Here is a 57,274-nt window from a genome sequence, read left to right as displayed (position 1 = left end):
CTCGATCGCACAGCACGGCTGTCGCTGACGGAGAAAACCCCCTCCGTCGTGCTTAAAGCCAAGCACTTCGAAGTCATCCACCAAACCCGGCAGAATCCCGCCAAATTCGACGTGCTGCGTTAGACTTCCAGGATTCGGAGACATAAGATGAGGACAGATTGTGAGCACTACTGACTGTTCTATGCGCATCGAAAGCTTAGAAGACGAGGCATTCTGAAGTGGACGACGTGAAAAGGTGCGTTTTTGAGTCCGGCTTATTCGACAGCGAATGGTACTCGAAAAGATATCCTGATGTGAAAGCGACGGCCCTCGATCCACTCGACCACTATCTCTATGTCGGCGCGTTTTTGGGCCGCAGACCGAGCGATGCATTCCTGCCAGAAGAAATGGCAAACCTGACAGGTGCTAGAGACGCGCTGCCATTACTCGATTTTATAAAGCGGAATAATATTTCCTTTGATCGCAGCTGGTATCTCAAGCGCAATCAAGACGTCGCGAGGGTCAAGAAGGACCCACACGCTCACTATCTCGCCTATGGTTTTAAAGAAGGCCGGCCATCGAATGCCATATCGGAAACGGCCAAAGACTTCGACGCTGTCTGGTATCACCAGAAATATCTTGCCTCGGAAAATTACAACGAATCCCCATTAATTCATTACTGTAATATTGGAAGCGCGCTCGGATATCTTCCCTCCAAGAGGGGAGGAAGTATCATTAGTGATTATCGACGCTTTGGATATGTAGAATATGGAGCATCGACAGAAAATATAATTCACTTTGATGAGGCGACCGCAATACGGGATGAATTCAATTTGTCCGTTGTTGTGCATATGCATGTTTTCTACGAGGAGTATCTCGAGGAAATGTGCAGAAGTCTTATCAATATTCCGGTCGATTTTACTCTCTTTGTGTCTTTAACCGTTGATCGATTTCAAATCGATGACATTCGAAATCGTCTGCGAAACCACCTGCCGCATGTCCGGACCATCATCGTAAGAGAAACGCCCAATCGAGGGCGGGATATCGCACCGTTCCTGGTCGAGTTCGGCAGGGAAATCGCCGAATTCGATCTGGTCCTGCACATTCATTCGAAGCGAACGCTGCACAATCCGGCGCATGTTGGCTGGCGGCGATACCTCCTTCACTGTGTCTGCGGCAATCGCGATACCGTAAGCCAAGTACTCAATGCGTTCTTCGAGGACGAGAAACTGGGCGCAGTTTTCCCGCCTTATTATCCCACACTGCGGCTGCAGCCAAGCTGGGGGCGGAATTACGGTAAGGTCACCGGCATAGTTGAAAAGATGCGGCTCGGCACCGCACCTGTCGACTGCCCGAATTATCCTGCGGGGTCTTTTTTCTGGGCACGAACAGCCGCCCTCATGCCGCTTCTGACAGGCGTTTTGTCCCTTGAGGATTTCGATGCGGAGAGCGGCCAAATCGATGGCACCACCGCGCACGCGGTGGAGCGGCTTTTTGGGCTTTTACCGTTGAAGCTTGGTTATAAATCGGAAGCCCGGTACACCGACGTCGCGTATAATCTCGTCAATTTTTATTCGCGTGAGCGGACTTTTACCGAGAGACCTGACCGGTCTGCCGATGTCCAGTCTTATATCGATGCCCGAAAAAGGCCGGAGCGGCGAGCTCGCATAGCGGTCGCCACCGCCATAATCGGCGACTACGATGTGCTTCAATTGCCCGAGCATATCGACCCCGACGTGGATTATTTCTGCTTTTCGGATGCCCGTATCGATGGATACGACGTCTTTGAGATCAGGACCGTGGATTATTTGAATGATGATCCACGGCGCGTGGCTCGGTATGTAAAGACCAATCTGCTGCGTCTGCTCAAGGGTTACGACTACTTGATATGGGTGGATTCGAATGTTCAGATTCGAGGGTCGCTGGATAAATTCATATCGAAGATGGAAGACTCTGACGCGGCGGTAGGGGTCATCTACCACCCAACTCGAATGACTTATCTGGATGAAGCGAAAGAAGTAACTGCCCGCAAACTCGACGACCAGAACGTCGTGCAGCAGCAGGTGGAGGGATATCGCAAGACCATCGATCTGGAAGAAGACCGTCTGATTGAGACGAACTTCATGATTTTCAACGCCCGGGACGGGCGAGCAAGGGCGTTTGCCGACGTTTGGTGGTGCGAGATTCAAAAGAAAAGCAAGCGGGATCAGCTGAGCGTCAATTACGCTTTAAGAGCATCCGGGACCCAGGCACAGCCCCTGCTCGACGATGGGTATTCGTGCCGCGATTACCCGGGCTTTCGTTTGTTTTTCCACGGCACTGGGCCAGAGGTCATGCTGTCGCGACACCGCAGAGATGACGGTTCGATACGCGCGGGCACCCTCGGCCGGGTCATATCTTTGCCGCCAGTTGAGACAGTCGAGGATCTCTTGTCGTCCAACTCGGATTGCTCCTTGCTCGTCCATCGGGTTGTCGATGAGCCGGATGTTTCAGTGACGGATCATATCCGTGGCAGTTCGGCAAATATTGCCGATCTTCAAACGAACACTCTGGCGAACGGGGTGTCGGTGTCCAACTGGATACCGTCTCGTTGGATCGCTTCCAAATGGGAGGCGAACATCGAAATATCCTGCATTCATCAGGCGATATGTTTTGGAGGTCTGATCAGTCGTACATATCCAGACTATCACGAGTCCGGACAGCTGTTCTTAACGAGGGATGGAAATCTGCTGGAGTCGACATTTGGCGTCTGGAACGGCGAGGGGCTGATACCGAATAATTTATTGAAAAAGGTCGATGAAGAGCAATGGCAGCTTTTGCGCAGCCCGAAATATGATGTCCTGGACGGGAAATACATGCTGCTGGGAAGCTTGCAGCCCCATTTCGGCCATTCGCTTCTTGAAGGCCTGAGCCGGGTCTGGCCATTGCATGTTTCCCAGGCATTTCGGGATGACATGAAGTATCTCGTTTTCGAGCCGGGACTGCGCGACTATCATCAGGTGTTCCTGCAGCATGCGGGTATCGATCTCGAACGGGTTGTCCATGCGCCTGCCACAGGCATCAGAGTGGAGCGCCTGTATGTGCCGACGCCGAGCATACGATCGCACAGATGGATCAGCCCGCTCCAAGGAAAGACGTGGGCGACCATTTCCGACAGCGTCTCGTCACGTGCGCCAACACGGCGGGTGTATCTAACCCGACAGAAGATCGGCGAGCGACCGTTGTTGAATGAGGAAAAGGTCGCAGCCTGTTTTTCCGAGTTCGGCTATGAGATCATAGCGCCGGAAACGTTGACCGTTGAAGAACAGATCGAGATGGCTGCCACTTCCACCCACCTTGCGGGGCCTGTCGGGAGTCAGATGTATCTGGCGGCATTTCAAAAGAGGGGCGGAAAGAAGCTGATCATCGCTCCGGCGAATTTTTACGCCAAGGACGATTTGCTCATTTCTAGGGTCACCCAGGGAAGCTGCGATGTCGTGTTCGGAACCAAGACGGACAATTTTTCCGACCGCGACAAACGGAGCTGGTACATCGATATCGAGAAGGTTCGCGCAGCACTTCGTCGTCATTTGTCCTGAAGGTAAGCCAGTCTGCCCTGGCTTACCTGCATCGTTCCACCTGCTTGACATACGCGCCCAGCAAATAGGGTGGAACGGTATTTTTCCAGAACGCCTCCCAGCGCGATGGTGCCGGTCCGTCCCGGGTTATCGACAAGACTGTCGCCAACTTCCCCGGTGCCGCCTCCAGACAAACCCTGTTAACCTCAATATCCGGCCCCAGCGACAGTTTGGCAGATGCCAGCGGCCGGCTCTTCGAATCGTTGAGCTCAAGCTGAAAATCCGTCTCCCTGGGCCCTCTTCTCGTCCAGACAGCAATTTCGACCGCCGCCGCGCCCTCCGCTTCGAAGATCGGCAGCAAACCGCGCATTTTTGCCCCATCCGGATCGACGATGAAGAGGTTTTTATGATGGGTGCGATTGAGCGCCTCGCGAAAGCCTGAAGTGGCAAAGCTTTTTGGTTTTACGGCCGTCAGTTCGACACGCCGGAAGCCTTCTGACAGAAGCTTCGCTTGAATCGCTTCTGGCATTTTTGCCGCGAAATAAAGATGGTCGTTTTGCCGTGCGTAAAAAAACGGCTTCGTCAAGACTGGCAAAAGCACCAGCACCGTACCGACAATGCCGATACATCCGATGACACGCGACAGCCTTCTGCTGTCCAGAGCATAAGCCGACCACACGAGGAGGAGAGCGATCACGCCGATCTCCAACGCACCGATCGAATAGCGGCCTTGGGTTCCCAGATGGCGGTTTATGGCCCAGTTGCCGACATTCCATTGGATCCAGATCAACCAAAACAAGATCGGTACGGATAGAAGCACAAGCGCGATAAGGGCATTTGGGGAGCTTGTCCGCCGATGGAGGAAAAAGAGCACCAGCAGCCCCAACAAAGCTGCCCCAAAAGCGCTTTCGACCAGCAAAAGTTCGGTTGAAGTATTCCCTGTTACGTACGTATGGCTGTGGCCAAATATGCCGGTGGTCGTTCTCCATGAACTGCGGATGACATCTCTCGCGATCGACTGCCAGTCTCTCTCGGCGGGTCCGTCGAAATGGAAGATGTTATCCGAGGCGGGCAAATCATAAATCTGCGTGTAGCTGGGATTTACCGAGCCGTATTGGATGACCAGGTTCGCATAATATGCTGTGGTGAATGAAACCGAGAGAGCAAAAAAAGCGACGAGCGGAAGATGGCGTAGCCCGATCAGACGCATCTCCCGTAACCAGAACGCAAGGCGCGCCTGCACGCCCATCGCGAAAAACCGTGCAGTTTCGGCCACAACGGCGCCTGCGATAAACGGGATCGCGACAATAACGAGGGTAATTTTCGTCATCGCAGCCAACGCTGTCGTGGCCACCAGCATCAACATGGTGGGCAGTGAAGGCTGAACCATCGATCGCAAGCCATATGATGCCAGGAATGGCCATACAGCGGCCACGAGAGCATCATTGTTCACGGCGCCGAGAATATACAATCTCGACGGGATGAAGAGGATCAAGACCGCCGAACCGAGTGCGGCAAGGTTTGTCAGAAGCCGCCTTTCCACCAGGAAGGAAAGCAGCATGTAGAGGCCCACCAGGTGGATGGCATAGAGGCCGAGCGATATTGCGCGCAACGGGGGAATGGCAGCCGCCCGCAAGGCGGCTCTATAATCGTTTGTACTCAAATGAACCGCGGTAAAATCCTTGTCTATGTGAAGGACTTCCATCGCGGCAGCCAGAAGAAAATGATAGGCCGGTGGATGTCGAAGATGGTTGTATTCGCCCTGATCCGTCTTGATGGCCGAGCGGTCGAAAAACGGTGTCAGGCCTTGCTGATAGATCCCATAAGCGTAAGAAAAATGATGCCGTTCGTCTGGAGCGAGTGATGACGGCGTCGTCGCACTGTAGATCGCGGTCAAGAGCCAGGATGATGCCAGCAAGAACAGCAATAGTCGGCGCGTCGTCTCGTTCATTCTGGCCAATGTATTTGTTCGCTGAGTGTTGAAGTTCTGATCCAACTTCTGGCTGAAAGGCTATCGAACTGCAAGCGAGGGGCTGGGAGACAACCCTTGGGAAGGCTTGGCTCTTGTTGGTTTGGTGATTCAGCTCCGATGCACTCGCTGGAGTGGCTTTTCGAAGTGGCGGTTTTTGATCTAGAAAATCGAATCCGGCATCTCGATTGTTATGATATTAGTATGCCTGCTGAACGGACGGATTCTTTTTAGGCAAGGGATGTAGAGAGTTGCCGCCGTGATGTAGGCCGAATTACTTATAGCAGAAGTAGAACATGCAAAGAAATAAAGCCCATCTTTCCGATCCAAACCTGGTTGCGCAAGGTCGATCGTTTGACAACTTGATGCCGCTTGGGTCGCTGGCTTTCATGCGGCCTTCATATCTCGCCATGTCGGCATGGATCGAGCACATTCCCTTTGCATTCTGGCTCATTCAGGCCCTCCGGCCGAACGTCTTTGTCGAGTTGGGTAGCCATTGGGGCGTATCATACTTTGCTCACTGCCAGGCCATCGAGAGACTGAGCCTGGATTGCAAGGCTTTCGCGGTCGATAGCTGGGATAGCGATGAGCATGACGGGCTCAGCGGAGAAGAGATTTTCAAGTCAGTCAGTCACTATAATCGCGATAATTACGAGAATATCTCGGTTATTTTGCGTTCGCGCTTCGATGACGCCGCAGTTTTTTTTGCCGAAAAAAGTATCGATTTAATTCATATATACGGGCTACATAGCTATGACGCCGCGAAAGATGAGTTTGATCGCTGGAAAGACAAGCTGTCTAACCGTTCCGTAGTCTTGTTTCACGACACGAATGTGCGGGAACAAGATTTTGGCGTCTACAAGCTCTTCGAGGAATTGGCGGAACGTTACCCCACATTCGAGTTCACGCATGGCCATGGACTTGGCGTGGTTGGGTTCGGCGCGGATCAGACGCCACAACTGAAGTCCTTGTTTGAGGCTGGACAGAACGATAATGCCCGGCGGGACCTCAACATTCAGTTCTCCACATTAGGCGGCTCGTGCCTGAATGCTTACAAGAATGAAAAACTTGAGGCGCGTTTGAAGCCGTTCTCGACGATGGAAAATGAGCTCATCAGCCTCAGGCATGAGGTGAGACATGCCGTACAGGAGAGGGAGCAACTCTCCCGCGGCTTGCAGGCGAAAACGGCTTTGATCGAATCGCACGGCAGAGAGATTGAAAACACTAAGGCGCTCATATTCAAAATCTCCGACAAGAATAAGGTGCTTCAAAGCGACTTGTCTAAAGTGATGGGCGAGCGGCAAGTTTTTTCTGAAGAAAATAGGCGATTGTTTTCCGAGCTTGCCGCAAAGTCGGTCGTCATTCGGCGGAATGACGACGAGCTGGCATCGTTGCGGCTCCGTGTTTCAGAGCTTGTCAAAGAAGAAGCGACTTTGAGGATCGAACTGGACGAGCTCACCGCAGATGTCGCGCATTACGAAGCGCTCGCTGAGCGATATCAGGCCGATGCTGAAAATTACACCTTGGAAAGCGGACGGGCTAACAAGCTGCAGGCGGAATTGGAGGCGGCTGTGTCTGAGAGAGACAACGAGAAAGGTCTCCGAGCGCTTCTGCAACATGAAAAGAACGAGGCTGAGCGTCGTCTCCAATCACGCTTCACTGAAATCGCCGCCCTCACCAATCTGCTGAAGGAAAAGGAGGGTAAAGACTGACGGCGCCGGTACCTTCCGGAAAAATAATAGCAAGAACAGGCAAAAACGTTCGAATGCCCAATTCAACTGCAAAGGAGCCGGGTTAACGAAGCGCAGCTTGGTCCCGAAACGCGTCGACCACAAATTTCGCAATGAATTCAACGTCAGCGGACCAGGTTTCGGTCAATGCTGCAACAGACAGCGTTCGTGGCGGGATCGGCGGGCTAGCCTCGAACCTGACGACACGGTCAGCAATATCGTCCCGCAAGACGGCTGGCGTCATGACTGCGAAGCCAAGTCCGGCAGCGACCAGTTCGCTTGTCACGGACAGCGAGTTGCAACTGCTGAGCGATTTTGGCCTACATTGACCGGCGTCGAACCATTGCCGGATCGACTGGCCGATAGTGGATTGTTCCGGCTGTGTGAAAATCGCCTCGTCGACGAGAGCAGACGGCGTTAGGACCCTGCCGGCGAGTGGATGGGAGGCTGGGCCGAGCCATGCCAAGTCCACTTCGCCGAGGGGATAGACAGTGATGCCATCGGACACTTTCGCATCTGTAGTGATGGCCACATCAAGCTGCCGCTCGTCTAGTTGCTTGAGCAGCATGGCGCCGACATCGACTGCGAGCTCGATACGAAGCTCCGGCCTTGTAGTGTTGAGTTGGCGGATCAGACCGGGAAGGGCGATATGCGCCACCGTCTCCACCACGCCAAGGCGAAGCAGGCCGCGCAGCTTTCCCGTGGTTGTTTCGTTCTGAATCTCGCGCGCCAGCGACAGCATCTGGTCCGCGTGGCGCTGGATCGACCGGCCAGCCTTCGTCAGCCGCGCCCGCCCACCGGTGCGGTCAAACAATGCGCAGTCTAGATCACGCTCCATCTCACGGATTCGCCCGGAAACCGATGGCTGCGTCACGCATAGATGGCGTGCGGCTGCGTGGAACGAGCCGAGCCGAGCGATCCAATAGAACGTTTCGATCTGGGCAAGTGTGAGCCTCATGATAGGAGTAGCCTATCACCTCAAGGCGTGAAATCAATTAGAAGTAATCATCTTGTTGTGCCAGTTTCGATAAAAGCCGCTGCTGCTGCAGCGGATGGCAGCAAGGGGAACAACAATGAAGAAACTCACTTCGGCATTCCTATCCCTCGCAATCACCGCCGCGAGCATGGGCGCCGCGTATGCTCAAGACATTCAAGAACTGAGGCTCAAGGTTATCGGTGGCTGGAGCAACGTGACCATGACTACCGCAGTCGAACAGCCGTTTTGGCAGAAGACTATGCCTGATCTCTCCGGCGGCAAAATCACCGCCGATTTCAACAGCCTCGACACGCTCGGCCTCAAGGGCGATGAGACGTTACGCCTGCTGCGGCTCAAGATCGCTGATATTGTCACAGGCCCGGTCAGCTTCGTGGCCGGCGACTTCAAGCTTTATGACGGTTTAGATCTTTCAGGTGCCATTCTCGATATTGAATCGATGCGCAAGGCGGTCGATGCCTACCGTCCCGTCATCGACAAGAACATGCAGGAAAATTTCAACGCCCATCTTCTGATGATGTGGCCGTCGCCGCCGCAGGTTCTGTTCTGCAAGGGCGAGATCAAGGGCGTCGCCGATCTCAAGGGCAAGAAGATCCGCACGTTCAACCAGACGCTCGCCGATTTCGTTGAAGCGGTGGGTGGAACGCCGGTGAACCTCTCTTTCGCCGAGGTGGTGCCCGCCCTGCAGAACGGCACCGCCGATTGCGGCGTGACCGGGACAGGTCCGGGTAACAGTGCCAAGTGGTGGGAGGTGACGGATCATCTGTTTCCGCTCGTTTTGGGTTGGTCGCCTTATTTCAGTGCAATCAATCTCGATACCTGGAACTCGCTGGATGAGCCGACGAAAGCCTTTCTCACGGAAGCTTTCGGAAAACTTGAGGACGAGATGTGGGCGCATGTGGCCGGCGTCGCCACCGAAGGCGTCAACTGCAACACCGGCATCGGCGAATGCGCCAAAGGCATCAAGGCCAACATGAAGCTGGTCGAGGTGACCGACGCGGACAAGGCGCTGCTCGCCGGCATGGTCACCGAGACCATCCTGCCGCGCTGGGCCGGCCGCTGCGGCGAGGCCTGCGTCGCCCAATGGAACGAGACCGTGGGCAAAGCCCTCGGCTTCACCGCCAAGGCGCAGTGACGAAGACGGCGCGCGGCAACGGAGCCAGGACCATGCCACTCAAGGGGCTGCGCGCCATCTCCCGATACATCCTGCTGGCGGGCGGGTTCCTCATCGTCATCGCCTGTGCGCTGATCGTGGTCGAGATCGTCATGCGGCAGGTGTTCAGGCGCTCGCTTGGCGGGGTCGACGAACTGGCGGGCTTTGCGCTCGCCGTCGGCACTGCTTGGAGCTTCGGCGCCGTGCTGCTCGACAAGGCGCATGTGCGCATCGATACGGTCTATTCGCATTTCGGCGACAAGGGCCGCGCATTGTTCGATATTCTGAGCCTCACCGGCACAGTGCTGTTCATGTCGGCCATGCTCTATTTCGCCACTGAGGTGCTGACGACCAGCATCCGCTTCGGCGCTTCCTCGCAGAGCTCGCTGGCGATCCCAAAATCGGTGCCGCAGGCAATGTGGGTGGCAGGGCTGGGTTGGTTCCTGCTGGTTGCGGTCATTCTTCTCTGCTGCTGCCTCGCGGCGCTGTTTCGTGGCGACTGGAAGCAGGTCGGGCGGCTGGCCGGAGCGCCCGACATCGAGACGGAACTCTCCGCTGAGCTTGCGGACACCGAACAGCGCAATGCGGGCGAGAAGGGAGCACAGTCATGATCGCCTTTGCCATCGGCGCGATGATCCTTTTGCTGGCGTTGGGCCTGCCCATCGCCATAGGTCTGGGCCTGGTCGGCATGGGCCTGTCCGAGTTCTACAGCGTCCTGCCTCTGACGCGCGCCATGGGTGAAGTGGCGTGGAGTTCCTCCACCAGTTTCCTGATGGTTTCGATCCCGCTCTTCGTGCTGCTCGGCGAAATCTTGCTACGCTCCGGTATCGCCGACCGCATGTATGCCGCAGTCGCCGCCTGGCTGTCCTGGATGCCCGGTGGTTTGATGCATGCCAATATTGGGTCCTCGGCTCTCTTTGCCTCCATGTGCGGATCGAGCGTCGCCACCGCCGCGACAGTCGGCACCACAGCGATGCCGCAAATGACCAAGTATGGCTACAACCCTCCCCTGTTCCTCGGCACGCTGGCGGCCGGCGGAACGCTCGGCATCCTGATCCCGCCGTCGATCAACCTGATCGTCTACGGGCTGATCACCAACACGTCGATCCCGCGGCTCTATCTCGCCGGCATCATCCCCGGCGTCCTGCTGGCGCTGATGTTCATGACCGTCGTAGCGCTTGCCTGCACGCTGCGTCCGAGTCTCGGCGGGCGCGTAGTCCGCGTCGGCTGGCCTGAGCGGATCGCGTTGCTTGGCGAATTCCTGCCGCCGATCTTCATCTTCATTGTGGTCATCGGCTCGATCTATGTCGGCTGGGCCACCGCGACGGAATCGGCAGCACTCGGCGTCGTCGCAGCGCTGGTCCTGACAATGGTTCGCGGCCGGTTCAGCGTCGCCATGTTCGTCAACGCCGTCGAAAACACGATGAAGACGACCGGCATGATCATGCTCATCGTGGTCGCTGCCTTCTTCCTCAATTTCGTGATGACGGCGGTCGGCCTGACCACCGCGATTGTCAATCTCGTGACAGCCTATGATCTGCCTCCGCTCGGCCTGATGATCGCGGTCATCGTCTTCTATCTCATCCTTGGCGCTTTCATGGACGAGATGGCGATGATGATCTCGACAGTGCCCGTCATCGCGCCGGTTGTGTTCGCGGCCGGCTTCGACGGAGTCTGGTTCGGGGTCATGCTGGTGGTGCTGATGCAGGCGGGTATGATCCTGCCGCCGGTGGGCATCAACCTTTTCGTCATTCAGGGCATCAGACGCACGGGTCGCATCAGCGAGATTGCCTGGGGGGCGACGCCTTTCATGCTGGCGATGGTAACGATCATGGTGCTGCTGATGGTCTTTCCCCAACTGGCGCTCTGGCTGCCGGCCACGCTGAATTGATGCCCGTGCCATCCCCAGATGCGACAGCCGTCGCTACCCGCCCATCCTTCCCGGCCTGAAGAGTTTCATTGCATGACAACCTCCAGCTATCGCATTGGCATCGACATTGGCGGCACGTTCACCGACTTGGCTCTGGTCGATGATTCCGGCACCGTCGCAATCCGTAAGGTCGCCTCGACGCCCGACGATTACAGCCGCGGCATCGCCAACGGGCTGGGCGCGTTGATCCACGACCTCGGTATCGATCCGCAGGCGATCAGCGTCATTGTGCATGCCACCACCGTCGCCACCAACACGATCCTCGAATTCAAGGGGGCGCTGACCGGTCTTATCACCACAGCGGGTTTCCGCGACGTGCTGGAACTGCGCCGCCTGCGCGTTCCGGTTCTTTACGACCTCCAATACGACAAGCCACCACCTTTGGTGCCCCGCCGGCTGCGGCTGGAAGTCAACGAACGCCTGGGGCCGGATGGAAAAGTGCGGATTTCCCTGAATGAGGACGACGTCGTGCGCGCCGCCGAGCGTTTTCGGGTCGAGCGGGTCGAGGCGGTCGCCATCAGCTATCTGCACGCCTATGCCAACGCTGTGCACGAAATCCGAACCGAGGAGATTCTGCGCGACGTCCTTGGCGATGGCGTCTACATCTGCCGGGGCTCGGAAATCCTGCCCGAAATCCGCGAATACGAGCGCACGTCGACGGCCGTGGTGAACGCCTATGTCGGCCCCGTCATTCGCAACTATGCCGACGCGCTGGCGGGCCGGCTGACGGAAATCGGCGTGACGGCGCCGATCGAGATGATGCATTCCGGCGGCGGCATCATGCGGCTGGCAGCATCCGTCAAGCGCGCTGCCTCGCTGGTCGAGTCAGGACCGGCAGCGGGCGTCATCGCCTGCGCCCGGCTGGTGCGCGGCGAGGACCGTGGCGCCAACATCATCTCCTTCGACATGGGCGGCACCACCGCCAAGGCGGCCCTGATCGAGAACGGTGAGGCTGCGCGGACCGACGAATACGAGGTCGGCGCAGGCATCAACCTGTCCAGTAAGCTGGTCAAGGGGGGCGGCTACCCGATCAAAATGCCTTTCATCGACGTGTCGGAGATTGGCGCAGGAGGCGGCAGTCTCGTGTCGCTTGACGGTCTAGGCCGCGTCACGGTTGGCCCCGAAAGCGCCGGCGCGCTGCCGGGCCCGGTCTGCTACGGCCGGGGCGGTACGCGCGCGACGCTCACCGACGTCTTCGTCACCCTGGGCTATATCAACGATGTGACGCTGGCCGGCGGCTCCATCAAGGTCGATGCCGAGGCTGGCCGGGCCGCGCTGCGCAGCCAGATCGCCGATCCGCTCGGCCAGGACCTGCTGACCACCGCGCGCGGCGTGCTGACGCTCGCCGTCTCCACCATGACGCGCGCGGTCAAGGCGGTCTCGACCTATCGCGGACGCGACCCGCGCGACTTCACACTGGTGGCTTTCGGCGGCAACGGTCCGGTGGTGGCTGCGGATATCGCGTCGGCTCTCGGCATCCGCAGCATTGTGGTGCCGCTGGCAGCCGGTGTGTTCTCCGGCTTCGGCCTGCTGCGCTCCGATGTCGAACAGGAATTTGTCCAGCCGCTGCTGGCCGACGCCGCACGGCTCGATGCGGACCGGTTGCCATGCCTCAAAGCGGAGCTTCGAGCCCGCGCCGTCGCGGCGCTAGCGGCCGACGGTTACGACACCGCGCTGGCCGAGTTCCGCTTCAGTGCCGACCTGCGCTATTTCGGGCAGGCCTATGAGCTGAACATAGCCGGCGAAGCCGGCAGCGGCGCCGTTGACGCGCTTGTCGAGGGGTTCCATCGCGAACATGAGCGCACCTATGGTCACCGCTCCACCAACGACCCGGTGCAGATCGTCAATGCGCGGATGAATGTGCGCGTGCCCACGGCGTCGAACATCACGCGTTTCGCACCCGCGCCCGCTTTCGTGCGCCGCGACCGGCTGGTCACATTTGACCGCGAGCCCGCCATGACGCCCGTCATCGGCCGCGAGGCGCTCGACCTGAGGCCACGGTCAGGGCCGTTCATCATCGAGGACTACGACTGCACCTGTGTCGTCCCGCCCAAAGCTTCCGCTCGGCTCGACGCCGTCGGTAACATTGAGATCGAGGTCACTTCATGAAACGCATCGATCCGATCACGCTAGAAGTCATTCGAAACGGCTTGTCGTCTATTGCCGATGAGATGGCGCTGATCATCATGCGCAGCGCTTATTCACCCGTTGTGCGCGACATCATGGACTACTCCACCGGCCTTTGCGATCCGGATGGCCGCGTCATCGCGCAAGGCCTTACCCTGCCAATCCAGCTCTGCTCGTTTCCACGCGTCATGCGTTTCCTGAAGGAACGCTTCGGCGATAACATGGCGCCCGGCGACATCTTCATCACCAATGACCCCTATGGCTCGGGTGGGCAACACCTGCCAGACGTCTATGTCCTGAAGCCGATCTTCAACGATGGCGCGCTGGCGGGTTTCGCCGCGACTGTTGCCCACCACACAGACCTCGGCGGCATCGTGCCGGGCAGCGTCGCCATCTACGCCACAGAAATCCAGCAGGAAGGGCTGCGCATTCCGCTGATGAAGCTGCATGAAGCAGGTCAGCCAAATCGAACGCTGCTTGGCTTGATCGAATCCAACACGCGTCAGCCTGTCGAGGTGCTAGGCGACCTGCGCGCTCAGATCGCCGCCTGCACCACGGCCGAAAAGGGCCTGATCGCACTGGTCGAACGGTACGGCGCCGATTTTCCCATCTATGTGCAGGCGCTACACGACCACGCCGAGGCAATGATGCGCGAGACGATCCGCGAGTTGCCCAATGGCGTCTATGTCGGCGAGGACTATCTCGACGGACTGGGCGACAATCCGGTCCCGATCCGTATCCGCGCCACGGTGACCATCGCCGACGACACGATCGACATCGACTTTGCCGGTACCTCCGATCAGGTGGCAGCCAGCATCAACTGTCCGATCTCGCTGCCGGAATCCGCCGCCTTCACCGCCATTCGGTGCCTGTCGCGCCGCGACATCCCCAATTGCGACGGCTATCTGAAGCCGATCACCGTTCGCGCGCCGGAAGGTAGCCTGCTCAATCCGCTGTTTCCCGCTGCCTGCGGCGCGCGCGGCGTCGTTGGCTACCGCGTCTTCGACACGATCATGCAGGCCCTGGCCAAGGTCGTGCCGGAGCGCGCCGTCGGCGGCTCGGAGGGCGGGCCGTTCCTGATGGCTGCCGGTGGGACTCATCAAGGCCGGCAGTTCGTGCTCAACGAGATGCTTGTCGGTACCTGGGGCGCACGCGCCGACCGCGACGGCATCGAGGGCATCTCCAACCCGGCCGCCAACATCTCCAATCAGCCGGTCGAAATGATCGAGGCGGAGATGCCGGTCGAGATCGTGCGCTACGGCTTCGTGACGGATTCCGGGGGCGCGGGACGCAATCGCGGCGGGCTGGCCTTCATCCGCGAATTCCGTTTCCAGCAGGAAACCGGCTTCAACCTGCGCGGCGACCGTCGTGACCACCCGCCCTTCGGCATTGATGGCGGCAGCTGTGGAGCGCCCTCCGCGCACATTCTCGTGGCGGCGGACGGTAGCGAACACATGCTGCCGGCCATGCCGATGCATGCCTTCACGGCCCATGCCGGCGACATCTTCCGGCTGGTCGGCGCGGGCGGAGGCGGCTTCGGCGAAGCATTCGAGCGTGAGCCGGCTCGGGTGCTGGCCGACGTGATCGAGGGGAAGGTCTCGGTTGTCGGCGCGGCGCGCGACTATGGCGTTGCGATCGATCCTGCTACGCTTGCCGTAGACGAGGCTGCAACGCGCGCCTTGCGTGCTGAAAATCTGCAGGGAGCGGTGGCATGAACAAAGGCGTCGGCGCGCTTAATGTTGGACTGATAGGTATCGCCGGAAGTCGGGCTACGCTTGAGACACCAGCGCTCTTGTTGGACGCAACCGCTTTCGAAAGGAACGTCGCAACCTTGGCTGCGCTCGCCAACGAAGCAGGTATCGGGTTGCGCCCCCATGCCAAGACACACAAATGCGCTAGCATCGCCAAGGCGCAGCTTGCTGCCGGGGCACTCGGTATTGCTTGTGCAAAACCAGGGGAACTGCTGGCCCTGTTTGAGGCTGGCATTAATCCTCTCATGCTGACCGCGCCGGTAGCGAGCCCACGCAAGATCCTTCGTCTGGCGCAGGCGGCGGCGCTGGGCTGCGAGCTTACGGTGGTGGTCGATCGCGCCGGGCTGGTTGCAGACTTTGCCGCGGCTGCGCGTGCGTCGGGGACGACGATCGCGGTGCTCGTCGATTGTGACACGGGCCTTGGCCGCACCGGTGTCACCACGCCGGAGGAAGCCGTGGCGTTGGCACGGATGATCGCCAGCGAGGCCGGGCTGAACTATGCCGGCGTGCAGGCCTATGCCGGGCATGCGCAGCACGTGCATTCGCAAGACGAGCGCCGCCGGGTCAACGGCGCCGCGAATGAGCGGCTAGCCGCCATCGTCGCTGCCCTGGCCAAGGCCGGTTTCGCGCCGAAAATTGTCACCGGCGGCGGGACCGGCAGCCACGCGCTCGACTTCCAGGACCAGCTTTTGACCGAGGTTCAGGCAGGCTCCTATGTGTTCATGGATGAGGGATACCGGCCGGTAGACTTGGACGCAGGAAACGGGCCGGTTTTCGACTTCTCCATGTTTGTTGCCGTCACCGTCATTGCCCATAATTCCAAAGGCGAGGCGATCACTGACGGTGGCAGCAAGAGTTTTGCTATCGACGGCCCGCAGCCTCGTGCCTTCCTGGACGGCAAAGAAATTGGCATAATCGTTTGGGTGGGCGATGAATTTGGCAAGCTGGTGCCGCATGAGGGGGTCTCACCGCCGCCCGTTGGCAGCCACATTGAATGCACTGTGCCTCATTGTGACCCCACGGCTAATCTCCATGATGTAATCCACCTCGTACGCCGCGACCGACTAGAAGCGATATGGCCAATAGAAGGTCGCGGCCGTTCAGATTGAATGGCGTTTAATGCCTAGGGCGTGGTGACGATTTAAGGAATTGGGATTCCCAAGGCAGGGCAAATCGGATCGTGTTCGCCAGCCAATGTCTGCGCAAGGCGCTTCAGTGACTTGCGGACGACAAGGCGGTGAAACGGCGCGATGAGGGAGATGTAGAAGCGCCCGAACCCATTATTGATATGGACAACAGTCGTCGCAATGACCTCCGTCCCGTTCGGGCCTGTGCGCTTCAAAAAGGACACGCGGAAGTTCAGGTGCCGGTCGTCGTCGCCGAGGATGATCTCATCGGGCGTCTCGCTCTGGATGCGGAAAAAATCGATGCGTTCATGCGGCTGAGCAGCATCCTTCATGACCTTGGTGGTCATGACGCCGAACGGCCGGACCAGCGCGTCGCGCAAATGAAAGAGTGCCTGCAACCATGTCGGATGCGATGCCAGAGTTTGCACGACGAGCCCGTGTACACTCGTCGTAATCTGCCGGTCGATTGTCACTGCATAACTGTCAAGCAAATCTGCCTCTGCGTACCAGGAGGCGATTGCGGATTCCGACACGGGAGCGCGCAGCTTACGAATGAAAGTCGCTTGGTTGCGGGGGGCGGCCATTCTGTGGCTCCTTTGTTGACACTGCCAACTAAGCGCAATCAGTTGACAATGTCAACATGATGTTGGAGGGTTGTGGATGCTTACGACCAACTCACCTCCATCGCGAAGCCAGGGATTGCGCCAGACGCTGATCGAAGCCGCGCTCGCATTGATGGCCGAAACCAATTCCTGGAGCTTTTCCCTGCGTGAAGTAGCCCGGCGCGCCGGGGTGAGCCACAACGCGCACATTCGGCACTTCGCGGATAAGGCGGCGCTGCTCGTGGCGATCGGCGCGGCCGGGTACGACGCCCTACGGGACACCATAGACTGCACCGTATCACAGGAAGAAGATCCCGTGGCCGGTTTGCGTGCTTTGGTGCGAGCTTTCGTGAAGTTCGCTCTCAGCAACCGCTCGCGCTACGGTCTGATGGTCGGCAAGGATGTGCGTGACGCCGATGGTGGTATCGCACCGGAATTGCATCGCGCAGCCGATGGCGCTCGCCAAGTCCTCAAAGAGTTGCTTGAGCGGGGAGGCCGCACTGGTGCGTTCACGATCGATCCCAACGATCCCGACGACCTGTCAGCAGCAGTGGTCACCGTCTGGTCGATGCTGCACGGCTATACGCTGCTAGAGCTTGACCGTCTGCGCCAGATTGAAACGTTGATCGAGACTGACGACCTCACAGAGCGGGTAGCTGCCCGTCTGGTGAACGGAATGATTGCTGAACACGCTTGAATGGTGAGAGGCCGGTCGTCAGGTGAATGCCGACGTCGGCGACCAGCGTTGACAGGTGCTTGGGCTTTCGGCCCAGGTGGCGAACGACTGACATGGGCGCGAAGCGCCTCTGCATTCGCTTATTGTCCGGTAGGTGTTCGACGAAGGTCGATGTCGAAATGTGGAACTGTTCCATCACCGAGTTTGACGAAGGCCCCGCGAACGTTAAAGGCGCTCTCAATCAGGCCACTGCCGGCCAGGTCTTGCGCCCTGCCGTCGAAACGCAAACGACCCCCTTCAAGCAACAGAATGCGATCGCCTACCATCATGGCCTGGTTGATGTCGTGAATGGCCAAGATGACCGTCACGCCGCGTTCACGGCTTAGTGTGCAGATGAGCTCAAGCACCTCGACCTGATGACCGATATCCAGGAAGGATGTCGGTTCGTCGAGTAGCAGGATGCCGGCCTCCTGTGCCAAGGCGGCGGCAATCCAGGCTCGCTGCCTTTCGCCGCCGGACAACTCGCGCAGGCCCCGCTGGGCAAATGATGACGTGCCGGTGGCATCCAACGCCCAGGCCACCGCATGGGCGTCTTCGGGCGAGTGGTTGCGGAACAGGCCGACATGGGAATAGCGCCCCTGGCGTGCCAAATCTTCAACGCTGAGCTCATCGGGAGCGATGGGCGCTTGCGGCAGGAAGGACAAGCGTTTGGCCAACTCGCGACGGCGCCACTGGTCCATGGGACGACCGTCCAGTTGAACGCGGCCTGCATGCGGACGGGTGAGTCCGGCAAGCGATCGCAATGCCGTGCTCTTGCCTGACCCATTCGGGCCAATGAGGCAGACGATCTCCCCAGGTATGATCGAAACGGAAAGGTCGGTCAGCGCCTGTCGCTGGCCGTACCGCACTGAAAGGTTCTGGCAGAGCAGGGACATAGTTATCCTCGGACAGTTCGGCGCAACAGGGCGAGCAGGACAGGTGCGCCTCCGATAGCAGTTACGACGCCGATCGGGATTTCTTCAGGTCCACCCACGAGCCGGCCGATGAGGTCGCCGAGCGTGACGAGGCCTGCGCCCAGAATGATCGTCATAGGCATGATGAGGCTCGTGCGCGGGCCGGCGATAAACCGCGCCAGATGCGGGACGACGAGGCCGACGAAAATCAATGGCCCCACCGCACCCGCGGCGCTTGCCGCGAGACCGCACGCCAGAAGCAGAACCAGGCTGAACTGACGCCGATAGGCGAGACCAAACGAGCGGGCGACATCTTCCTCGAAACGCAGCAGCCCGATCGGCCGGGTCATAAAAGGCAGAGCGACAAGTCCGAGCAGCGTGAAGGGCACCAGGAACAGGACGTGGTCCCAGCTTCGCGCATAGAGGCTTCCCGACAGCCACTGCATGACGATTTCAAGACGTGCCGTGCCCCAGCCGGAAATGACTCCCATGGCCGCGGCGTGAAGCACAGCGCCGACTGCGATACCGCAAAGGGTCACCCGGAGGGGGCTCAGGCCGTGACGGAAAGCCAGGAAATATACCCCTGCACCAGCCGCCCCGCCACCGACGCATCCGACCAGCGGCAACCATTGCACCGGCAGACGATAAAGGATGTTGGGATCGTTGTTGAACATATAGACGGTCAGGAAAAGGAAGATGGTCACCGCCAGGGTGGCACCCTGCGATACGCCCATGATGGATGGGTCGGCCAGCGGATTGCGGGTGATGGTCTGCAGCAGCAGGCCGGCAAGGGCGAAGTGGATGCCTGCGAGCACCCCGGTCAGCACACGCGGCATACGGATATCGCCGATGATCAGGCTCGCATCCATGCTGCCATATCCAAGCAGCACGTTGAGCACCTCTGCAGGGGGCATGTTGACCACGCCGAGGAAAATCGCGGCAAGGACGATCAGCAACAGCGTCGGTCCCAGAACGAGTAGGCGCCATTCATTGCGGATGAGGGTCATCTGGCTTCTCCCGCCAGAAAAGACCGCCGCTGCGCCAGATAGATGAAGACGGGGCCGCCAATGATCGCGGTGAGAATGCCGATTGGCAGTTCACGCGGCGCGGCGATTGTCCGGGCCAGGATGTCCGCGATCAACAACACCATACCGCCAAGGGCGACGTTGACGGCTATAGTCACTGCAGGCCCGCCGACCCGGAGCAGGCGGACGACATGAGGAACAGCCAAGCCGATAAATGCAATGGGCCCGGCAATCGGCGTTGCGCCGGCGACGGGAAGAATAGCGAGCACCAGCAAGGCGGCCTTGAAGAAGCCGAGGCGGAGGCCCATGCCTGCGGCCACTTCATCGCCCAGGGCCAGCAACTGAATGGCGCGGCTGCAGACGAGCGCACCTCCGATACCAATGCCGATCCAGGGCAGCATGAACAGAACATGATTCCAGGACCGGCCCTGCAGCCCACCGGACAACCAGAACATCACCGAGGGCGATTGTGGACCGCCCAGCAAGAGCACATAGGTCGTGATGCCAGCCAGAAACAGCGAAATGGTAACGCCGCCCAGCGCCAGGTGGAGCGGCGATGCGGTGCCGCCCCGGGAGACCCAGAAGGTGAGGGCAGATGCGCTAAGCGCGCCCACGAACCCGATGGGGGCATAGTAGACCGAGGACAAGCTCGGCAGGAAGACGAAGCAACTCACGATAACGACGACTGCGCCGGCGGTCGCCCCGGTCAGGTCCGGCGCGGCCAGCGGGTTGCGGGTGATCGATTGGAGCAGATAGCCGGACACCGCCAGACCGGACCCGACGAGGAAGGCGGCAATGCTGCGTGGAAACCGCAGGGTCCAGACGATAATGCCGTCAGTACCGACATTGGGTGCGGCAACAGCGCGAAGAGCAGCATCCAAAGTCATCGGCTTGGCGCCGACGAGCAGGCCGAGAAAGCCGATGACTATGGACACCAGCAGCATTCCACCGACCAAGAGTGTGGCACGCTTCATACTGCCGCAATGGCCGCATAGCGACCGTCCCTCTCGAAGATTACAGTCATGCCCAACGCCGTAGCCATCAGGCCGATCGCCAGGCCCCACCAGACACCGACTGGGCCACCGTGCAGGAAAAACCCAAAAATGACGGCGGTGGGAATGCCGATGAACCAGTAGCCGATGACTGTGACCCAGAAGCCGCGACCGGCACGATTGATACCCCGCAGGGCACCGATGCCGACATTCTGTAAGCCGTCGAATATCTGCATGATCGCGGCAATGGGCAGCAGAGAGAGCGCGACGACCGCTGCCGCGTCTTGGGGATTCGACAGTGAAAACAGGGCCAGAACCTGGGTCGGTGCAAGGAGCCATCCGATCGAGAAGAGTGTCATGGTAATGGCCACGACGAGCAGGCCGCTCCGGCCGGCACGCATGACTGCATCGGGGTCGCGTCCACCGACGCCTTCGCTGACACCCACGGAGGTAGCGTGTGACAGACCGATGCAAAGCATGAAGACGACATAGGTTACCTGGTTGACGACGGCATGACCGGCCAGGGCCGCGGCGCCAAACGACCCGATCATCAGCGTCAGAACCACGGTAAAGCCGGCCTCCGAGCCGTATGAGGCGGCAGTCGGAATGCCGGTTTTGAGCAAACGCCGGACCGTTTGCCGGACCTGCCGTGGAGCGATGAACGACATCAGCCCGTGGGTTATTGCGGCTATGGCGATGAACTGCAAAAAATAGGCAATAGTGCTGGCTAAAGCCACCCCCGGCGCGCCAAGCGCGGGCAGGCCGAAAACGCCATATATGAAGCCGTAATCAAGGGCAGCATTGACGACGATTGTTGCCAGCGTGATGGCCAGCAGGGCGCCAGATTTGCGACGCCCAACGACCACGCCGCGATAGGCGTAGAACCAGAAGAGCGGCAGATAGCCCGGCGCAATCAGCAGTAGATATTGCGCCGCCATAGCGGCGACGTGCGCGTCCTGGCCAAGCAAGGGCAGGGCTCTGCCGCCCAACGCCACAACGATACCGGCAAGCAGGGCCGCTGCAGTGCCGAGCAAGAGGCCTCCCGCGAGGTACTCCCCGCGAATGCCGGCGGACTTATCCGCAGCCACGAGGTTGGACGTGCCCACGATGAGCCCAAAGCCCATGGTGCGCAGCAGATTGAAGCAGAAAAACCCCAAAGCCCCCGCCGCCAGCGCCTCCCCGCCGAACCAGCCCAGCATGATGATGTCTGTCGTGGAAATGGCAACCTGGGCGAGTTGCACCAAGGCCAGCGGCACGGCCAGCCCGACAATTCGGCGTGCTTCATGGAAAGTGGGGGCGGATGTATTCACGTCAAATCCGATCGGGCGAACGGCACTTGGCCATCCGCCGCTTGGGGCTAGTTCAGAACGTCAGGGATGATCTTTTCAGCTTCCGCCTTGATATCAGGCATGGCGAATGTCTCGGGGTAGAGGTAATGAGCGGCTTCGCGCAGCACCAATTCACGGGCGATAGGCCCGTGGGCTTCCACCCATTCGTCACCCACATAGTAGACGCGACCGTTCTTGACCGCCGAAAGCTGTTGCCAGATCGGGTTGCCCTCGTGAGGGCGATCTGGACCGTAATCATAGACGAAGATCACGTCAGGATCGGCTTCGAGACTCATTTCCAGGCCGAAATTGTCCGGAATATGGGGCGTCGGATTGTGGCCGGCGATGTTCTCGCCACCGATGGCGGTGAGGATCGCTGCCGTCATGTTTTCGGAGTAAAAGGTCCAGGGTGCGTCGCCGCCCCACATGATCTGAAATCTGGGATGCACACCCTGTGGCGCCTGGGCGGCGATCTCTTCAATATGCGTTTTGAAATCGTCATTGAGCTGCTTGGCGCGATCCTGCTTACCCAGCATGGTGGCCACCTGCATGATGGTGCGGTCGCTGTCGGAATAAAGCTCCAGATTGTAGGCCAGATAGGGAGCGATGGCCTGATACTGCGGCGCATTGCCTTCGGTATACCGGCGCATGGCGACGATGACATCTGGTTTGGCCTGGGCGAGCAGTTCCAGGTTGGGTGTGGCGCGCTGACCGATCTCAGGCACGTCCGCCATATAGTCGGACAGGAAATCAGGATTGCGGCCCTGCACCATATAGGTCGAGGCCACCGGCTTGAGTCCTAGGGCCAAGGCGACGTCCGCTGCGAAATAGGACACGGAGGCGATGCGATGTACACCCTCGGGAACGGCGACGGCGATTCCGCGATCATCCACAAAAGAGCCATCGGCGGCCAGCGATGAGGCTGCTGTCAGCATGACGAATGCTGTGCCAAGAATAAATCGACTAGCCTGAACTGGCCATCGCGCGACAAGACGATGATCTGCCATATTCTCTCCTCTGCAGCGGTGTGACGTTAGAAATCCAGGCTTCATAATTCTGAGTGGCCTGATCATGTTTAGATGGATATTGTGATGATGATCACGTTCGCAATCGAAAGCTTTGCACGCCTGAATGAAAAAAACGCATGCAGTCTTTTCCCAGCTTCCACATCTGCGGGCCTTGCCGGCATTCGCAGCCGCGGCACGCTTCGGCAGCCTGACCGATGCGGCCAGGCAATTGAACGTCACGCCCGGCGCGGTCAGTCGCCAGGTGAAGACGCTTGAGGATAGTTTGGGCGTTGCGCTGTTTGTACGATCGCACAATGCCATCGTGCTGACGGAAGCCGGTACGCGTTTTCTGTCTTACGTCAATTCGTCCCTGGCCATGCTGGACGAAGGCGCCAGGACGCTGGCACCGCAGTCCTCAAAATTGGTGATCAATGCTCCAATCACCTTTGTCCGCCGCTGGCTGATCCCCCGCCTGCCGTCGTTCAGCGAACTGCACACGGATATCGCCCTCCGCTCCCTATCGCTCGGCGCGTCCGAAAAATCCGATGTCAGCATCATCTATCGGCGCACCGATGCGCCCTCGCAGACAGACGATATCGTCTTGCGCGACACAACGGTGGCCGTCTGTGCCCCTCGCTTGCTCACCATGATAGGAAGGGACCCTTCATCGGAGAGCATTTTGAGCCTGCCTCTGCTTTTAGACACAGAGGATGCCTGGTCGTGGCACCGATGGAGCGCCGCAGCAGGAATCCAATTCCAACCACGCCATGGTACCATCTCCCTTGATACCGACGAGGCATCGATCGACGCATGCCTATCCGGTCTTGGTGTCGCCCAGGCAAGCCCGGAATTTGTCGAAAGCGAACTGAGGAGCGGGCAATTGGTCATGCTCAAACCCAATATCATGGCTAACGTCGGCGTCTATTTTCTGCAGCGCGCTCCAACGTCACCTCTGGGGGTGAGTTTCAGGGCATGGCTTGAGACCGCACGGTTTTGACGGACAGACCTAATGCCGCATTGGCGGTTGGTAGTTTCTTGGTTTTCGCTTGGCATTTGGAGATGGAGATAGACCCACGAGGTCCGAGTAGGGCGCTCGCTCGTGATTGTGCCTCGATGGAGCTTTTCTCTCGCCATCATTAACCGAGACAATCCTCGCCGGCACGCAACCGGCCAGTCTCAACCGGCGGCGCTTTCTGCGCATCAACCCAATGGTGGTGGCGCGTGCGTGGTAGGCTATGTCTCTGCCAGCGAAGGCGGCTGCGCAAACGAACGGGCACGGCAGTTGTCAAACGAAGCGGCGTCGTTCCGGTGTGGTCGAGACAAGCCCATCATTGAAGACAAAATTCGTCAGCACGTACCGCAGTTCTAATCGTCACCTTGGTCTTATCGAGGTTATGATCTGAAGCCGGTTAACTCGCATAAAATGCAGTCTGGAACTGCAATCACTGATCGTAGTTCGAGGGCCAGAGGAACTGCCTCTCTGTCCATCGTTGGGACTGCTAAGTTGGATCGATGATCTACCCAACTCGCGTGCTATCAGTGCCGCTAGATCATTGGGCTGGGCGATGCGCGTTAATGGTCCTACCGCGTATAGGTTGCCGGACAGCAGCCTAAAGTATGACGTTGCCGGCTGCGAAATGTGCAGGACATCGCAACTCTGCCGCCACAGAGCCTAGCCATCTCAATATGCCATCAAATATAGTTATCGCTTGTGCAGCTAATTGCATTTCTCGTTTATCACTCGGCCTGCTAGGTCGAACAGAAAGCCGAACCCGGCAAAGCGGGCGGCGACGGGAGGATACACTATGGACAAGCGTTTTCTGTCTGCCGTTCTGGCCGGCGCTCTTATGTTAGGCGTAGCGCCAGTGGCCCTGGCTCAAGTGGCGAACGATGCAGATACGCTGGCTCTTGCCGCGACCATCGACAACGTAAGCTTCGACCGCGCACAACTGATGATCGGCCATCAACTCCAGTACTGGTCGCCTGTTTTCGATACGCTGCTGGTGCGCGAACCCAATGGCGATATCGGCCCCAATATGGCGACCGAGTATAGCTATAATGCAGACAACAGCGTCCTCACCTTGAAGCTGCGCGAGGGCATCACCTTTACTGACGGCACGCCTTTCGACGGCGAAGCGGTGAAGGCGAACCTTGAATATCTCAAGAACGGCGCGGGACAGAACAGCTTTATGGTCGCTTCGATCTCCCAAATCGAGGTCGTTTCGCCCACGGAGGTCAAGCTTCACCTCGAGGAACCCGATCCCGGCCTGCTGCAAAACCTGGCGGTTGTGGGCGGCGCGATGGCCTCGCCCGTCACGCTGGGCGTCGAGGGCTCAGCCAATGCTCCGATCGGTTCGGGCCCTTATACCTACGATGCCGCAACGTCGATTGCCGGCCGCCAATATGTCTACAATCGCAATCCCGACTACTGGAACTCTGCCGACTACCCGTTCGAGCGGGTTACCATTACCCCGATCAATGACAATGTGGCGCGCCTCAATGCCCTCAAGTCCGGTCAGATCGATGCCGGCATCAGCGACGCCCGCGCCGTCGCCGATGCGGAAGCCAATGGTCTCGTGCTCAATCGTGTCGATGTGGACTGGTTCGGACTGATCATCGCCGACCGCGAGGGCAAGATTACGCCCGCCCTTGCCGATTTGCGTGTCCGCAAGGCCCTCAACATGGCCTTCGATGGCGCATCCATTTTGAAATTCGTCGATCTCGGCTATGGCCGTTTGTCGGATCAGATTTTCCCCTCCACCAGCCAGGCCCATGTGCCGGAGCTCGATGAGGTTTATCCCTTTGATCCCAAGGCGGCCAAGGCCCTGATCGCCGAGGCAGGCTATCCCGATGGGTTTGAACTCCTCCTACCGGAAACAGGCACCTATGCTGCCTTTAATCCGATCGTGGAGAAGTTGCTCAAAGACGTCGGCATCACTGTTAAGTGGGAAAAGGTGGCGCCGAACGCCGTGATTGCCGGGCTGCGTTCCGGCAAGTTCCCAGCCTATATCTTCCAGTTCGGCTATCAGGGCGAGTGGTCGGAAATCCGCAAATTCGGCTTCCCGGAAAGCCCCTGGAATACCTCCAAGGTTGCCGATCCGGCCTTGCTCGAACTCATCGACAAGGTTCAATATGCCTCCGGCGATGAGCAAAGTGCGCTCTACAAAGACGTCGGCCGGTACTTCGTTGAGAACGCTTATTATGCGCCAATGTATCGCAGGGACATCATCTATCTAACCAATAAGGAAACGGTTGTGGATCTGCAGACCACCAATGTGGTCTCACCCATTCGCAACTACTCCAAACCCGAATAGTCCTCCCAAGTCTGTTCGAGCCAGAAGGCGGCCAGCAATGGTCGCCTTCTTCGTTTGATGGAAGCCATGTCCGATCTGTCCCCTCCGCCCGGCGCGAGGAACGCGATGACTGCCTTGACCGATTGGCACGAGAGGCCGGCCTCAGGGTTGCCCGATCTCGGTTTCGCCCACCAGCGATCTGGCCGTCCCGGTATGCGTCGGATCGAGTTCCCCTTGTTCGATGATGTCAAACTTTTGCCGGCAGAGTTCGAGCAGCGTCTTCATCGGTCCCCATTCCCCGATCTCGGTGCGGAAGATCATACCGATATCGACGGTGCTGCGTCGCAGGGGCAGGGGTATTGGCACGATGCGCGGCGAGTTTACCGCCTGCACCGACAGAGAGGGCAATACGCAAAGACAGTCGCTCTGCTGCAGGATGGTCAGCACAGAAAGCAGGTTTTGGCAGATAAAGCGGATGTCGGGCATGCCGCCGATATGTTCGGCGACGGTATGCTGGGTGATCTCGCGATAGGCCGGCAGTTCGGAATAGACGATCCACGGATAGGCCAGCAGGCTCGATGGTGAAATGTCCGGGTCCTGAGCCGCCAACAGCGGATGGTCTTCCCGCGCCATCACATGATTGGTCACCTCGGTCAATTTAATGCGCTCGAAGCGCGGACTGCTTCCGCCATCGTTGAAGACACCCCCGAAGGCAACGTCCAGCCGTCCCTCGCGCAGATCCTGCAGCGCCTTGCCATAGGTCAATGTGGTAAATTCGATAACATTGCGCGGATAGCGGATCTGCAGTTCCGTCAGAATGCTCGACAAAATCCCCGATCGCCAGACCGGGCCGCCGCCGATCCGCATCACTGTTTTTTCGTCGCTTACCTCGGTGCGCAATTCGTGCTCGGCGATTTCCCAATAGCGCTCGATGCGGTTGGAAACGGACAGCACCTTTTCCCCGAAAGGGGTCGCTTTCACCCCACGTGCGTGGCGCTCGACCAGCTGTTGGCCGAAGTACTTCTCGAGTTGTGCCAGAGAGCGCGACAGCGCCGGCTGGGTCACGTTCAGCTTTTCGGACGCGCGGCGCAGGCTGCCTTGTTCGAGGATGGTGCGCAGGCGAAAAAGATGCGTGATCTGGTCCAGCATAGAGGTATCAGCCTTGTTTATCGCTCCTGATGGTTTTTGCATTATCTGCGCATAGGTTCAACTGCTATCACCGAACCAACGAGCCGCCCGAAGCCGAAAACGGCGGGGCATGTGGAGGAAAAATCATGATCGCTTTCGGCGCTGGCGCCGCGGGGGGCTACAATCACCGCGCGCCGAAAAGTGCGGGGAGGCAGCTTCCCCATGCTTAGTTACCTGTCCAAAAGATTGCTTTCGAGCCTGGTACTCTTGGCGCTGGTCACGACGCTGACCTTCGCCTTGGTTTTTGGCGGCGCCGACAATGTCGCGCAGAACATCCTGGGCGATAATGCCACCGACCAGCAGATTGCCGATCTCGAAGCCAAACTCGGCATCGACCGACCGCTCAACGAGCAGTATGGCACCTGGGTTGCAAAGGCCGTGCGCGGCGATCTCGGCATGTCCTGGACCATGGGGGAGAGCGTCTCGAAAATTCTCTCCGGCCGCCTGCCTGTGACGCTTTCCATGGTCGTGCTGGCAATCTGCATCATCGGTATTGTCTCTGCCCTTCTGGGCATAGTAGCCGCCGTGCGTGGAGGATGGGCGGACCGCGTCATCCAGCTGATCAGCGTTGTTGGTTTTTCGCTCCCCAATTTCTGGCTGGGTCTTATTCTTGTAGTCGTCTTTGCGCTTAATCTGCGCTGGCTCCCCGCGACCGGCTATACCGACTTTCTCAATTCACCGACCGGCTGGCTAGCCTCGCTCGCCCTTCCGGTGGGCGCTCTGGTCCTTTCCGGCATCGCCTCCGCGTCCCAACAGGTGCGCGGCGCCATGATCGATGCCTTGCGGCAGGACTATGTGCGCACCTTGCGTGCCGGGGGCATCAAGCCGTCTTCGGTGCTCTTCCGCCATGCCCTGCGCAACGCCATGCCGGCGGCGCTGACGGTGCTGTCACTGCAGTTCATCGGCCTGCTTGGCGGGGCCGCGATCATCGAGCGGGTCTTTGCCATTCCTGGTCTCGGCTCGGTCACCGTCCAGGCTGCTCTTTCGGGCGACATTCCAGTGCTCATGGGAGTGGTTGTCACCATGATTATTCTGGTCGTCATCGTGAATATCGCCATCGACCTGGCCAATGCTTGGGTCAACCCGAAGGTGCGCCTCTGATGTCCGCTGCAAGTACCACCCCGGCACCCGCCAGCGCCCCTGGCCGTGAAAGCATTGTCCGTTCGGTTCTGACCAATCCGCTCGGTCTCGTCGCCGCTCTTCTGCTGCTCCTGGTTATCGTCGCCGCAGTCTTCGCGCCGCTGATCGCGCCTTTCGCTGCCGATGACCTGCAAATATTCAAGATCAATGCCCCGCCTGGCGATGGCTATCTGCTGGGCGGCGACGGTTCGGGACGCGATATTTTCAGCCGCCTCGTCTACGGCACGCAAAATACGCTGGTCGGGGCGCTGATTGCCCTTAGCGTAGCCGCTGCGATCGGCGTCACGGCGGGTCTCTTCGCCGGCTATTTCGGTGGCCGCCGCGAGGTGGTCATGAGCTGGGTCGCCGACGGCCTGATGGCTCTGCCGGCCCTCATCGTACTCCTGGCATTCTACCAGTCGCTGGGCTCGTCCATTCACGTGTCCATGATCATCTTCGGTGTCATGTTGTCGCCCGGCTTCTACCGCCTGACGCGCAATCTCGTGAACGGGGTCAAGCACGAGCTCTACGTCGATGCGGCGCGCGTCTCGGGGCTGTCGGATATGCGGATCATCGCTCGCCATATTCTTCTGGTCATCCGCGCCCCGGTCATCATTCAGGTTTCCATCGTCGCCGGCATTTCCATTGTCATTCAGGCCGGCCTTGAATTCCTGGGCCTGGGCGATCCGGCAGTGCCTACCTGGGGCGGCATGCTGCAGGACGCCTTCGCCAATATGTTCGTGGTGCCCACGGCCATTCTCTGGCCCGGCCTGGCCATCTCGGTCACCGTTGCCTCCTTCGTGCTGCTCGCCAACGCTATCCGCGACCGCCTACAGCAAGGCGACCGAGTGGCGACGGCCCCTAAAATTCCTGCCCCAGCCCCGCACCCCGTCGGCACAGCCCCCAACGATGCGGCGGTGCTGCTCGACGTCCGGGAACTCGTCGTCGGCTATCCAACCAAGTCCGGCTGGACCGAGGTGGTCAAGGGCGTGTCCCTGCAGCTGCGACGCGGCGAAGTGCTTGGCCTGGTCGGCGAAAGCGGCTCGGGCAAGACGCAGACGGCGTTCGCCATCCTGGGCCTTCTCTCCACCGGCGGCCGCATCCTCTCCGGGTCCATCTGGTTTGATGGCCGCGACATTGCAAATCTGCCTGAAAGCGAGATGCAGAAGCTGCGCGGCAAACGCATCGCCTATGTCCCGCAGGAGCCGATGAGCAATCTCGATCCGGCCTTCCGCATCGGCTTCCAGCTCACCGAGCCCATGGTCACCGTGTTGGGCATATCCAAGGCCGAGGCCAAGGCCCGTGCGCTGAAACTCCTTGCACGGGTGGGCATGCCCGACCCAGTTCGCACCTACAATGCCTATCCGCACCAGATCTCGGGCGGCATGGCGCAGCGCGTGCTGATCGCCCGGGCCATTTCCTGCAAGCCGGACCTGCTGATCGCCGACGAGCCGACCACGGCCCTCGACGTGACCGTCCAGGCCGAAGTGCTTGAACTGATGCGCGATCTGCAGGCCGAGATGAACATGTCGGTCGTGCTCGTCACCCACAATTTCGGCGTCGTGGCCGACATATGCCACCGGGTCTCCGTCATGCGCGACGGACGTGTGGTCGAAACAAGTGCGGTGCAGAGTCTCTTTGCCGACCCCCAGCACGACTACACCAAACTGCTTCTCGCAGCCGTGCTCGATGATGTGACGCCGCGCGTCTATCGGCCCGTGCAAGCCAAGGAAGTTTCGGCATGAGCGATGTAATTGTCGACTGCATCGGCGTGAACACCCATTTTGGTGCCCATCACGTCCTCAAGAACATCAACCTGACCGTCCGCCCTGGTGAGACAGTGGGCCTGGTGGGGGAAAGTGGTTCCGGCAAAACCACGCTTGGCCGCGCCATCCTCGGTATCGGCCCGATCAGTTCAGGCCGCATTGTCTTTGAGGGCCAGGACATCGGCGGGGTTGCGCCCCGCGACCGCAAGGGCAGGGCCGCATCCATCCAGGCGGTTTTCCAGGACCCCTACACGTCGCTCAATCCCTCGATGACCATCGAGGATATTCTGATCGAGCCGATCGTGGCACGCGGGCAGGCAGCGAAAGCCGATGCAGCGGCTCAGGTGCACAAGCTGCTCGATCAGGTGGCGCTGCCCAAGGATGCGGCGCAACGCTATCCGCGCGAGTTCTCGGGCGGACAGCGCCAGCGCATAGCCATTGCCAGGGCGCTCGCGCTCTCGCCGCATCTGATCGTCTGCGATGAACCTGTGTCGGCGCTCGATCTTTCGACTCAGGCCCGGGTTCTCGATCTTTTCGTCGAGATCCAGGAGCGAACGGGGGTCGCTTATCTCTTCGTCAGTCATGACCTGTCCGTGGTGCGCCACATCTCGCATCGGGTTGCGGTCATGCGGGGCGGAGAGATCGTCGAGTTTGGCGAGTGCGATCAGGTCACGGCCGATCCTCAGCACGATTACACCAAGCGGCTTCTGCTGGCAGCGCCGGTTGCCGACCCGGTTCGGCAGGCCGAACGCCGCGCCGCCTTGCGCGCCCTCTCTCGGGGAGCCTGACGATCATGCGCGCCATTATTGTCATGTTCGACAGCCTCAATCGACGCATGTTGCCGCCTTACGGCGACACGCAGGTTCATGCGCCCAATTTTGCCCGGCTGGCCGAACGCAGCGCGACGTTCGACAATTGCTATGCGGGCTCCATGCCCTGCATGCCGGCGCGCCGCGAAATGCACACCGGACGCTATAATTTCCTGCACCGCTCCTGGGGGCCCATCGAGCCCTTCGATGATTCCATGCCGGAAATCCTGGGCAAGAACGGGGTCTACACGCATCTCGTCACCGACCATCAGCACTATTGGGAAGATGGCGGCGCGACCTATCACAACCGCTATTCGAGCTATGAATTTTTCCGCGGCCAGGAGGGGGACCTCTGGAAGGGTGTGGTGGACAGAAACGACAGCAAACGGCTCAGCAATGTTCTGTACCGCATGCATAACCAGGACGGTATCAACCGGACCTATCTTGAGGATGAAGCTGACCATCCCCAGAGCATGACCTTCAATGCCGGTCTCGAATTCATCGAGACCAATGTCGAAGCCGATAGCTGGATGCTGCAGCTGGAAACCTTCGATCCGCACGAGCCATTCTTCAGCTACGATCAGTATCACCGACTCTACCCTGAAACCGAGACCGGCAATGCGCCCGATTTTGATTGGCCGCCCTATGCCCGCGTTACCGAAAGTCAGGCGACCGCGGAACAGGCAAAGCGCCGCTATCAGGCCCTGCTGTCCATGTGCGACGCCAATCTGGGACGCGTGCTCGACCTCATGGACGCCAGGGACATGTGGCAGGACACCATGCTCATCGTCTGCACCGACCATGGCTATATGCTGGGCGAGCGGGGCTGGTGGGGCAAGTCGGTCATGCCCTGGTATGACGAGACCATTCACACGCCATTCTTTTGCTGGGATCCTCGCAGCGGCATTGCCGGCCAGCGTCGTGAGGCGCTGGTGCAGACCATCGATATCGCCCCGACGCTGCTCGACTTCTTCGGCATCGCGCCAACCCCCGACATGTTGGGTCAGCCGCTCGGGAACACCGTCGCTTCCGATATACCGGTGCGCGAGGCTGGCCTCTTCGGCATTTTCGGTGGCCATGTCAGCGTCACCGACGGGCGCTATGTCTATATGCGCGCCGCGGCAGACCCCGCCAATCAGCCCCTCATCGAGCATACTCTGATGCCGACCCATATGCGGTCGCGCTTTGAGCCTTCCGAGTTCGAAGGTGCCGAGCTCATTGCGGGTTTCTCGTTCACCAAGGGCGCCCCGGTGATGCGCATGCGGGGTTGGACCATGCGCGGCCCGTCCGAATACGGCACGCTGCTCTATGACCTCAAGACCGACCCGGGCCAGACCAATCCGCTGCGCGACGCTGCGCTCGAATTGCGCATGGCCGAGCTGCTTGTCCAACTATTGCGCGACAATGAGGCACCGCCCAGCCAGTTCGAGCGGCTCGGGCTTCCGGCCGATGGTGCGGTCACCGAAATGCACCTTCTAGTCGAAAGACAATGGGCACAAGTGGAGGCCGGGCAGCGCATCGCACCTCGTGTTTCCGAATTCGCACGGGACGCCTTTGTTGCGACGGTCAGCGTTAACGATCTGCTAGCAGAAACAGCCATGCGCGACATCATTGTCAACGCCATTCCCGCGCTGACGGGCGGCCGCATCCCCCCCATCTTCGACGACAAAACTCTCGTAGAAATCGCCGGCATGGTGCCCCAGCTCGACAAGGCTCGGCTCGATCATATCGAGCAGTCGCTGCGCGCCGTCGCTGCAGAATAACGCATATTTCAGGACCTTTTCATGCGCCCCAACATCATCTTCATCATGAGCGACGATCACGCTGCCAGGGCTATTTCCGCGTATGGCGGCGGCCTCAATTCCACGCCCAACCTTGATCGGCTGGCCAATGAAGGCATGCGGCACGACGCCACCTATGTCACCAACTCCATCTGTACCCCAAGCCGCGCCGCGATCCTCACGGGCACCTACAATCACGTCAACTGCGTTACGACCCTCTATACCGAGATAGACAACCGTTTGCCCAATGTTGCCAAGCACTTGCGCCAGGGCGGCTATCGCACGGGCATGTTCGGCAAATGGCATATGGGCGAGGGCAAGGGCCACAACCCTACCGGCTTCGACGAATGGGCCGTCTTGCCGGGGCAGGGGGATTACTGGGATCCCAAGTTCATTTTTCCCGATGGCAGCCGCCGCATCCCCGGCTACGCCACCGAGGTCATCACTGACATGAGCCTGGATTTCATCGAAAAGTCGGGCGACCAGCCGTTCTTTTTGATGTGCCACCACAAGGCGCCGCATCGCCATTTCGAACCGCACCCGAAGTACAATCACCTCTTCGCCGATGAAGACATTCCCCTCCCGGAAACCTTCAACGACGATTATTCCAACCGCGCAGCCGCCGCAGCGGCAGCCCGGATGCGCATCCGCTCGGACATGAACTACGAGGACATTGGCCTCGTAACCCCCTCCGGTCCGGCGGAAAAAGTCGGCGCCCTGATGCTCGACTTCATCCCCTGGATGCGTCGCATTCCTGACCTGCAGGAGGGTGAAACCATCACCGTGATCTGCTCGGAAACGGGACAGAACTTCACCTTCGATGATCCGCAGAAATTCGCCGAGTTCAAGTATCAGCGCTTTATCAAGCGCTATCTGCGCACCGTGCAGTCCATCGACGAAAGTGTCGGTCGTCTGCTCGATTACCTGGACGAGAAGGGCCTCGCCGAGAATACCATCGTCATCTACACGTCCGACCAGGGATTTTTCCTGGGGGAGCACGGCTGGTTCGACAAGCGCTTCATGTACGAAGAATCGCTGCAAATGCCGTTTCTCGCGCGCTATCCCAAGGCCATCAGGCCCGGATCGACCAGCAAGGATATCGCCTGCAACGTCGATTTCGCGCCAACCTTTCTGGACTATGCCGGGTTGCAAATGCCCAGCTACATGCAAGGCCGCTCCATGCGCGCGGTGCTCGAAGGGCGGACGCCTGAAAACTGGGAACAGCTGACCTATCACCGCTACTGGATGCATAATGACGACATCCACGAATGCTGGGCCCATTACGGCGTCCGCAACGAACGCTACAAGCTGATCTACTGGTACAACGACGACCTGGGCCAACTGGGCGCGCGACCGAATGGTGCGCCGCCGGAGTGGGAGATGTTCGATTGCGAGGCCGACTCGCACGAGCTGACCAATGTCGCCCACGACCCCGCCTATGCCTCGATCTTCAAGGACATGCTGGCCCGTCTGGATCAGAAAATGGCAGAGATCGGAGACGTCCCTGAACATGACAGCGCAGCCGCGCTTGCCAAACTGGCTGCCTGAACCGGAACGCACCCCATGACCAAGAGCATTGATGAATTTGTCGACGCCATGACGCTTGAAGAGCAGGTCTCCCTGCTCTCGGGCGAGGATTTCTGGTCCCTGCCGACCATTGAGCGACTGGGTATCGGCAAGCTGCGCGTTTCCGACGGTCCGAACGGCGCGCGGGGCGGTGGTGGCCTTGTCGGCGGGGTCAAGGCGACGGCCTTCCCCGTCGGTGTCGGTCTTGGCGCCAGCTGGAATGTCGCGCTGCTGCACGAAATCGGCGCTGCATTGGCGGAGGAAACCAAGTCCAAGAACGCCCATATGCTCCTGGCGCCCACGGTCAATATCCAGCGATCGGTCACCAATGGCCGCAATTTCGAATGCTATTCCGAAGACCCGGTGCTCACTGCCGAACTGGCACTCGGCTATATCCAAGGTCTGCAGGAAAATGGCGTTTCTGCCACCATCAAGCATTTTGCCGGCAACGAATCCGAAATCGAACGCACCACGATGAGCTCGGTGATCGATGAGCGGTCCTTGCGCGAGATCTACCTCATCCCCTTCGAATGGGCGGTGAAGAAGGCGGGCACCAAGGGCGTGATGACCGCCTACAACAAGGTCAACGGCACCTATGCTTCGGAGCACAATTGGCTGCTGACCGATGTGCTGCGTGGCGAATGGGGCTTTGATGGCCTCGTCATGTCGGATTGGTTTGGGTCGCACTCGACAGCCCCCACAGTCAATGCCGGTCTCGATCTCGAAATGCCCGGGCCCACGCGTGATCGTGGCCAGAAGCTGGTCGCCGCCGTCGAGGCTGGGGAAGTCACGCGCGAAACCATCCGCACCCGTGTGCGTACCATTCTGTCCGTGATGGAATGGACCGGCGCCATCGACGATCACCGCCCCTTCGAAGAGCGCGCCGATGATCGACCGGAAAACCGCGAACTGATCCGTCGCGCCGGGGCCGAAGGCGCTGTGCTGCTGAAGAACCAGAACGTCCTGCCGCTAAAACCCGGCCAGCGCATCGCCGTCATTGGGCCCAATGCCAAGGTCGCGCAGATCATGGGCGGCGGTTCGTCGCAGCTTAATCCTCACTATCGCGTCTCACCCTGGGAAGGCCTTGTCGCGGCGGTCGGCGTGGATGCGCTGACCTATGCGCCCGGTTGCGGCAACAGCCGCTTTGAACCGCTGCTGCAATCGCAGCTGTCCGTCCAGTTCTTCGACAATCGTGACCTGACCGGCGAGGTCGTTGCGGTCGAGACCATGGAAAGAGCCGAGACCTTCTGGGTCGGTTCAGTTGCTGGCGGCAAGATCCCGGCTACCAGGTTTTCCGCCAGGCTGACAGGCGAGTTCGTGCCCGAACAGTCCGGCATTCACCGCGTTGGCATCGCCTCGGCGGGCCTGTCCAAGGTTTACGTTGATGGCAAACTGGTTGCAGACGCCTGGTCCAATTGGACCAAGGGCCAGACCTTCTTCGAAGAAGGGTGCGACGAGGTGGTCGGCGAGGTCGCGCTCGAGGCGGGCAGGCCGGCAAAGATTGTCATAGAGTTCGCGACAAAGGATCATTCTGTCCTGGGGGTGGCCGCCCTTCGAATGGGTATTGGCCTCCCCCTCGGGGCGGACGATATTGCCCATGCCGCTGATACCGCGGCAAAAGCCGACGTGGCTTTGGTGTTCATTGGCCGCAATGGCGAATGGGACACGGAGGGCAGCGACCTGCCGGCAATTGAGCTTCCCGGCGACCAGAATGCGCTGGTCGCCGCCGTGGCGACGGCCAATCCCAACACGATCGTGGTGCTGCAAAGCGGCGGCCCGGTGGAAATGCCCTGGATCAACTCGGTGTCAGGCTTGTTGCAGGCCTGGTATCCCGGCCAGGAAGCCGGCAACGCCATCGCTGACGTGCTCGTCGGCAAGGCCGAGCCCGGTGGACGGCTGCCACAGACCTATCCGGTACGCTGGTCCGACAACCCGGCCTATAGCCAGGACCCGCTGGTTTATCCGGGTCAGGATGGCCAGGTACATTATCGCGAAGGCCTTTTCATCGGCTACCGCCACTACGACAAGCAGGGTATCAAGCCGCTTTTTCCGTTCGGCTTCGGCCTCAGCTACACCACCTTCGTATATGGCCCCCTTGAGGTGGATACAAGCCGCCTTGCGGCAGGTGCGGTCAGCGTTGGCCTCGATGTCAGCAATAGCGGTAATCGAGACGGGGCGACGGTAGTCCAGCTCTATGTCGCGCCCCATGGCGGTGCGGGAGATCGCCCGGAAAGGGAACTCAAGGGCTTTGCCAAGGTGGCGCTGCAACCAGGGGAAACCCGTCGCGTCAGCATCGATCTCGATGCCCGGGCCTTTTCCTACTTCGACGTGGGCAGCCAGCGCTGGGTTGCCGAGCGCGGCGAGTACAGCCTGGTCCTTGCCACCGATGCGGCCAGCCCAATCGCCGCAGAGCGGGTCGCCTTGCCCAATCGGATCGAGCAGCGTCCATGACCTCCTGCTGCGGATCATCCCGGGCGTCGCTGGGCACGAGCGACGCGCTTGCCGTTTTGCCGCCAGCGGCCAGCCAGCCAGGCAAAGGCAAGGCGCACAATATGATCCGCGTCAGGGGCGGCAAGAGCTTCGTGGGCACCGATAGTCCGGAAATCCCTCAGGACGGGGAGGGACCTGCACGCGAAGTTACGCTTGCAGATTTCGGCCTCGAAGCCCAGACGGTGACTGTCGAGCGCTTCGCCGCGTTCGTCCAGGAAACGGGCTATGTCACTGAAGCCGAGCGCTTTGGTTGGTCGTCGGTGTTTTTTTCGGACGAAGCGCATCTTGCTGGTGCAAGTGCTGTCGGCTCCCGATTGCCGTGGTGGCACAAGATTGATCAGTCCACCTGGCGGCAGCCGGAAGGTCCAGGGAGTACCGTTGAGGACCGCCTCGACCATCCTGTGACGCAGGTCTCCTGGGCCGATGCAAACGCCTTCGCCGCCTGGGTTGGGGGCCGGCTGCCCTCCGAGGCGGAATGGGAACACGCGGCCCGTGGCGGGGCTGAGCACAAGCGGTTCCCCTGGGGGAACGCCGAGCCCAACGACGAAATCGTCATGGCCAACATCTGGCAGGGCAAGTTCCCGCGTCTCAACACCATGCTCGACGGCTATGAGCGTACCGCACCGGCGCAAAGCTTCGCGCCCAATTCACTGGGTTTCTACAACATGTCCGGTAATGTCTGGGAGTGGACCCGCGACCCGTTCCGCATCCGCTCGCTCTCAAAGCCGGCACGGCTGCGCAACGCGCAAGCTCTGACGCATTCGGAAAAGGTACTCAAGGGTGGCTCGTTCCTGTGCCACATTTCCTATTGCTACCGCTATCGCATTGCCGCCCGCATGGGCCTGTCGGCCGATAGCGCCGCCAGCAATGCCGGTTTTCGCGTGGCCTACGACATCTAGGCTCGGTGGGCGCCCCGCAGGTGCGCATTGTTCAAGACACTGTCCTGCGCCAAGACCTGAGCGCAATCTTTTGTACTGGCGCCTGACATCCCGTTCTATTTGATGGCGGCATCTCGGGCGGGACGATGGAGCGTCCGGCTCTGCAAAGGCCGCTTGCCGATATCGAGGCTGGGCAGATCGATGTCATCGTCGTCTACAAGATCGACCGTCTTACCCGCTCGCTGATGGACTTTGCACGCATGGTGGACATCTTGATCGCCATGGCGTCTCCTTCGTCTCCGTCACCCAGCAGTTCAACACCACCACTTCGATGGGCCGGCTGACCCTGACGTGCTACTGTCTTTGCCCAGTTCGAACGAGAGGTCACAGCGGAGCGTATCCGCTACAAGATCGCAGCTTCAAGAATGAAGGGCCTGTGGATGGGCGGTGTGGTACCGCTGGGTTACAGCGCAGAGGATAAGAAGCTGGTGGTTCATCCGCGAGACGCTGAGCGTGTTCGATGGCTGTTCCAGCGCTACCTCGAACTGAAGTCGGTGCCGAGACTGTCTGACGAAGCGATGGCACTGCCGGTGTCGGAAAGCGAAAGTGCGCGCTTCGCTCGTTCCTTCCGCCGCGGCAACCTTTATTACCTTCTGTCGAATCCGGTCTACATCGGCAAGGTTCGTCACAAGCTCGATCTCCACGAAGGTGAGCACCCACAGATCATCGACCGAGCAACATTCGATGCAGCTCAGGCTTTGCTCTCAAACAACAAGCAGCATCGATCCTAGCCGAAGAACCATGGCGATCGCCACAGTCTCGCAGGGCTTTTGTTCGATGAGGACGGAAACCGCCTTAGCCTCACCCACGGCAAGAAAGCCGGCAAGCGCTATCGCTCCCACGTTTCAAACACCCTTCTAGGCAGAGCCAAGCTCGACGGGGCAGGGGCGAAGCCCACAGGTGATGGTTGGCGGGTTCCTGCTTAGAAAATCGAGGGTATTGTCGGAACAGAGCTTGTCCGCCGTCTCATCGATCATGCCTCGTCGCGGTGGCTTGAGAGGGAGGGCATGCAGGAGCATCTCGCATCGTGCCTTCAGAATGCAGCACTCTCAGATCGCTTGCGAAAGACCAGTAAGACCGAGGGCCACGAAGCCGCACGAGTTCAATCAACAGGATTGAGTAAAACTGTCTTCCACCGCATCACGCTGTCGCGCGTCCAGATCAAATTTGAGATTGATCGTGCCGCACAGATCGACCTGCTCGTGCAACGGCAGGAGACACAAAGCAAGCGGACACATTCAACCTAAGCCATCGCGATTGAAGCCATCATTGTTCTTATCACCCTGAAGCGGAAGAGGGGCGAAACCAGGCTGGTTGTCTCATCGGGGTCGCAAGCAGTAGCGAAACCTTATATGTCCCTGATCGGCTTGATCGCTCAGGCTCACGCAGTGCTCGCCACCAGCATCAAAATCCTGAAAGCAGTGCCGCCGACATTGCAATGCTGCACCAGACCGACCGCGCTCACATCAGCCGGATTCTCCCAATGGCATTTCTCTCGCCATCATTAACCGAGGCGATCCTAGCCGGCACGCAACCGGCCAGTCTCAACCGGCGGCGCTTCCTGCGCATGAATGACCTTCCGGTCCTCAGGGCAGATCAGTCTGATTCGCTGAGCTGATCGGCAGCGCATTCAACGCGCACCTGATCGCCGAAACCTGCAGCCCGCAATTGCGCAGGTGATGAACATCTGACGAATCGCTGCATTCAAGCTCTGCAATGTCGGATCAAGGGAAGCGAAGTCGCATCCTCGTCCGGGCGTCATCTCGCCCCTTCTCAACCGAGATCACATTGGTCGTGAGGTTTAGTCTGCCCCACCAATCACACTACCCGCGGCAGAGTTTGTGCATGAACCCAGGCAGCATGCCATCACACGACAGAATGATCGTCGGAATCGTGTTGGCTGGGAAAATACCCTCACCGAGACGGTCTCGGGAACTATGCCAAGAACAGCCCGAAGATCCCATATATCCGCCAACTGGATACGCTGGAGGTCCTGTAACCTACGGAAATGTCGACGGAATGCGGTTATCTCGGAAAAGCCGGGAGTGGCCGAGTAGAAATGGTGGAGCCAATCGGAATCGAACCGACGACCTCTTGAATGCCATTCAAGCGCTCTCCCAACTGAGCTATGGCCCCACGCCCGGCTTGCGCCAGCGCCGTTTCCGGCGAAGAGGTCGGCGCGAATGTGTCTTCCGCGCCGTTTGTGAGGCGGCTTCTAGCGCCGCCTCATCCCAAGATCAAGCCTTCAAAATGGCTTTTCTCAAGATTGTTCTCGAAAGGCTCAACTATCGTCGTCGTCGTCGCCGACGCCGATCATGTCGGCCACATCGTCATCTTCTTCCTCTTCTTCGGCGAGGAAGGTGTCGTCATCGTCGTCGCCGAGGTCGACATCGTCGTCATCGTCGCCCAGATCCGGTAGATCGGTGCCCTTGGCTTCCTCGTCGGCATCCTCGAGGGACACGACTTCAGCGGCCTCATCTTCCTCTTCCTTCTCGTCGATTTCCTCTTCCTCGACCTTCGAGGCCTTGGTGTCGTCGAAATAGGAACGCGGATAGGTCTTGCCCGTGTAAGGCGAGACGATCGGGTCCTTGTTCAGGTCGTAGAATTTTCGGCCCGTTTCCGGGTCGATGCGTTTCGTGCCAAGTTCGGTCTTCGCCATGGCATGCCTCTATCGTGAAAAGTTTGGTCCCCTTAACCACAGAACAGGGCGCTGTCAAAGGCAAATGCCAAAGCTTTACAAGCCGGTCTCCCGGGCGCGCATCGGGGGATGACCCACGAGCCGATCGATGCTACGACGCTGCCCGCAATCCCGAACTCCCGGCCGCGACGCGGCCATCCCTGATCAGGTACGACGATGTCGCACGACGCACTTCCCCAGCCCGCCACGGCCCGCAGGTCCGAATCTCTCTCCGGCACCGCCCGTGTGCCCGGCGACAAGTCGATCTCGCACCGCTCCTTCATGTTCGGAGGCCTGGCCTCCGGCGAGACCCGCATCACCGGCCTGCTCGAAGGCGAGGACGTCATGCGCACGGGTGCCGCAATGCGGGCGATGGGTGCGCACATGGAAAAGCGCGGTGACGAATGGATCATTCGCGGCACCGGCAATGGCGCGCTGCTCCAGCCCGAAGCCGAGCTCGATTTCGGCAATGCCGGCACCGGCTCTCGGCTGACCATGGGGCTGGTCGGCACCTATGACATGGAAGTCACCTTCATTGGCGATGCCTCGCTGTCCAAGCGGCCGATGGCGCGCGTGCTCGAACCGCTGCGCCAGATGGGAACGCAGGTGTTGCGTGCCACCCCTGGCGACCGTATGCCGCTGACGCTACGCGGCCCGCGTCAGGCAACCCCCATCAGCTATCGCGTGCCGATGGCATCCGCGCAGGTCAAGTCGGCGGTGCTGCTTGCCGGCCTCAACACGCCCGGCGTCACTACCGTCATCGAGCCGGTCATGACGCGCGACCACACCGAAAAGATGCTGAAGGGTTTCGGTGCCAACATCCAGGTGGAGACCGACGAGCAGGGGGTTCGCCACATTTTCATCGAAGGTCATGGCAATCTGACGGGTCAGGTTATTGCCGTGCCGGGCGACCCGTCCTCGGCCGCATTCCCGCTGGTGGCCGCCCTCATCGTGCCGGGCTCGGATGTGACCATCGAAAACGTTTTGATGAACCCGACCCGCACCGGCTTGATCACGACGCTGCTCGAAATGGGCGCGCGAATCGACATCGTCAATCCGCGCAATGCCGGCGGCGAGGATGTCGCCGACCTGCGGGTACGCTCTTCCGATCTCAAAGGCGTTTCGGTTCCGGCTGAGCGTGCGCCTTCGATGATCGACGAATATCCGGTGCTTGCGGTCGCGGCTTCCTTCGCCGAGGGCGAGACCTTCATGCACGGGCTGGAAGAGCTGCGCGTCAAGGAATCCGACCGCCTCGCGGCTGTGGCCAATGGCCTGAAGGCGAACGGTGTGGATTGCACCGAGACCGAAACCGCGCTCAGCGTGCGCGGCATCCCCGGCGGCAAAGGCATCGGCGGCGGCGCTGTCGAGACCCATCTCGATCACCGCATCGCCATGAGCTTCCTGATCATGGGCCTTGCCTCCGAAAAGCCGGTGACGGTGGACGACAAGACGATGATTGCCACCAGCTTTCCCGAATTTATGGGGCTGATGGCCGATCTCGGTGCGCTCATTTCGGGCGGGGACGAGAACCGCTAGGCATGGGAAACCTCGTCGATACCCTGGCGGCCGCAGGAACCACCCTTGCTCTCTATCTCATGCTCGGCTTCCCATTTCTGATCTGGTCGGGAAGGACGAGTTATGCCAGCGCACTGCTGGAGGTCGACGGCCAGCCCCGGGGATGGCCCGGAAGGGCCGCTACGGTCTGGCTGGCGATACTGCCGCTGCTGCTGATAGCGTATTATTTTGTCAGCGGCATCGGCCGGCTCAATGTCGAACAACCCGACCTCGGCGTCGCCACCGCCACCGTTCAAAAATATGAAAGCGAATGGGGGCCGTGGCTGTTTCTCTGGCTCCCGCCCTGCGTCGGGATGATTATCGGCTATTTCGTCGGGGCGATCATCGCGCGCAACCGGAAAGAGCGGCTGTGAAAACGAACCTCATCATCGCAATTGACGGCCCGGCCGCTTCGGGCAAGGGCACGCTCGCACGGCGGCTGGCCGACTATTACCATCTGCCGCATCTCGATACCGGTCTGACCTACCGCGCGGTCGCCCAGATGATGCTGAGCAAGGCTTGGTCCCTCGATGACGATTCGCGCGCCATCGAAGCGGCCGGCCTTGTCGATCTCGCCGCGCTCGACCGCGAGGTGTTGTCCGCCCATGAGGTTGCGGATGCCGCCTCCCGCGTCGCCGTCATTCCCGAGGTAAGGCGCATCCTGGTGGAAAAGCAGCGCGAATTCGCTCGCCGCGACCAGGGCGCGGTGCTCGACGGCCGCGACATCGGCACCGTCGTTTGCCCGCAAGCTGACGTGAAGCTTTATGTCACGGCAAGCGCGGAAGTCCGCGCGCTGCGCCGCCTTCGCGACATCGAGGGAAGGGGTGGACACGCCGATTTTTCCGAAATCCTCGGCGACATAAAAAAGCGCGACGAGCGCGACATGGGCCGGGCCGACAGCCCGCTGAAGCCTGCCGAAGACGCGCACTTGCTCGATACGTCGGAAATGTCTATAGAAGCGGCGTTTCGCTCGGCCAAAAATATCGTTGACGATGCCATGGCCGGAAAAACACCGGGTTGACCCCAAGGTCTTCCCACAAACCGGCCTGCCAGCTTTTTCTTGCGCCGATCTGCCGCTGAAGCGGTTGAGGGATGGTATCCCGGAAAGACGGCGGGCCAACGCAACACGAACCCACGGCGCCGCTTCGCGATGCGAAGCTCTCCAGGAGAAACTATGTCCCAATCCAACCCCACCCGCGACGATTTCGCGAGCCTGCTCGAAGAGTCGTTTTCCGACGGTCATTCCGGCGAAGGCCAGGTCGTCAAGGGTATCGTCACCGCCATTGAAAAAGACATGGCCATCATCGACGTCGGCCTGAAGGTCGAAGGCCGCGTGCCGCTGAAGGAATTCGGCGCCAAGGCCAAGGACGGCCAGATGAAGGTCGGCGACACCGTCGAGGTCTATGTCGAGCGCATCGAAAACGCGCTGGGCGAAGCCATGCTGTCGCGCGAGAAGGCTCGCCGCGAAGAAAGCTGGGTCAAGCTCGAAGAGAAGTTCACCAAGGGTGAGCGCGTCGAAGGCGTCATCTTCAATCAGGTCAAGGGCGGCTTCACCGTCGATCTGGATGGCGCCGTTGCCTTCCTGCCGCGTTCGCAGGTCGACATCCGTCCGATCCGCGACGTCACCCCGCTGATGCACAACCCGCAGCCCTTCGAGATCCTCAAGATGGATCGCCGTCGCGGCAACATCGTCGTCTCTCGCCGCACCGTTCTCGAAGAGAGCCGTGCAGAGCAGCGTTCCGAGATCGTCCAGAACCTCGAAGAGGGTCAGGTGGTCGAAGGCGTGGTCAAGAACATCACCGATTACGGTGCTTTCGTCGATCTCGGCGGCATTGACGGCCTGCTTCACGTTACCGACATGGCTTGGCGCCGCGTCAACCATCCGACCGAGATTCTCAACATCGGTCAGACGGTCAAGGTGCAGATCATCCGCATCAACCAGGAAACACACCGCATTTCGCTCGGCATGAAGCAGCTCGAGAGCGATCCTTGGTCCGACATCGGCACCAAGTTCCCGATCGGCAAGAAGATCACCGGTACGGTCACGAACATCACCGACTACGGTGCGTTCGTCGAACTGGAGCCGGGCATCGAAGGCCTGATCCACGTTTCGGAAATGTCCTGGACGAAGAAGAACGTGCATCCCGGCAAGATCCTGTCGACCACCCAGGAAGTCGACGTCGTCGTCCTGGAAGTCGATCCCGCGAAGCGCCGCATCTCGCTGGGCCTCAAGCAGACGCTTGAGAACCCATGGGAAGCGTTTGCCCGCAGCCATCCGGTCGGCAGCCAGGTCGAGGGCGAGGTCAAGAACAAGACCGAGTTCGGCCTGTTCATCGGCCTGGAAGGCGACGTGGACGGCATGGTTCACCTCTCCGACCTCGACTGGAATCGTCCGGGCGAACAGGTCATCGAAGAGTACAACCGCGGCGACGTGGTCAAGGCTCAGGTGCTTGACGTCGACATCGACAAGGAACGCATCTCGCTCGGCATCAAGCAGATGCAGAACGACACCGTTGCCGACGCGGCCGCCTCCGGCGAACTGCGCAAGAACGCTGTCGTCACCTGCGAAGTCATTGGCGTGAAGGATGGTGGCCTCGAGGTTCGTCTGGTCGATCACGGCATCGAGACGTTCGTCAAGCGTTCCGACCTGTCGCGTGACCGTGACGAGCAGCGTCCCGAGCGCTTCACCGTTGGCCAGAAGGTCGACGCGCGCGTCATCGCCTTCGACAAGAAGACCCGCAAGCTGCAGGTCTCCATCAAGGCGCTGGAAATCGCGGAAGAGAAGGAAGCAGTCGCTCAGTACGGCTCGACCGACTCCGGCGCTTCGCTCGGCGACATTCTCGGCGCCGCCCTCAAGGGTCGCAACTAAGCAGTCTGCACTGCTGCTGCGAAACGAAGTCTACCAGCCAAATCGAACCCGCCGGAGCAATCCGGCGGGTTTTTTCTTGCGGCTGTAACCGATCCGGAATGCTTAGTTTTGAGATGGATAATTCAGGCGCGAGATGAAGATGTAAACATCCAGTAAACGCTGGCGTCTCGATAATGCAATTCAGGCAATTATGGGATTATATTCACAGTATCGTGAATGTAACTGACGCAATGTTACGACAAGACTCCAAACGTTAGGTGCCGGTGTGAAACCTTTTCTGCTTCGCCGCATTTGCCGCCCCATTTAGCCTCTACGCGCTCCCTATGTTCAATTTTGGAGTGCTCACTAAAAGATGAAGTACGGTATGATGACGGCGGTCGCGGCTTCGCTCACCGCAGGCCTGATGATCGCAGCCACAACCACCAGCGCCTCGGCCCAATGCGGCGGCGCATCCTGGTACGCCCTTAACTCCAAAACCGCCTCTGGCGAGCGCATGAACCCCGCCGCCATGACCGCTGCTCACCGCAGTCTGCCCTTCGGCAGCAAGATCAAGGTGACAAACAAGAAGAACGGTAAGAGCGTGGTCGTTCGTATCAACGACCGGGGACCCTTCATCAAGGGTCGCGTGCTCGATCTCTCTCGCGCCGCAGCGGGTCAGATCGGCTTCATCAGTTCAGGCCACGCGCCCATCTGCATGGAGCGCATCGGTTGACCGCCGCGTCGTTCTGATGCTCGGCACCGAGGATTACCCAGTCCAAGCGTGAACCGTCCAAACGTCTATGGAAACGCTCTAGATTTGCACGCGCGGTTCGTGTCGACCGTTGACCGCCACCTCCAGCAGAAACGTCTTGCCGGCTTCCGGGTCGGCTTTGCGTTGCTCTGCGTCCATACCTTGCCACGCCGTCGTCACGGCCAGTCCGCCGGCATTCGCGCCTACGAAGGCAGGGCAGGATGCCTGCGTGGCGGGCACGGAATGGCTGCGCAGGAACTGTCCGTCGGGTGCATAGACATTGACGCTGCTGCCACCCCAGCAGGCGTTCCACAGCAGCCCGTCCTGATCGACCACGGAGCCGTCGAAGCCTCCGTCGCGGCCCTTGTGGTCGGCGAACACCTTCGGCTCGCCCTTTGGCAGGCCGGTGGACGGATCGCACTCGACCCGCCACAGGATGTTGGGGCGCGTGTCGGCAAAATAGGCGACGGTTCCGTCGGGTGAGAAGCAGATGGAGTTTGGGATGGTAATCAATGGAAATATCCGCCGCACTTCGCCGCGAAAGAACCAGTATATCGATCCAGCCTTGTCCTCCCCACGCTTGCCCATGGTGCTGCCCCACAGAGCCCCGCACGGGTGCACACGGGCATCGTTGGATCGGGTAGACGGGTCGTCAGCTTCCAGCCTGGTGTGCAGGCTCAGCTTGCCGCTGTGGCGGTCGCGAATGTAAAATCCTGTCTCGGTGAGAAGCAACTGCCGCGCCTGGTCGATCACGGCAATCGCGCTGGCCATCTCCGGCAAATCGTGAACGCGTGTCTCCCTGCTGGAAAGTCGCTTTTCGAGCAACTTCCTGCGCACGATGTCGAACCAGTAGAGCGTGTCGGTCGCAGGGTCGTAACTCGGCCCTTCGCCGAGTTCGCACACTTTCTCCGAAAACACCGCTGCACCCTGCATCTCGGTTTCCTGCTCCGGCATCGTCTCTCTCCCCAGCCTGCTCACAACAATCCGCCGTCGACGATCAGCGTCTGCGCCGTCAGCATGCGCGAAGCGTCCGAAGCCAGGAACAGGCACGGCCCTACAATATCCTCGGCAACCATCATGGCCGGTATCGCCTGCCGACTAATATGGGAAGACAGCGATTCCTCCGTAACCCACAACTTACGTTGCCGCTCGGTGATGACCCAGCCCGGCGCTATAGCATTGACGCGTATGTTGTCCGGTCCGTAGCGCCCGGCCAAGCCCTTGGTCAGCCCAACGATGCCGGCCTTGGCCGCGGTGTAGGCCGGCATCGTGCCGATGTTGAGCATATAGGAGGTGGAGGTGAAGTTGATGATCGAGCCGCCGCCGGCCGCTGCCATGCCAGGCGCAACCGCCTGCATGGAGAAGAAGAACGGCCGCAGGTTGAGTGCGTGGTTAGCATCCCAACCTTCCACGGTAACGTCCTCCACGTCGTGTCGCGCATCCGACGCCGCATTGTTCACCAGCACCCTGATAGGGCCATTGAGCGTTTCCGCTTGTGCTATGGCGTCGCGCAACTGTTCGACATCGGTCACATCCGCCCGCGCGTAAAGCGGTCTGTTGCCATGCTCGGCTTCCAGCCGGTCACAAAGCGCGAGGCTTGCCTCATCGGCGATGTCGACAAATACGACCTTGGATCCCTGTCGGCAAAACCCTTCCGTCAGGGCAGCGCCGATACCCGAGCCGCCGCCGGTGATGAAAACCGACATGCCCGCAAGGTCGGGAAATTTGGCCGATGGCTGCATGCAGTGGTCCTCCAGATCGGATCGGTTGCCTCTCCGTGCCGACGGAGGAGGTTGTAGCATGAGTTGTGCCGGCTGCGAGGCTGTCGCAAGCGTTTTTCTCTTGTCAGCCAAGCGCGGTCCGTCGCTCCGTTCACTAAAGTTTTTAGCGTCGCGCAAATATCCTCCGTAGAAACCTCTCCGACAAGGATTCGTGCCGCCAAATTGACGCGCTTGACCATCTCTTGAGCATTTATGCTTGACAAGCAAAAGCCGGGCCAGTTTGCTTCGCCCTGGGTCGATAGCTTGCTCAGGCAGGCTTGTTTGCGTTGGTGGGTGAGGAATTTTATGTCGCTGTCGGCTAAGTTGCAGTTGCGACAATCCCAATCCCTCGTGATGACCCCGCAGCTCATGCAGTCGATTCGCCTGCTGCAACTCACGCATCTTGAGCTGGATCGCTTCATCGACGAGGAGATCGAGCGCAATCCGCTGCTCGAACGCGCGGTGGTCGAGGGCGGTGCCGGCGAAACGATAGATGCTGCACCCGAGCCACAGCCTGCGGTCTCGGAAGATTGGTTCGATCCGGGTGAAAGCTTCAGCGCGGAGTCGATGTCGGAAAAATTCGACACCTCACTGGAAAACATCTTCCCCGACGATCCCGGCGCGGCGGAGCGTCTTTCGCCCGATCTGGCCGGCCAGTGGAAAAACACCTCGACCGGGACAGGCGGTCCTTTGCCTGAAGGTTTCGACATGGAGGATATCGCCGCTGCGCCGGTAACCCTTCGTGACCATATAGGCGAGCAGATTGCCTTCACCTTTTCGCAGCCGGCAGACAGGCTTATCGCCGTCGAGCTTACGGAATGGCTGGACGACGCAGGCTATTTCCGTGGCGATATCGAAGAAGTCGCCGAGCGGCTTGGCGTCGACTCTACCGCTGTCCGGACGGTCCTTGAGCGCTGCCGGGCCGCCTTCGATCCAGCGGGCCTGTTCGCTGCCGACCTGGCTGAATGCCTGCGCCTCCAACTGATCCGGCGCGACCGGCTCGATCCAGCCATGATGGCGCTTTTGTCGAACCTGCCGCTTCTCGCGCGGCACGATTTTCAGGCGCTCAAGAAGCTTTGCGGCGTCGATGACGAAGACCTGCTCGACATGACCGCCGAGATCAGGGCGCTCGACCCTCGGCCCGGCCTGGCCTTCTCGGGCGGGCCGACAGACGCCATCGTGCCGGACGTGGAGGTCCGGCGCGCCGCTGACGGCAGTTGGATCGTCGAACTGAATTCCGAGACCCTGCCGCGAGTTCTGGTCGACCAAGCCTATTACGCCAGCGTCTCAAGCCATGTCCGCAGCACGACGGAGAAGGACTTCCTGGCCGAGTGCATGCAAAACGCCAACTGGCTGACGCGCAGCCTCGACCAGCGCGCCAAGACGATCCTGAAGGTGGCGTCCGAGATCGTGCGCCAGCAGGACGCTTTCCTGACTCACGGTGTGCGCCATTTGCGCCCCCTCAATCTGAAGACGGTGGCGGATGCCATCGGCATGCACGAATCCACCGTCAGCCGGGTGACCTCGAACAAATATATCCTTACCACCCGCGGGGTTTTTGAATTGCGCTATTTCTTCACCGCCGCCATTGCCTCCGCGAGTGGCGGGGATGCGCATTCGTCGGAATCGGTGCGCGACCGAATCCGCCAGATGATCGAAAGCGAGCAGCCGGCCGACGTGCTGTCCGACGATGCCATTGTCGACATTCTCAAGGAGGGTGGCGTGGAGATAGCGCGTCGCACCGTGGCGAAATACCGCGAAGGCATGAATATCGCGTCATCGGTTCAGCGCCGCCGCGAAAAGCGTGCTATGGCAAGTGCCGGACGCTGATAACTAAGTTGTGAGAGTCTGTGTAGGCCGCGCTCTCCGCCTCGATACAGCCAGTGCGGCAGGGTCCGGCGGCCTGTTGATTGACAAGCGCTGGGGAACTGTCTAGAAGCCCGCCCCCATGAGGCGGGGTTGATCTCGCCGGTCTTGGACATATGTCCTGACCGATGGGCGGCGGTCCATACGCTGCCGTGAGGCTGGAATGAAGTCAGCCGAAAGTTCGGGCTAAAATATGGTGAGCGTTGGTAGCCGAGCCTTGTAAGCACAGCCTACGGGTATAAAATCGGAAACGCTTAGTCTGAACGAAGGAAGGTCGGTTTTCAGATGAACCTGCGAATTTCAGGAAAACATATGGACATTGGTGATGCGTTTCGGACGCGCATCGAAGCCCGTATTGGTGAAGCTGTCGACAAATATTTCGATGGCGGCTTTTCCGGCCACGTCAATGTGGTCAAGTCGGGGTCTCGCTACAACGCCGATTGCATGATCAGGCTCGACACTGGCATCTCGCTACAGGCCACTGCCGAAGCACTCGATCCGGTGGCTTCATTCGAGAGCGCAGCGGAAAAGCTCGATAAACGGCTTCGTCGCTACAAGCGTCGTCTCAAGTCTCACAGTGCCGGCGCGGCGAACGGAAACTTCACTGACGTGGCTTACTCGGTCGTCGCACCGCTTGCCGACGACGATGAAGAAGTTCCGGAGGATTACGCACCGACGATCGTCGCCGAGTCCAGCGTGGAACTAAAGACCATGTCCGTCGCTTCTGCAGTTATCGAACTGGATACGAAGGACAGCCCGGTGTTCATGTTCCGCAATGCTGGCAACGACCATCTCAACATCGTCTATCGCCGGGCGGATGGAAACATCGGTTGGATCGATCCGTCGACCACGAAGGCTGCACAAGGTTAAGCTGCCATTCCGAGTTTCGGCGCCACAGGCGCCGAAACCTTGGTGGCGCGGCAGGGGATACGACTATGGATCTGAGCGACCTCATCGAGGTACAGGCTATAATGCCTGCCTTGAAGGCGAACTCCAAAAAGCAGCTCCTACAGCTGCTGGCCGAACGGGCGGCAGCGATTTCCGGCATTCCAGAACGGGAAATTTTCGACACCGTTCTGCAACGCGAACGTCTCGGGTCCACCGGTGTAGGCAACGGTATCGCCATACCGCATGGTAAACTCGCCAGCGTCAACCGCATCATAGGCGTCTTCGCCAGGCTCGAAAATCCTGTCGATTTCGAAGCGCTGGACGATGAGCCCGTCGATCTCGTTTTTCTACTTTTAGCCCCTGAAGGCGCCGGGGCGGATCACTTGAAGGCGCTGTCTCGCATCGCTCGTGTGCTCAGGGACGGCAACACCGTTGCGAAGATCCGCGGTACCCGCGATGCAAACGCCATCCATTCGCTCCTGTCGGAGACGCCGGCATCCAACGCCGCTTGAACGGCGGTCCTATCGTTGATCACAGACAGCAAAGTGGAGCGTATCCCATATCTGGATCGCTCCACTTTTTACCCGATGATCATCAGTGAATGGCAACGGGGATCAGGTCGTTTTCCATGGCACCAGCAAGCGCTTGCTCCTTGGCGTCCGACAGCAGGATCGGCTTTCCGTTGGCAGCGAACAGGGCCCAGAGCTCAAGTCCGGGAGCGATTTCGATAATTCCGGGAAACCGTCCGCGCAGATCGTCGCTGGACATCTTTCTCAGATAAGCGACGCTACCCTCGCCAATATGCGAGAGCTCGACCTGGCTGATGGGGGATTTATGTTCGGCAGAAGTCGTCATTTTAGCCTCCATGATGTCGAAACGCCTGAACGGCCGTTCCGATGCAGAGCTGTGAAAATTGTTAGTCTTTCACGGCGATGTTTATCTTGCGGACGAGACGCTGGGCCTCTGGCCGGTCGAGATCGATGGCCAACAGTCCGTTTTTCAGTTGAGCCGCGAGCACTCGCATGCCATCTGCCAGCACGAAGCAGCGCTGGAACTGCCGGGCGGCGATGCCGCGATGCAGGAATTCGCGTTCGGTATCGTCATTCTGGCGACCGCGCACCACGAGTTGGTTCTCCTCGGTCGTCACTTCAAGGTCGTCTTCAGCAAAACCGGCTACTGCGAGCGTAATACGCAGACGGTCGCATCCATCCTCAGCAGCCCGAATGCGCTCGATATTGTAAGGCGGGTAGCTGTCGCCGGATTTGGCAAGCCGTTCGAGCGTCTTTTCGACGGCATCGAAGCCGAGCAGAAGCGGGCTCGAGAATGTAGTCATGCGACTCATGTTTCAGTGTCCTCCAGGAGCGACATCAAGCGGAAAAACCCAACTGGCATTTTCCCTGCTGTCGTTGATATGGTCTGCCGGCAGTGCAAGTTCAAGCCTGCCCGAAATACCTTCCAAGGAAATGAAATTGACTGAAAAACGTAAGATTATCATCGACACCGACCCCGGTCAGGACGATGCAATAGCGATTCTGCTCGCGCTCGCCAGTCCGGAGCTTGAAATCCTTGGGCTTACAGCCGTTGCCGGAAACGTACCGCTTGAGCTGACGTCGCGGAACGCGCTCAAGATCTGCGAGCTCGCCGGACATACGGAGACAATGGTCTACGCCGGTGCGGCGCGTCCGTTGTTCCGCGATCTTGTTACTGCCGAGGAAGTCCACGGCAAGACCGGACTTGACGGTCCCGACCTGCCAGACCCCGAAATGACGCTTCAGACGGAGAACGCGGTCGATTTCATCGTGCGCATGCTGATGTCGGAGCCAAAAGGGACGGTCACGCTCGCCGTTCTGGGGCCGCTGACGAACATCGCGCTGGCGCTGATCCGCGAACCCGCGATTGCGACCCGCATCCGCGAAATCGTCGTCATGGGCGGCGGCTTCTTCGAGGGCGGCAACGTCACGCCGGCTGCCGAATTCAATATCTATGTCGACCCGCATGCCGCCGACATCGTGCTGCGGTGCGGTGCGCCGATCGTCTTGATGCCTCTCGATGTGACCCACAAGGCCTTGTCGACCGCTGCGCGTACCCAGGCCATACGGAGCCTTGGAAACAAAGTCAGCCTCGCGGTCGCTCAAATGCTGGAGTTCTTCGAGCGCTTCGATGAAGAAAAATACGGTACCGATGGGGGGCCGTTGCACGACCCGTGCGTGATCGCCTATCTGCTCAAGCCAGAGTTGTTTCAAGGACGACTCTGCAACGTCTCGGTCGAAACCACGTCGGAGCTGACCATGGGCATGACGGTGATCGACTGGTGGGGTGCCACCACCTGCCCGAAGAATGCCATGGTGATGCGCGATATCGACGCCGACGGACTTTTCGAGCTGCTGACCGAAAGGCTTGGACGGCTGTAAGACCAGTGGTCGCATGATGGTGTATGATTTGAGGCGCTGACACTTGCAGCGTATATCGATGCAGCCAGCGATTCTGCTGGCTGCTGTCAATGTTCATGGAGTGCAGGCTTGAAAACGCTCATCTCAGCGATCGCCGTTGTTACAGGTCTGGCTCTGGTCGGGTGCAGCAGCACAGGAAGCAGCGGGCCGCGCGCCGAACCCAAGACGCTTTTCCCGAGCAAGACGCGTATGCCGGAGCGTAACGACACCTATATGGAGCCGGTCTTCGCGGAATAGCGGCTTGTTAACAGGCGGGGGTTATGCCCTCATCGTTTCCACCACCTCGGCCTGGCGCGGGATGGCCGGCTGCGCGCCCGGCTTGAGGCAGGCGAGCGACCCGGCCACCGAGGCCTGGTGTATCGCTTCCTTGAGCGCAAGGCCCGAGGCCAGGCCCGCGGCGAGATAACCGCAGAACGTGTCGCCGGCGCCGACCGTATCGACGGGCTCGATCTTCATGGCGGCAAGCTCGATGAAGTCTTCGGGGGCGGCGGCGAGTACGCCGTCCGCGCCGAGCGTCACGATCACGGTGTTGCCGTTGCGCGCCGCGAAATCCTTCATCCGCGCTGGGCGATCGTCGCCCGAAAGCCCTGCCTGCTTTGCGTAGAGATCGAACTCGGTCTCATTGGCGACCATGATATCCGCCTTGCCAGCGAAAGAGGCGGCCTCTGCACGGTAGGGCGCGATGTTGAGTACGCTGATAGCGTTTGCCTGGCTGGAAGCCTCCAGAGCCGCCTCCACGGTCGCCAGTGGGATTTCGTGCTGCAGCAGCACGATGTCACCCTTGGCAAGCAGGGCCTTGGTAACATCGCCTGCCAGCACCGAACCGTTGGCGCCCGGCACCACGGCGATGATGTTCTCGCCTTTTTCCTCGACCATGATCAGCGCCGTGCCGGTAGACGCATGGCTTTCCGCAACACCTGACAGATCGACCTTGGCTTCTTTCAGCAGCGCCAGCGCCTCCGCGGCAAAGGCATCCTTGCCGACCGCGCCGATCATCCGCACCTCCGCGCCCGCGCGTGCCGCCGCCAACGCCTGGTTGGCGCCCTTGCCGCCGGGAGCGGTCTTGAAGCCGCTGCCGGGCACGGTTTCTCCCGGCGCAGGCAGGCGCTCTACGGTGGCGGTGAGGTCGAGATTGATGGAACCGATGACGATGATCACGGGCTGGCGCTCCTGTTATGCGGCGCGCACGCTAGCTCTTGGCGCCTCATCTTGCCAGTGGGCCAGCCGATTTTCCAGCCTTGGTTTTAGGCAGAGGCCGTCTGGCCAGCCTCCCAGCCCAGGATGGCGCGCTTGCGCGTCAAACCCCAGTGATAGCCCGTCAGCCTGCCCGACTTGCCCAGCGCCCTATGGCAGGGCACCACGAACGAGATCGGATTGGCGCCGACCGCCGCACCCACGGCACGGCTTGCGGCGGGCACCCCGATCTCGGCGGCGATGGAGGAGTAAGTCCGCGCCGTGCCCATCGGGATGCGAAGCAGCGCCTCCCAGACGCGCAGTTGGAAGTCGGTGCCGATCATGACCACGCGCAGCGGCTGCGTCTCCTGCCAGCGGGCAGGATCGAAGATGCGCGCCGCATAGGGTGCGGTGGCCGACATATCCTCGACATAGGCGGCATTCGGCCAGCGGCCCGACATGTCTTCGAAAGCTTCGCGTTCGCCGCCGGCATCGTTGAACGACAGTCCGGCCAGGCCACGGTCAGTGACCATAATCAATGCCACGCCAAAAGGCGAAATGTGGAACCCGTAGCGGATCGTTAGACCGGCGCCGCGCGTCTTGTAGTCGCCGGGCGACATCGCCTCATGGGTGACGAACAGGTCATGCAGCCGTCCAGGGCCGGACATTCCCACCTCATAGGCGGTTTCCAGCAGCGGCAGGCCTTGGTCGAGCAGGCGGCGCGCATGGTCGAGCGTAACGGCCTGCAGGAACCCCTTGGGTGACAGCCCCGCCCAGCGCGTGAACAGCTTCTGCAGTGATGTCGGTGTTTCGCCCACCTCGCGGGCAAGCTCTTCCAGTGACGGCTGGTCGCGATAGTCCAGGCTGATCTTTTCGATCACGCGCCGCACCGCCTCGTAGTCGGAGCAATCCGGCGTGATATCGGTCTGGAACTCGATTTCTGGCTTCATCTTGGCTTGAGCGTTCATGGTCGATCTCCTTGAACGCTAATATCGGGCTTCTCACGAGCCGTCTCCACCCGATTCCTGCACGGCGGCGTCCTCAGCCGCGTTTTGCCGTGGCAAGTGCCTGGGAGAAGGCCTTGGCGAAGCTTTCGCGGTCGTCAGGGTTGAGAAAACTGCCGAGCGGTACATGCTGTCCCTGCGCTTCGACCGCCATGCCGGTGATGCCGATCTCGTCGTGACGGGCGATGGAAAACCGCGTCCAGAACGGGTTGAAGCGGTGCGCTTCCGACTTGCCGGAGGGCGCGGTCTTGCGGATATCGAGGGCCGTGCGCGACACGCTGACCTCTTCGCGGGCACGGGCAGCGCGATAATTGACGCGAAAGGCGATGTAGAGCGCGAGCACGTCGAGCCCGAAAAAGCCGAAGATCGGCCACGCGCCGTTGCTGAGGAACAGCAAGCCGGTCACCAACCATCCTAACAGCAGCGCCCCCATAAGAATAGCAAAGCCGGTTTTCCCCAGCGATCTGTGGGGAACCAGAAGCGCACTGAAAAAGGGTTCGTCGGCTGCGTTTGTCTCGCTCATGACGCTCGATTATAGAGAGACGATGAAAAAGCCCAAGGCCCTAGATTCACACAAGCCCGTGACGGAAGGAAAGCGATCCGTCGTCCGCCGCCGCAAGCCAAAGTGCATTTATAGCCAAGCTGAGATTCGCGAAATCTTCCGCCGTTTTTCCGTCCAGCGGCCGGAGCCCAAGGGTGAACTCGAACATGTCAACGCTTTCACCTTGCTAGTGGCCGTCGTCCTGTCCGCCCAAGCCACCGATGCCGGCGTGAACAAGGCGACGCGCGCTCTGTTCCAGGCAGCCGATACGCCGGAAAAGATGCGGGACCTGGGGGAGGCGCAAGTCGGCGAGTACATCCGCACCATCGGCCTGTGGCGCAACAAGGCCAAGAACGTCATTGCCCTGTCCGAAGCGCTGATCCGAGACCATGGTGGGGAGGTACCCGACGACCGCGACGCGCTGACCGCATTGCCCGGCGTCGGCCGCAAGACGGCCAATGTCGTGCTTAACATGGCTTTCGGCCACCACACCATGGCGGTCGACACCCACATCTTCCGCATCGGCAACCGTATCGGTCTGGCGCCTGGCAAGACGCCTGACGAGGTTGAGCGCGAACTGGTCCGTGTCATTCCCGACGAGTACATGCTGCATGCGCATCATTGGTTGATCCTGCACGGACGCTATGTCTGCAAGGCGCGAAAGCCGGATTGCCCCCTTTGCGTCATAGCCGACATCTGCAAATCAGCCGAGAAGACCAGCGATTTTCCCGCGCCTTTGGTGCCGATAGCGCCGCTCCAGACGGCCGCGTTGGATGCCTCTCAATAGCCGCGCGCCATAGCTGCCGCACAGATCGGCACCAACGCCAGGAAAAACAGCTCGGCCTTCAGGGCGGTGCGGACCTTTTCGATATCCTTCAACGGGATAGCTTCGGCATGGCCCGCCTTGCGCCATTTGAGTATGACGATGGTCGGCCGGATCGACAACACTCCCGCAACCCCAAAGGCTGCCATCTTGGCCCAGAATGCAGGTGTGGCAATGTAGAACTCCCAGCCCTTGAGGCCGAAGACCACGCGGCCGACGCCAACGATGATGATCAGCAGCGCCGACATGCCATAGATCGCGTCGGCGGCCGCCGCGACGGAGACTTGCGCGCGTTCTAGGCCGGGGCGGATGACGGCGAACTCCACCGCCAGGGCGCCGACCAAAGTGAAGGCGAGCAGATGGTGGGCGATCGCAAGCAGCAGGTCAACCATGGCGCCTTCCTCGTAGGGTGGGTCAGGCGAGACTAGCAAGAGCCGATCGCCCGTGTAACCCAGGCCCCATGCGCAATTATCGTACTGTCCAGTGATTTCAGGCATGTGGCCCCGCGCTTCCGGGCAGCTACCGTGATATGGCGGTGCGTCGCCGCTCGAGGTCTCAGATGCCGTCCATGAAATTCTCCAAACCTCCCGTTGTCGAAACCCCGCGCGCCATCCTGCGCCCGCACCGGCTCGAGGATTTCGACGCGTATGCTGCGATGTGGACTGAGCCCGCGGTGGTGCGGTTGTTCGGCGGCAAGCCGCGTACGCGCGAAGAAAGCTGGCAACGCTTTCTTCGCCATCCATCTTTGTGGTCCTATCTCGGCTTCGGATACTGGGCGGTCGAGGACCGCGCGACGGGCCGCTTCATAGGCGATGCCGGCTTCCAGGACATGAAACGCGCCCTGACGCCTTCCATCGAGGGATATCCGGAAGCCGGCTGGTCGCTATGCACCGAAGCGCAGGGCAAGGGACTGGCCTCGGAGATAGTCCTCGCCCTCCACTCCTGGAGCGATGCCAATCTCGGGTGCCGAACAGTCTGCATCATCAACCCTGACAACGCCGCTTCGCTGCGCGTCGCCGACAAATGCGGCTATCGCCGCTACGGTGAAAGCGTCTATCACACCGAACCGGTAATCCTGTTCGAGCGGCC

Annotated in this window: 51 protein-coding genes and 1 tRNA gene (1 of these 52 running past the window's edge); 33 read left to right on the top strand and 19 right to left on the bottom strand. The window is 60.0% G+C overall.

Annotation, left to right across the window (positions count from 1 at the left end; genetic code table 11):
• Positions 1 to 218: 218 nt before the first annotated feature.
• Positions 219 to 3,557 (top strand): rhamnan synthesis F family protein, encoded by a 3,339-nt coding sequence (locus ICI42_RS00815; protein WP_188162648.1) that lies wholly within the window; start codon positions 219 to 221, stop codon positions 3,555 to 3,557.
• A 22-nt stretch (positions 3,558 to 3,579) separates the two neighbouring features.
• Here the strand turns inward: ICI42_RS00815 and ICI42_RS00810 are convergent, their stop codons facing one another.
• Positions 3,580 to 5,487: a hypothetical protein gene (locus ICI42_RS00810; protein WP_188162647.1), complete on the bottom strand. Its 1,908-nt coding sequence runs from the start codon at positions 5,485 to 5,487 to the stop codon at positions 3,580 to 3,582.
• A gap of 314 nt (positions 5,488 to 5,801) precedes the next feature.
• Between ICI42_RS00810 and ICI42_RS00805 the strand changes: the two genes are divergently transcribed.
• Positions 5,802 to 7,217: a class I SAM-dependent methyltransferase gene (locus tag ICI42_RS00805; protein ID WP_188162646.1), complete on the top strand. Its 1,416-nt coding sequence runs from the start codon at positions 5,802 to 5,804 to the stop codon at positions 7,215 to 7,217.
• Between the two features lie 82 nt (positions 7,218 to 7,299).
• Here ICI42_RS00805 and ICI42_RS00800 read toward each other — a convergent pair whose 3' ends face one another.
• Positions 7,300 to 8,193: a LysR family transcriptional regulator gene (locus ICI42_RS00800; protein WP_188162645.1), complete on the bottom strand. Its 894-nt coding sequence runs from the start codon at positions 8,191 to 8,193 to the stop codon at positions 7,300 to 7,302.
• A 238-nt stretch (positions 8,194 to 8,431) separates the two neighbouring features.
• On the opposite strand from ICI42_RS00800, the gene ICI42_RS00795 reads away from it, so the two are divergent.
• The 6 genes from ICI42_RS00795 to ICI42_RS00770 all read left to right on the top strand — a co-directional run bounded on the left by ICI42_RS00795 (position 8,432) and on the right by ICI42_RS00770 (position 16,299).
• Positions 8,432 to 9,364: a TRAP transporter substrate-binding protein gene (locus ICI42_RS00795; RefSeq protein ID WP_188162644.1), complete on the top strand. Its 933-nt coding sequence runs from the start codon at positions 8,432 to 8,434 to the stop codon at positions 9,362 to 9,364.
• A gap of 32 nt (positions 9,365 to 9,396) precedes the next feature.
• The gene (locus ICI42_RS00790; protein WP_188162643.1) at positions 9,397 to 9,993 is read left to right on the top strand and encodes a TRAP transporter small permease subunit; all 597 of its coding nucleotides are present in this window, start codon (positions 9,397 to 9,399) and stop codon (positions 9,991 to 9,993) included.
• Complete coding sequence (locus ICI42_RS00785; protein ID WP_188162642.1) at positions 9,990 to 11,273, top strand: TRAP transporter large permease; 1,284 nt, start codon at positions 9,990 to 9,992, stop codon at positions 11,271 to 11,273. Before ICI42_RS00790 ends, ICI42_RS00785 begins: the two co-directional genes overlap by 4 nt.
• A 72-nt stretch (positions 11,274 to 11,345) precedes the next feature.
• Entirely contained in the window at positions 11,346 to 13,421 is a 2,076-nt protein-coding gene (locus ICI42_RS00780) for a hydantoinase/oxoprolinase family protein (protein ID WP_188162641.1), read from the top strand.
• Entirely contained in the window at positions 13,418 to 15,154 is a 1,737-nt protein-coding gene (locus ICI42_RS00775) for a hydantoinase B/oxoprolinase family protein (RefSeq protein ID WP_188162640.1), read from the top strand. Before ICI42_RS00780 ends, ICI42_RS00775 begins: the two co-directional genes overlap by 4 nt.
• Entirely contained in the window at positions 15,151 to 16,299 is a 1,149-nt protein-coding gene (locus tag ICI42_RS00770) for a DSD1 family PLP-dependent enzyme (RefSeq protein ID WP_188162639.1), read from the top strand. Before ICI42_RS00775 ends, ICI42_RS00770 begins: the two co-directional genes overlap by 4 nt.
• Positions 16,300 to 16,331: 32 nt before the next feature.
• Here ICI42_RS00770 and ICI42_RS00765 read toward each other — a convergent pair whose 3' ends face one another.
• On the bottom strand, positions 16,332 to 16,901 hold the full coding sequence (locus ICI42_RS00765) for a DUF2867 domain-containing protein (RefSeq protein ID WP_188162638.1): 570 nt from the start codon (positions 16,899 to 16,901) through the stop codon (positions 16,332 to 16,334).
• A 76-nt stretch (positions 16,902 to 16,977) separates the two neighbouring features.
• Here ICI42_RS00765 and ICI42_RS00760 point away from each other — a divergent pair, with 76 nt between their 5' ends.
• Positions 16,978 to 17,616, top strand: coding sequence for a TetR/AcrR family transcriptional regulator (locus tag ICI42_RS00760; RefSeq protein WP_188162637.1), 639 nt, complete (start codon positions 16,978 to 16,980; stop codon positions 17,614 to 17,616).
• 119 nt (positions 17,617 to 17,735) lie between these two features.
• On the opposite strand, the gene ICI42_RS00755 is transcribed toward ICI42_RS00760, so the two are convergent.
• From ICI42_RS00755 to ICI42_RS00735, 5 genes are read right to left on the bottom strand one after another with little or no spacing between them, the layout of a single operon-like run.
• Positions 17,736 to 18,530 carry an ABC transporter ATP-binding protein gene (locus ICI42_RS00755; protein WP_188162636.1) on the bottom strand — a complete coding sequence of 265 codons (795 nt, stop codon included), beginning with the start codon at positions 18,528 to 18,530 and terminating at the stop codon, positions 17,736 to 17,738.
• A gap of 2 nt (positions 18,531 to 18,532) precedes the next feature.
• On the bottom strand, positions 18,533 to 19,555 hold the full coding sequence (locus ICI42_RS00750; RefSeq protein WP_188162635.1) for a FecCD family ABC transporter permease: 1,023 nt from the start codon (positions 19,553 to 19,555) through the stop codon (positions 18,533 to 18,535).
• A complete protein-coding gene (locus ICI42_RS00745) occupies positions 19,552 to 20,517 on the bottom strand; it encodes a FecCD family ABC transporter permease (RefSeq protein ID WP_230980165.1) in 966 nt (321 codons plus the stop codon). Before ICI42_RS00745 ends, ICI42_RS00750 begins: the two co-directional genes overlap by 4 nt.
• 26 nt (positions 20,518 to 20,543) lie before the next feature.
• Entirely contained in the window at positions 20,544 to 21,875 is a 1,332-nt protein-coding gene (locus tag ICI42_RS00740; RefSeq protein ID WP_188162633.1) for an MATE family efflux transporter, read from the bottom strand.
• 47 nt (positions 21,876 to 21,922) lie between these two features.
• Positions 21,923 to 22,828 carry an ABC transporter substrate-binding protein gene (locus ICI42_RS00735; RefSeq protein ID WP_230980116.1) on the bottom strand — a complete coding sequence of 302 codons (906 nt, stop codon included), beginning with the start codon at positions 22,826 to 22,828 and terminating at the stop codon, positions 21,923 to 21,925.
• Positions 22,829 to 23,072: 244 nt separating this feature from the next.
• Between ICI42_RS00735 and ICI42_RS00730 the strand changes: the two genes are divergently transcribed.
• On the top strand, positions 23,073 to 23,897 hold the full coding sequence (locus tag ICI42_RS00730) for a LysR family transcriptional regulator (RefSeq protein ID WP_230980115.1): 825 nt from the start codon (positions 23,073 to 23,075) through the stop codon (positions 23,895 to 23,897).
• Between the two features lie 808 nt (positions 23,898 to 24,705).
• On the top strand, positions 24,706 to 26,214 hold the full coding sequence (locus tag ICI42_RS00725; protein WP_188162630.1) for an ABC transporter substrate-binding protein: 1,509 nt from the start codon (positions 24,706 to 24,708) through the stop codon (positions 26,212 to 26,214).
• A 141-nt stretch (positions 26,215 to 26,355) separates the two neighbouring features.
• Here ICI42_RS00725 and ICI42_RS00720 read toward each other — a convergent pair whose 3' ends face one another.
• Complete coding sequence (locus tag ICI42_RS00720) at positions 26,356 to 27,342, bottom strand: LysR family transcriptional regulator (protein WP_188162629.1); 987 nt, start codon at positions 27,340 to 27,342, stop codon at positions 26,356 to 26,358.
• A 201-nt stretch (positions 27,343 to 27,543) separates the two neighbouring features.
• Here ICI42_RS00720 and ICI42_RS00715 point away from each other — a divergent pair, with 201 nt between their 5' ends.
• From ICI42_RS00715 to ICI42_RS00670, 10 genes are all read left to right on the top strand, one after another.
• On the top strand, positions 27,544 to 28,482 hold the full coding sequence (locus tag ICI42_RS00715) for an ABC transporter permease (RefSeq protein WP_188162628.1): 939 nt from the start codon (positions 27,544 to 27,546) through the stop codon (positions 28,480 to 28,482).
• Complete coding sequence (locus ICI42_RS00710; RefSeq protein WP_188162627.1) at positions 28,482 to 30,245, top strand: dipeptide/oligopeptide/nickel ABC transporter permease/ATP-binding protein; 1,764 nt, start codon at positions 28,482 to 28,484, stop codon at positions 30,243 to 30,245. Before ICI42_RS00715 ends, ICI42_RS00710 begins: the two co-directional genes overlap by 1 nt.
• Positions 30,242 to 31,054: an ATP-binding cassette domain-containing protein gene (locus ICI42_RS00705; RefSeq protein ID WP_188162626.1), complete on the top strand. Its 813-nt coding sequence runs from the start codon at positions 30,242 to 30,244 to the stop codon at positions 31,052 to 31,054. The genes ICI42_RS00710 and ICI42_RS00705 overlap by 4 nt, the downstream gene beginning before the upstream one ends.
• A gap of 5 nt (positions 31,055 to 31,059) precedes the next feature.
• Positions 31,060 to 32,838, top strand: coding sequence for a sulfatase (locus tag ICI42_RS00700; protein WP_188162625.1), 1,779 nt, complete (start codon positions 31,060 to 31,062; stop codon positions 32,836 to 32,838).
• Positions 32,839 to 32,859: 21 nt separating this feature from the next.
• Complete coding sequence (locus ICI42_RS00695; protein ID WP_188162624.1) at positions 32,860 to 34,404, top strand: sulfatase family protein; 1,545 nt, start codon at positions 32,860 to 32,862, stop codon at positions 34,402 to 34,404.
• Positions 34,405 to 34,419: 15 nt separating this feature from the next.
• Positions 34,420 to 36,873, top strand: coding sequence for a beta-glucosidase (locus ICI42_RS00690; RefSeq protein ID WP_188162623.1), 2,454 nt, complete (start codon positions 34,420 to 34,422; stop codon positions 36,871 to 36,873).
• A gap of 101 nt (positions 36,874 to 36,974) precedes the next feature.
• Positions 36,975 to 37,811, top strand: coding sequence for a formylglycine-generating enzyme family protein (locus ICI42_RS00685; RefSeq protein ID WP_188162622.1), 837 nt, complete (start codon positions 36,975 to 36,977; stop codon positions 37,809 to 37,811).
• Positions 37,812 to 37,921: 110 nt separating this feature from the next.
• Positions 37,922 to 38,134 (top strand): recombinase family protein, encoded by a 213-nt coding sequence (locus ICI42_RS00680; RefSeq protein WP_330999112.1) that lies wholly within the window; start codon positions 37,922 to 37,924, stop codon positions 38,132 to 38,134.
• A gap of 81 nt (positions 38,135 to 38,215) precedes the next feature.
• On the top strand, positions 38,216 to 38,581 hold the full coding sequence (locus ICI42_RS00675) for a recombinase family protein (RefSeq protein ID WP_188162620.1): 366 nt from the start codon (positions 38,216 to 38,218) through the stop codon (positions 38,579 to 38,581).
• 276 nt (positions 38,582 to 38,857) lie between these two features.
• On the top strand, positions 38,858 to 39,097 hold the full coding sequence (locus ICI42_RS00670) for a hypothetical protein (RefSeq protein ID WP_188162619.1): 240 nt from the start codon (positions 38,858 to 38,860) through the stop codon (positions 39,095 to 39,097).
• 813 nt (positions 39,098 to 39,910) lie between these two features.
• Here ICI42_RS00670 and ICI42_RS00665 read toward each other — a convergent pair.
• Together ICI42_RS00665 and ICI42_RS00660 are read right to left on the bottom strand one after the other, a co-directional pair.
• A tRNA-Ala gene (locus ICI42_RS00665) sits at positions 39,911 to 39,986 on the bottom strand.
• Positions 39,987 to 40,131: 145 nt separating this feature from the next.
• Positions 40,132 to 40,509 (bottom strand): TIGR02300 family protein, encoded by a 378-nt coding sequence (locus ICI42_RS00660; RefSeq protein ID WP_188162618.1) that lies wholly within the window; start codon positions 40,507 to 40,509, stop codon positions 40,132 to 40,134.
• 195 nt (positions 40,510 to 40,704) lie between these two features.
• Here ICI42_RS00660 and aroA point away from each other — a divergent pair, with 195 nt between their 5' ends.
• The 5 genes from aroA (at position 40,705) to ICI42_RS00635 (ending at position 45,662) form a co-directional block, all read left to right on the top strand.
• Positions 40,705 to 42,063, top strand: coding sequence for a 3-phosphoshikimate 1-carboxyvinyltransferase (gene aroA, locus ICI42_RS00655; RefSeq protein WP_188162617.1), 1,359 nt, complete (start codon positions 40,705 to 40,707; stop codon positions 42,061 to 42,063).
• Between the two features lie 2 nt (positions 42,064 to 42,065).
• Entirely contained in the window at positions 42,066 to 42,455 is a 390-nt protein-coding gene (locus ICI42_RS00650) for a hypothetical protein (RefSeq protein ID WP_188162616.1), read from the top strand.
• Positions 42,452 to 43,102 (top strand): (d)CMP kinase, encoded by a 651-nt coding sequence (gene cmk / locus ICI42_RS00645; RefSeq protein ID WP_330999076.1) that lies wholly within the window; start codon positions 42,452 to 42,454, stop codon positions 43,100 to 43,102. Before ICI42_RS00650 ends, cmk begins: the two co-directional genes overlap by 4 nt.
• 153 nt (positions 43,103 to 43,255) lie before the next feature.
• On the top strand, positions 43,256 to 44,950 hold the full coding sequence (rpsA, locus tag ICI42_RS00640; RefSeq protein ID WP_188162614.1) for a 30S ribosomal protein S1: 1,695 nt from the start codon (positions 43,256 to 43,258) through the stop codon (positions 44,948 to 44,950).
• A gap of 352 nt (positions 44,951 to 45,302) precedes the next feature.
• On the top strand, positions 45,303 to 45,662 hold the full coding sequence (locus ICI42_RS00635; RefSeq protein WP_188162613.1) for a septal ring lytic transglycosylase RlpA family protein: 360 nt from the start codon (positions 45,303 to 45,305) through the stop codon (positions 45,660 to 45,662).
• Positions 45,663 to 45,740: 78 nt separating this feature from the next.
• Here ICI42_RS00635 and ICI42_RS00630 read toward each other — a convergent pair whose 3' ends face one another.
• Entirely contained in the window at positions 45,741 to 46,634 is an 894-nt protein-coding gene (locus ICI42_RS00630; RefSeq protein WP_407945122.1) for an SMP-30/gluconolactonase/LRE family protein, read from the bottom strand.
• Between the two features lie 20 nt (positions 46,635 to 46,654).
• On the bottom strand, positions 46,655 to 47,422 hold the full coding sequence (locus ICI42_RS00625) for an SDR family NAD(P)-dependent oxidoreductase (protein WP_188162612.1): 768 nt from the start codon (positions 47,420 to 47,422) through the stop codon (positions 46,655 to 46,657).
• 324 nt (positions 47,423 to 47,746) lie between these two features.
• Between ICI42_RS00625 and rpoN the strand changes: the two genes are divergently transcribed.
• The 3 genes from rpoN to ptsN all read left to right on the top strand — a co-directional run bounded on the left by rpoN (position 47,747) and on the right by ptsN (position 50,706).
• Positions 47,747 to 49,270: an RNA polymerase factor sigma-54 gene (rpoN, locus tag ICI42_RS00620; RefSeq protein ID WP_188162611.1), complete on the top strand. Its 1,524-nt coding sequence runs from the start codon at positions 47,747 to 47,749 to the stop codon at positions 49,268 to 49,270.
• Positions 49,271 to 49,591: 321 nt separating this feature from the next.
• Positions 49,592 to 50,176 carry a ribosome hibernation-promoting factor, HPF/YfiA family gene (gene hpf, locus ICI42_RS00615; protein ID WP_188162610.1) on the top strand — a complete coding sequence of 195 codons (585 nt, stop codon included), beginning with the start codon at positions 49,592 to 49,594 and terminating at the stop codon, positions 50,174 to 50,176.
• Positions 50,177 to 50,241: 65 nt separating this feature from the next.
• Positions 50,242 to 50,706, top strand: a complete 465-nt coding sequence (gene ptsN, locus ICI42_RS00610; protein WP_188162609.1) for a PTS IIA-like nitrogen regulatory protein PtsN — start codon at positions 50,242 to 50,244, stop codon at positions 50,704 to 50,706.
• A gap of 82 nt (positions 50,707 to 50,788) precedes the next feature.
• Here ptsN and ICI42_RS00605 read toward each other — a convergent pair whose 3' ends face one another.
• Both ICI42_RS00605 and ICI42_RS00600 read right to left on the bottom strand, forming a co-directional pair.
• Entirely contained in the window at positions 50,789 to 51,049 is a 261-nt protein-coding gene (locus ICI42_RS00605) for a BQ00720 family protein (RefSeq protein ID WP_188162608.1), read from the bottom strand.
• A 61-nt stretch (positions 51,050 to 51,110) separates the two neighbouring features.
• Positions 51,111 to 51,536: an Hsp20 family protein gene (locus ICI42_RS00600; RefSeq protein WP_188162607.1), complete on the bottom strand. Its 426-nt coding sequence runs from the start codon at positions 51,534 to 51,536 to the stop codon at positions 51,111 to 51,113.
• 127 nt (positions 51,537 to 51,663) lie between these two features.
• Here ICI42_RS00600 and ICI42_RS00595 point away from each other — a divergent pair, with 127 nt between their 5' ends.
• Both ICI42_RS00595 and ICI42_RS00590 read left to right on the top strand, forming a co-directional pair.
• Positions 51,664 to 52,605 (top strand): nucleoside hydrolase, encoded by a 942-nt coding sequence (locus tag ICI42_RS00595; RefSeq protein WP_188162606.1) that lies wholly within the window; start codon positions 51,664 to 51,666, stop codon positions 52,603 to 52,605.
• Positions 52,606 to 52,713: 108 nt separating this feature from the next.
• Complete coding sequence (locus ICI42_RS00590; RefSeq protein WP_188162605.1) at positions 52,714 to 52,881, top strand: hypothetical protein; 168 nt, start codon at positions 52,714 to 52,716, stop codon at positions 52,879 to 52,881.
• A 21-nt stretch (positions 52,882 to 52,902) separates the two neighbouring features.
• On the opposite strand, the gene ICI42_RS00585 is transcribed toward ICI42_RS00590, so the two are convergent.
• The 3 genes from ICI42_RS00585 to ICI42_RS00575 all read right to left on the bottom strand — a co-directional run bounded on the left by ICI42_RS00585 (position 52,903) and on the right by ICI42_RS00575 (position 55,344).
• Positions 52,903 to 53,802: a ribokinase gene (locus tag ICI42_RS00585; RefSeq protein WP_188162604.1), complete on the bottom strand. Its 900-nt coding sequence runs from the start codon at positions 53,800 to 53,802 to the stop codon at positions 52,903 to 52,905.
• A gap of 86 nt (positions 53,803 to 53,888) precedes the next feature.
• Positions 53,889 to 54,785: a methylated-DNA--[protein]-cysteine S-methyltransferase gene (locus ICI42_RS00580; protein WP_188162603.1), complete on the bottom strand. Its 897-nt coding sequence runs from the start codon at positions 54,783 to 54,785 to the stop codon at positions 53,889 to 53,891.
• Between the two features lie 73 nt (positions 54,786 to 54,858).
• Positions 54,859 to 55,344 (bottom strand): DUF2244 domain-containing protein, encoded by a 486-nt coding sequence (locus tag ICI42_RS00575; RefSeq protein ID WP_188162602.1) that lies wholly within the window; start codon positions 55,342 to 55,344, stop codon positions 54,859 to 54,861.
• 22 nt (positions 55,345 to 55,366) lie between these two features.
• On the opposite strand from ICI42_RS00575, the gene nth reads away from it, so the two are divergent.
• Positions 55,367 to 56,149 carry an endonuclease III gene (gene nth / locus ICI42_RS00570; RefSeq protein WP_188162601.1) on the top strand — a complete coding sequence of 261 codons (783 nt, stop codon included), beginning with the start codon at positions 55,367 to 55,369 and terminating at the stop codon, positions 56,147 to 56,149.
• Here the strand turns inward: nth and ICI42_RS00565 are convergent.
• Positions 56,143 to 56,577 carry a DUF2214 family protein gene (locus tag ICI42_RS00565; protein WP_188162600.1) on the bottom strand — a complete coding sequence of 145 codons (435 nt, stop codon included), beginning with the start codon at positions 56,575 to 56,577 and terminating at the stop codon, positions 56,143 to 56,145. The genes nth and ICI42_RS00565 overlap by 7 nt on opposite strands.
• Positions 56,578 to 56,744: 167 nt before the next feature.
• Here ICI42_RS00565 and ICI42_RS00560 point away from each other — a divergent pair, with 167 nt between their 5' ends.
• Positions 56,745 to 57,274, top strand: partial view of a GNAT family N-acetyltransferase gene (locus ICI42_RS00560; protein ID WP_188162599.1) — the 5' portion only. It continues 13 nt past the right edge of the window; the window shows 530 of its 543 coding nt (coding positions 1–530); it begins with the start codon at positions 56,745 to 56,747; the stop codon falls past the right edge of the window.

The organism is Oryzicola mucosus (assembly GCF_014534685.1).
Lineage (GTDB): Bacteria > Pseudomonadota > Alphaproteobacteria > Rhizobiales > Rhizobiaceae > Oryzicola > Oryzicola mucosus.
The sequence above is the reverse complement of the archived record's forward strand: the minus strand, read 5'-3'. Positions and strand labels throughout refer to the sequence as shown.

Excerpts from the sequence above, each read along its gene's own strand:
- ICI42_RS00810 (WP_188162647.1), bottom strand. The coding sequence starts at position 5,487 with ATGAACGAGACGACGCGCCGACTATTGCTGTTCTTGCTGGCATCATCC.
- ICI42_RS00805 (WP_188162646.1), top strand. The coding sequence starts at position 5,802 with ATGCAAAGAAATAAAGCCCATCTTTCCGATCCAAACCTGGTTGCGCAA.
- ICI42_RS00800 (WP_188162645.1), bottom strand. The coding sequence starts at position 8,193 with ATGAGGCTCACACTTGCCCAGATCGAAACGTTCTATTGGATCGCTCGG.
- ICI42_RS00795 (WP_188162644.1), top strand. The coding sequence starts at position 8,432 with ATGACTACCGCAGTCGAACAGCCGTTTTGGCAGAAGACTATGCCTGAT.
- ICI42_RS00790 (WP_188162643.1), top strand. The coding sequence starts at position 9,397 with ATGCCACTCAAGGGGCTGCGCGCCATCTCCCGATACATCCTGCTGGCG.
- ICI42_RS00785 (WP_188162642.1), top strand. The coding sequence starts at position 9,990 with ATGATCGCCTTTGCCATCGGCGCGATGATCCTTTTGCTGGCGTTGGGC.
- ICI42_RS00780 (WP_188162641.1), top strand. The coding sequence starts at position 11,346 with ATGACAACCTCCAGCTATCGCATTGGCATCGACATTGGCGGCACGTTC.
- ICI42_RS00775 (WP_188162640.1), top strand. The coding sequence starts at position 13,418 with ATGAAACGCATCGATCCGATCACGCTAGAAGTCATTCGAAACGGCTTG.
- ICI42_RS00770 (WP_188162639.1), top strand. The coding sequence starts at position 15,151 with ATGAACAAAGGCGTCGGCGCGCTTAATGTTGGACTGATAGGTATCGCC.
- ICI42_RS00765 (WP_188162638.1), bottom strand. The coding sequence starts at position 16,901 with ATGGCCGCCCCCCGCAACCAAGCGACTTTCATTCGTAAGCTGCGCGCT.
- ICI42_RS00760 (WP_188162637.1), top strand. The coding sequence starts at position 16,978 with ATGCTTACGACCAACTCACCTCCATCGCGAAGCCAGGGATTGCGCCAG.
- ICI42_RS00755 (WP_188162636.1), bottom strand. The coding sequence starts at position 18,530 with ATGTCCCTGCTCTGCCAGAACCTTTCAGTGCGGTACGGCCAGCGACAG.
- ICI42_RS00750 (WP_188162635.1), bottom strand. The coding sequence starts at position 19,555 with ATGACCCTCATCCGCAATGAATGGCGCCTACTCGTTCTGGGACCGACG.
- ICI42_RS00745 (WP_230980165.1), bottom strand. The coding sequence starts at position 20,517 with ATGCTGCTGGTGTCCATAGTCATCGGCTTTCTCGGCCTGCTCGTCGGC.
- ICI42_RS00735 (WP_230980116.1), bottom strand. The coding sequence starts at position 22,828 with ATGCTGACAGCAGCCTCATCGCTGGCCGCCGATGGCTCTTTTGTGGAT.
- ICI42_RS00725 (WP_188162630.1), top strand. The coding sequence starts at position 24,706 with ATGGACAAGCGTTTTCTGTCTGCCGTTCTGGCCGGCGCTCTTATGTTA.
- ICI42_RS00720 (WP_188162629.1), bottom strand. The coding sequence starts at position 27,342 with ATGCTGGACCAGATCACGCATCTTTTTCGCCTGCGCACCATCCTCGAA.
- ICI42_RS00715 (WP_188162628.1), top strand. The coding sequence starts at position 27,544 with ATGCTTAGTTACCTGTCCAAAAGATTGCTTTCGAGCCTGGTACTCTTG.
- ICI42_RS00710 (WP_188162627.1), top strand. The coding sequence starts at position 28,482 with ATGTCCGCTGCAAGTACCACCCCGGCACCCGCCAGCGCCCCTGGCCGT.
- ICI42_RS00705 (WP_188162626.1), top strand. The coding sequence starts at position 30,242 with ATGAGCGATGTAATTGTCGACTGCATCGGCGTGAACACCCATTTTGGT.
- ICI42_RS00700 (WP_188162625.1), top strand. The coding sequence starts at position 31,060 with ATGCGCGCCATTATTGTCATGTTCGACAGCCTCAATCGACGCATGTTG.
- ICI42_RS00695 (WP_188162624.1), top strand. The coding sequence starts at position 32,860 with ATGCGCCCCAACATCATCTTCATCATGAGCGACGATCACGCTGCCAGG.
- ICI42_RS00690 (WP_188162623.1), top strand. The coding sequence starts at position 34,420 with ATGACCAAGAGCATTGATGAATTTGTCGACGCCATGACGCTTGAAGAG.
- ICI42_RS00685 (WP_188162622.1), top strand. The coding sequence starts at position 36,975 with ATGATCCGCGTCAGGGGCGGCAAGAGCTTCGTGGGCACCGATAGTCCG.
- ICI42_RS00675 (WP_188162620.1), top strand. The coding sequence starts at position 38,216 with ATGAAGGGCCTGTGGATGGGCGGTGTGGTACCGCTGGGTTACAGCGCA.
- ICI42_RS00670 (WP_188162619.1), top strand. The coding sequence starts at position 38,858 with ATGCAGGAGCATCTCGCATCGTGCCTTCAGAATGCAGCACTCTCAGAT.
- ICI42_RS00660 (WP_188162618.1), bottom strand. The coding sequence starts at position 40,509 with ATGGCGAAGACCGAACTTGGCACGAAACGCATCGACCCGGAAACGGGC.
- aroA (WP_188162617.1), top strand. The coding sequence starts at position 40,705 with ATGTCGCACGACGCACTTCCCCAGCCCGCCACGGCCCGCAGGTCCGAA.
- ICI42_RS00650 (WP_188162616.1), top strand. The coding sequence starts at position 42,066 with ATGGGAAACCTCGTCGATACCCTGGCGGCCGCAGGAACCACCCTTGCT.
- rpsA (WP_188162614.1), top strand. The coding sequence starts at position 43,256 with ATGTCCCAATCCAACCCCACCCGCGACGATTTCGCGAGCCTGCTCGAA.
- ICI42_RS00635 (WP_188162613.1), top strand. The coding sequence starts at position 45,303 with ATGAAGTACGGTATGATGACGGCGGTCGCGGCTTCGCTCACCGCAGGC.
- ICI42_RS00630 (WP_407945122.1), bottom strand. The coding sequence starts at position 46,634 with ATGCCGGAGCAGGAAACCGAGATGCAGGGTGCAGCGGTGTTTTCGGAG.
- ICI42_RS00625 (WP_188162612.1), bottom strand. The coding sequence starts at position 47,422 with ATGCAGCCATCGGCCAAATTTCCCGACCTTGCGGGCATGTCGGTTTTC.
- rpoN (WP_188162611.1), top strand. The coding sequence starts at position 47,747 with ATGTCGCTGTCGGCTAAGTTGCAGTTGCGACAATCCCAATCCCTCGTG.
- hpf (WP_188162610.1), top strand. The coding sequence starts at position 49,592 with ATGAACCTGCGAATTTCAGGAAAACATATGGACATTGGTGATGCGTTT.
- ptsN (WP_188162609.1), top strand. The coding sequence starts at position 50,242 with ATGGATCTGAGCGACCTCATCGAGGTACAGGCTATAATGCCTGCCTTG.
- ICI42_RS00605 (WP_188162608.1), bottom strand. The coding sequence starts at position 51,049 with ATGACGACTTCTGCCGAACATAAATCCCCCATCAGCCAGGTCGAGCTC.
- ICI42_RS00600 (WP_188162607.1), bottom strand. The coding sequence starts at position 51,536 with ATGAGTCGCATGACTACATTCTCGAGCCCGCTTCTGCTCGGCTTCGAT.
- ICI42_RS00580 (WP_188162603.1), bottom strand. The coding sequence starts at position 54,785 with ATGAACGCTCAAGCCAAGATGAAGCCAGAAATCGAGTTCCAGACCGAT.
- ICI42_RS00575 (WP_188162602.1), bottom strand. The coding sequence starts at position 55,344 with ATGAGCGAGACAAACGCAGCCGACGAACCCTTTTTCAGTGCGCTTCTG.
- nth (WP_188162601.1), top strand. The coding sequence starts at position 55,367 with ATGAAAAAGCCCAAGGCCCTAGATTCACACAAGCCCGTGACGGAAGGA.
- ICI42_RS00565 (WP_188162600.1), bottom strand. The coding sequence starts at position 56,577 with ATGGTTGACCTGCTGCTTGCGATCGCCCACCATCTGCTCGCCTTCACT.